Origin of the sequence: Devosia indica (assembly GCF_003056405.1) — a bacterium.
In the GTDB taxonomy this organism is placed as follows: domain Bacteria; phylum Pseudomonadota; class Alphaproteobacteria; order Rhizobiales; family Devosiaceae; genus Devosia; species Devosia indica.
On the sequence record NZ_PYVZ01000024.1, the window covers coordinates 1 to 40,843 of the forward strand.

General features: G+C 61.1%; 39 protein-coding genes and 1 rRNA gene. 15 read left to right on the forward strand and 25 right to left on the reverse strand.

The features are described from left to right. Positions 1-7 precede the first annotated feature (7 nt). Positions 8-123, forward strand: a 5S ribosomal RNA gene (gene rrf, locus DDE76_RS18075). Between the two features lie 92 nt (positions 124-215). Here the strand turns inward: rrf and DDE76_RS18080 are convergent. From DDE76_RS18080 to DDE76_RS18100, 5 genes are all read right to left on the reverse strand, one after another. Beyond that, positions 216-1,073, reverse strand: a complete 858-nt coding sequence (locus tag DDE76_RS18080) for an HNH endonuclease (RefSeq protein ID WP_108463716.1) — start codon at positions 1,071-1,073, stop codon at positions 216-218. Between the two features lie 100 nt (positions 1,074-1,173). Further along, positions 1,174-2,040 carry an ABC transporter ATP-binding protein gene (locus DDE76_RS18085; RefSeq protein ID WP_104892206.1) on the reverse strand — a complete coding sequence of 289 codons (867 nt, stop codon included), beginning with the start codon at positions 2,038-2,040 and terminating at the stop codon, positions 1,174-1,176. Next, positions 2,037-3,065, reverse strand: a complete 1,029-nt coding sequence (locus DDE76_RS18090; RefSeq protein WP_210200309.1) for an ABC transporter substrate-binding protein — start codon at positions 3,063-3,065, stop codon at positions 2,037-2,039. The genes DDE76_RS18085 and DDE76_RS18090 overlap by 4 nt, the downstream gene beginning before the upstream one ends. A gap of 27 nt (positions 3,066-3,092) precedes the next feature. After that, the gene (locus tag DDE76_RS18095; RefSeq protein WP_245892063.1) at positions 3,093-3,866 is read right to left on the reverse strand and encodes an ABC transporter permease; all 774 of its coding nucleotides are present in this window, start codon (positions 3,864-3,866) and stop codon (positions 3,093-3,095) included. Positions 3,867-4,048: 182 nt separating this feature from the next. Then, positions 4,049-4,756, reverse strand: a complete 708-nt coding sequence (locus tag DDE76_RS18100; RefSeq protein WP_158672383.1) for a FadR/GntR family transcriptional regulator — start codon at positions 4,754-4,756, stop codon at positions 4,049-4,051. A 491-nt stretch (positions 4,757-5,247) separates the two neighbouring features. Between DDE76_RS18100 and chvE the strand changes: the two genes are divergently transcribed. The 3 genes from chvE to mmsB all read left to right on the forward strand — a co-directional run bounded on the left by chvE (position 5,248) and on the right by mmsB (position 9,289). Continuing rightward, positions 5,248-6,324: a multiple monosaccharide ABC transporter substrate-binding protein gene (gene chvE, locus DDE76_RS18105; RefSeq protein WP_104892202.1), complete on the forward strand. Its 1,077-nt coding sequence runs from the start codon at positions 5,248-5,250 to the stop codon at positions 6,322-6,324. A 152-nt stretch (positions 6,325-6,476) separates the two neighbouring features. Further along, positions 6,477-8,009 (forward strand): multiple monosaccharide ABC transporter ATP-binding protein, encoded by a 1,533-nt coding sequence (mmsA, locus tag DDE76_RS18110; RefSeq protein WP_104892201.1) that lies wholly within the window; start codon positions 6,477-6,479, stop codon positions 8,007-8,009. Continuing rightward, entirely contained in the window at positions 8,006-9,289 is a 1,284-nt protein-coding gene (gene mmsB, locus DDE76_RS18115) for a multiple monosaccharide ABC transporter permease (RefSeq protein ID WP_104892200.1), read from the forward strand. Before mmsA ends, mmsB begins: the two co-directional genes overlap by 4 nt. A gap of 218 nt (positions 9,290-9,507) precedes the next feature. On the opposite strand, the gene DDE76_RS18120 is transcribed toward mmsB, so the two are convergent. Beyond that, a complete protein-coding gene (locus DDE76_RS18120) occupies positions 9,508-10,455 on the reverse strand; it encodes a sodium-dependent bicarbonate transport family permease (protein ID WP_104892199.1) in 948 nt (315 codons plus the stop codon). A gap of 97 nt (positions 10,456-10,552) precedes the next feature. Between DDE76_RS18120 and DDE76_RS18125 the strand changes: the two genes are divergently transcribed. The 3 genes from DDE76_RS18125 (at position 10,553) to DDE76_RS18135 (ending at position 13,156) form a co-directional block, all read left to right on the forward strand. Next, the gene (locus tag DDE76_RS18125) at positions 10,553-11,443 is read left to right on the forward strand and encodes a LysR family transcriptional regulator (protein WP_342748409.1); all 891 of its coding nucleotides are present in this window, start codon (positions 10,553-10,555) and stop codon (positions 11,441-11,443) included. A gap of 215 nt (positions 11,444-11,658) precedes the next feature. Continuing rightward, positions 11,659-12,144, forward strand: a complete 486-nt coding sequence (locus DDE76_RS18130; RefSeq protein WP_104892198.1) for a TerB family tellurite resistance protein — start codon at positions 11,659-11,661, stop codon at positions 12,142-12,144. A gap of 40 nt (positions 12,145-12,184) precedes the next feature. Continuing rightward, entirely contained in the window at positions 12,185-13,156 is a 972-nt protein-coding gene (locus tag DDE76_RS18135; RefSeq protein WP_104892197.1) for a TerC family protein, read from the forward strand. Between the two features lie 261 nt (positions 13,157-13,417). Here the strand turns inward: DDE76_RS18135 and DDE76_RS19830 are convergent, their stop codons facing one another. Then, entirely contained in the window at positions 13,418-13,621 is a 204-nt protein-coding gene (locus tag DDE76_RS19830; RefSeq protein ID WP_210202707.1) for a hypothetical protein, read from the reverse strand. On the opposite strand from DDE76_RS19830, the gene DDE76_RS18140 reads away from it, so the two are divergent. Next, positions 13,526-15,139: a methyl-accepting chemotaxis protein gene (locus tag DDE76_RS18140; RefSeq protein WP_245892069.1), complete on the forward strand. Its 1,614-nt coding sequence runs from the start codon at positions 13,526-13,528 to the stop codon at positions 15,137-15,139. The two genes, DDE76_RS19830 and DDE76_RS18140, sit on opposite strands and share 96 nt — an antisense overlap. Before the next feature lie 224 nt (positions 15,140-15,363). Then, positions 15,364-16,032: an SDR family oxidoreductase gene (locus DDE76_RS18145; protein WP_104892195.1), complete on the forward strand. Its 669-nt coding sequence runs from the start codon at positions 15,364-15,366 to the stop codon at positions 16,030-16,032. A gap of 168 nt (positions 16,033-16,200) precedes the next feature. Here DDE76_RS18145 and otnC read toward each other — a convergent pair whose 3' ends face one another. The 12 genes from otnC to DDE76_RS18205 all read right to left on the reverse strand — a co-directional run bounded on the left by otnC (position 16,201) and on the right by DDE76_RS18205 (position 28,234). Continuing rightward, positions 16,201-16,839 carry a 3-oxo-tetronate 4-phosphate decarboxylase gene (otnC, locus tag DDE76_RS18150; protein WP_104892194.1) on the reverse strand — a complete coding sequence of 213 codons (639 nt, stop codon included), beginning with the start codon at positions 16,837-16,839 and terminating at the stop codon, positions 16,201-16,203. Beyond that, complete coding sequence (otnK, locus tag DDE76_RS18155) at positions 16,836-18,101, reverse strand: 3-oxo-tetronate kinase (RefSeq protein WP_104892193.1); 1,266 nt, start codon at positions 18,099-18,101, stop codon at positions 16,836-16,838. Before otnK ends, otnC begins: the two co-directional genes overlap by 4 nt. Before the next feature lie 98 nt (positions 18,102-18,199). After that, complete coding sequence (locus tag DDE76_RS18160; protein ID WP_157955907.1) at positions 18,200-19,264, reverse strand: hypothetical protein; 1,065 nt, start codon at positions 19,262-19,264, stop codon at positions 18,200-18,202. Then, positions 19,242-20,288, reverse strand: a complete 1,047-nt coding sequence (locus DDE76_RS18165) for an aldose epimerase family protein (protein ID WP_104892191.1) — start codon at positions 20,286-20,288, stop codon at positions 19,242-19,244. The genes DDE76_RS18160 and DDE76_RS18165 overlap by 23 nt, the downstream gene beginning before the upstream one ends. A 6-nt stretch (positions 20,289-20,294) precedes the next feature. Then, positions 20,295-21,365 (reverse strand): ABC transporter ATP-binding protein, encoded by a 1,071-nt coding sequence (locus tag DDE76_RS18170; protein WP_104892190.1) that lies wholly within the window; start codon positions 21,363-21,365, stop codon positions 20,295-20,297. A 30-nt stretch (positions 21,366-21,395) separates the two neighbouring features. Next, on the reverse strand, positions 21,396-22,499 hold the full coding sequence (locus DDE76_RS18175; RefSeq protein ID WP_104892189.1) for a hypothetical protein: 1,104 nt from the start codon (positions 22,497-22,499) through the stop codon (positions 21,396-21,398). Continuing rightward, positions 22,474-23,346: a sugar phosphate isomerase/epimerase family protein gene (locus DDE76_RS18180; RefSeq protein ID WP_104892188.1), complete on the reverse strand. Its 873-nt coding sequence runs from the start codon at positions 23,344-23,346 to the stop codon at positions 22,474-22,476. Before DDE76_RS18180 ends, DDE76_RS18175 begins: the two co-directional genes overlap by 26 nt. Beyond that, entirely contained in the window at positions 23,346-24,305 is a 960-nt protein-coding gene (locus DDE76_RS18185; protein WP_104892187.1) for a sugar phosphate isomerase/epimerase family protein, read from the reverse strand. The genes DDE76_RS18180 and DDE76_RS18185 overlap by 1 nt, the downstream gene beginning before the upstream one ends. Before the next feature lie 27 nt (positions 24,306-24,332). Beyond that, a complete protein-coding gene (locus tag DDE76_RS18190) occupies positions 24,333-25,238 on the reverse strand; it encodes a carbohydrate ABC transporter permease (protein ID WP_198650947.1) in 906 nt (301 codons plus the stop codon). After that, positions 25,235-26,134, reverse strand: a complete 900-nt coding sequence (locus DDE76_RS18195; protein WP_198650948.1) for a carbohydrate ABC transporter permease — start codon at positions 26,132-26,134, stop codon at positions 25,235-25,237. The genes DDE76_RS18190 and DDE76_RS18195 overlap by 4 nt, the downstream gene beginning before the upstream one ends. A gap of 70 nt (positions 26,135-26,204) precedes the next feature. Beyond that, positions 26,205-27,485: an extracellular solute-binding protein gene (locus DDE76_RS18200; protein WP_198650949.1), complete on the reverse strand. Its 1,281-nt coding sequence runs from the start codon at positions 27,483-27,485 to the stop codon at positions 26,205-26,207. 95 nt (positions 27,486-27,580) lie between these two features. Beyond that, complete coding sequence (locus tag DDE76_RS18205) at positions 27,581-28,234, reverse strand: GntR family transcriptional regulator (protein WP_158672382.1); 654 nt, start codon at positions 28,232-28,234, stop codon at positions 27,581-27,583. 346 nt (positions 28,235-28,580) lie between these two features. On the opposite strand from DDE76_RS18205, the gene DDE76_RS18210 reads away from it, so the two are divergent. From DDE76_RS18210 to DDE76_RS18225, 4 genes are read left to right on the forward strand one after another with little or no spacing between them, the layout of a single operon-like run. After that, on the forward strand, positions 28,581-29,570 hold the full coding sequence (locus DDE76_RS18210) for an SMP-30/gluconolactonase/LRE family protein (RefSeq protein ID WP_104894767.1): 990 nt from the start codon (positions 28,581-28,583) through the stop codon (positions 29,568-29,570). Further along, complete coding sequence (locus DDE76_RS18215; protein WP_104892184.1) at positions 29,570-30,676, forward strand: isocitrate/isopropylmalate dehydrogenase family protein; 1,107 nt, start codon at positions 29,570-29,572, stop codon at positions 30,674-30,676. The genes DDE76_RS18210 and DDE76_RS18215 overlap by 1 nt, the downstream gene beginning before the upstream one ends. 2 nt (positions 30,677-30,678) lie before the next feature. Beyond that, positions 30,679-31,701: a Gfo/Idh/MocA family protein gene (locus DDE76_RS18220; RefSeq protein WP_245892065.1), complete on the forward strand. Its 1,023-nt coding sequence runs from the start codon at positions 30,679-30,681 to the stop codon at positions 31,699-31,701. Further along, positions 31,661-32,377 (forward strand): GntR family transcriptional regulator, encoded by a 717-nt coding sequence (locus tag DDE76_RS18225; RefSeq protein WP_104892182.1) that lies wholly within the window; start codon positions 31,661-31,663, stop codon positions 32,375-32,377. Before DDE76_RS18220 ends, DDE76_RS18225 begins: the two co-directional genes overlap by 41 nt. Here the strand turns inward: DDE76_RS18225 and DDE76_RS18230 are convergent. The 6 genes from DDE76_RS18230 to DDE76_RS18255 all read right to left on the reverse strand — a co-directional run bounded on the left by DDE76_RS18230 (position 32,364) and on the right by DDE76_RS18255 (position 37,892). Beyond that, positions 32,364-32,672, reverse strand: coding sequence for a putative quinol monooxygenase (locus DDE76_RS18230; protein ID WP_198650950.1), 309 nt, complete (start codon positions 32,670-32,672; stop codon positions 32,364-32,366). The genes DDE76_RS18225 and DDE76_RS18230 overlap by 14 nt on opposite strands. Further along, positions 32,665-33,702 (reverse strand): hypothetical protein, encoded by a 1,038-nt coding sequence (locus tag DDE76_RS18235; RefSeq protein WP_104892181.1) that lies wholly within the window; start codon positions 33,700-33,702, stop codon positions 32,665-32,667. The genes DDE76_RS18230 and DDE76_RS18235 overlap by 8 nt, the downstream gene beginning before the upstream one ends. Positions 33,703-34,143: 441 nt before the next feature. Next, the gene (locus tag DDE76_RS18240; RefSeq protein ID WP_104892180.1) at positions 34,144-34,866 is read right to left on the reverse strand and encodes an ATP-binding cassette domain-containing protein; all 723 of its coding nucleotides are present in this window, start codon (positions 34,864-34,866) and stop codon (positions 34,144-34,146) included. 7 nt (positions 34,867-34,873) lie between these two features. Beyond that, positions 34,874-36,052 (reverse strand): FtsX-like permease family protein, encoded by a 1,179-nt coding sequence (locus tag DDE76_RS18245; RefSeq protein ID WP_104892179.1) that lies wholly within the window; start codon positions 36,050-36,052, stop codon positions 34,874-34,876. Further along, positions 36,049-37,308 (reverse strand): HlyD family efflux transporter periplasmic adaptor subunit, encoded by a 1,260-nt coding sequence (locus DDE76_RS18250; protein ID WP_104892178.1) that lies wholly within the window; start codon positions 37,306-37,308, stop codon positions 36,049-36,051. The genes DDE76_RS18245 and DDE76_RS18250 overlap by 4 nt, the downstream gene beginning before the upstream one ends. A gap of 179 nt (positions 37,309-37,487) precedes the next feature. Further along, positions 37,488-37,892 carry an EF-hand domain-containing protein gene (locus DDE76_RS18255; RefSeq protein WP_158672381.1) on the reverse strand — a complete coding sequence of 135 codons (405 nt, stop codon included), beginning with the start codon at positions 37,890-37,892 and terminating at the stop codon, positions 37,488-37,490. A gap of 233 nt (positions 37,893-38,125) precedes the next feature. On the opposite strand from DDE76_RS18255, the gene DDE76_RS18260 reads away from it, so the two are divergent. Both DDE76_RS18260 and DDE76_RS18265 read left to right on the forward strand, forming a co-directional pair. After that, positions 38,126-38,833, forward strand: coding sequence for a response regulator (locus tag DDE76_RS18260; RefSeq protein WP_104892176.1), 708 nt, complete (start codon positions 38,126-38,128; stop codon positions 38,831-38,833). Next, a complete protein-coding gene (locus DDE76_RS18265; RefSeq protein WP_104892175.1) occupies positions 38,826-40,112 on the forward strand; it encodes an ATP-binding protein in 1,287 nt (428 codons plus the stop codon). The genes DDE76_RS18260 and DDE76_RS18265 overlap by 8 nt, the downstream gene beginning before the upstream one ends. Positions 40,113-40,843: the final 731 nt, after the last annotated feature.

Below are 40,843 nucleotides of genomic sequence, written 5' to 3' on the forward strand. Positions count from 1 at the left end.
TCGCTGACCTTGTGGTTCTTGCGAGGGGCCCAGGACCCGATCCCATCCCGAACTCGACCGTCAAATCCCTCCGCGCCAATGGTACTAAGTCTCAAGACTTGGGAGAGTAGGTCACTGCAAGGTCTGCCAAAAACACGCAAATCTCGTCACAATCCAAAACAAACAAAAGCCCCCGCAAAAGCGGGGGCTTTTTGCGTTTGGCCTCGGCCCATGACCTATCCCAGAAACACGTGCTCGCGATGAAACTGCAAATGCTCGGCCCGCGGCCAGGCTTGCACTGCATTGGGGAAGCGCGCCGCCTGACGTCCATGCAGTTGCCGGCGCAGCGGGGGCGGAGCCAGACTGCTCAGGATAATCCCGCCGGCATCGGCCAGGGTGAACCCACCGCGATCGTAAAACCAGTGATGCGTGCGGCACATGGGCATGGCATTGGTCAGTTCGTCCGGTCCGCCATGCGCCAGTGCCCGCAAATGACAGACCTCCACCTCATGGGCACCAATCGCGTGCATGGAGTTGTCGTCCCCGCAGACTGCACAGGCGGTGCCATAGGCCTGCAATACGGACCAGCGCAACCGGACATTGCGCAATATAGTGTCCTTGGCGCGACGAGCGGATATAGGCGCCAACCCGTCTAAATGGCGGAATGGCGGTGCCGGCGGCATATCGAACCCGTCTATGACACAATTCTGGTTGGCAAGTGCCGTTGCGGCACCTTGGTCTTTTGGCAGCAGCGCTCGGATGTTGGGCGAAAAATAGCTGAAATCCAGGCTGCCATCCTCTCGATAGGCGCGGCTTTCAACCGGGACCGCAAGTGCTTCAAGCGAAACATGACGCGTGAAGTGGACGACATCATCCAGCATCAGAAACATGAAACGGCGCTGCGTCATGTCGGGAGCAACATCGGCCAGGATTGCTGTTGCGAAATAGCCATGGCGGGGTTCGTCTCGCGGCGCATAGAGCAGCACGCGTTCTCCGATGCTGTTCAGCGCCAGCTCCTTGTTGCGATTGTCCATGCGGACGCGGTTGAGTGATCTTTGACGCGTGGGACGGACATTGAGCACGGCCACAGGCATACGCAGTTCTCCTTGCACGGAGAGCTACGTAGAAGATCTATTGGAAACAGTCGCTTAACTGAGCATGGCGGTCCGGTCCTGTCCACTTGCCTGGTCCAGGTCAGCCGCCTTCCCCATCTGCTTGGACATGTCGTCCGAAAAACGCCGATGCCGGATCGGCCAGCACCAAGTCCCGGATTCGCGACCATAAATGCTCACGCAATTGGCTATATTCTGCGGCCCTTCGGGCATCGGTGCTGCGACGCGGCCGCGGCAGATGGATCGGCAGGTCTTCGAGCACGGCGCCCCCACCCATCACGATCACCCGGTCGGCCAGCAGCAGGGCCTCATCCACGCTATGGGTCACAAACAGCACCGTGGGGCGTTGGCGCTCCCACAACGCCAGCAGGTCATCCTGCATCAATTCGCGCGTCTGGGCGTCCAGGCTCGCAAAGGGTTCATCCATCAGCAGCACACCGGGCCGGCCAATCAGCGCCCGCGCCAGCGCCACGCGTTGCCGCATGCCGCCTGACAACTGGGCCGGATAGTGATCGTCCCATCCCGCCAGCCCAACCTGCTCAAGCTGCGCCTGCACACGTTGCTTCAGCTCTGTCCCATCAAGGCCCCGCCCTTCGAGGGCGAAGCCGACATTGTCCCTCACACTGCGCCAGGGGATGAGACGGAAGTTCTGAAATACCATGCCGATGGCCGGACCCGGCCGCGGCGGCGCATCGCCGATCGCGATCCGGCCGGTGTCCGGTTCCAACAGCCCGTCCGCAAGACGCAGCAAAGTGCTCTTGCCACAGCCCGAAGGGCCGATCAGGGCGACGAATTGCTGTTCGGCGATCTCGAGATCGACTTCCCGCACCGCACTGGTCCGCGCGCCATTGCCCGCGATAAATGCCTTGCTGACGCCGGCAAAGCGAATGCCCCGTCCGCGAGACGTTGAAGTGTCGCCAGCGTCGGGCACGGGCGGGGAAGGGCTCATCGATCCGCAGGGTCCATAGCGTCGGCCGTCCCGAGGGAGGCCAGTGCTGCATCGACTGGCGCAAAGCTCACCCAGTCTTCCAGCGCCAGTGGGGGGACTGCAAAGAAATCCTCGGTGCCATAGAGCCAGTCTGCCGTATAGGCCAGCTCATCGGCGCTCATCCCGCCATTGACGCTCCAGCTTGTGGCAAAGCTTGTCACCAACGCATCCAGCACGCCCGTGTCGGCATCGGGCAGGGCCTCGGACATGCCGTCCACCCAGAGTTGCGGATCGGCCGCAAAATCGCGGCTGATGCGGATCAGGGCCCGGATGACGGCGGCCACGTCCTCGGGGCGTTCGGCCAGCACTTTGCCTGGTACGGCATTGACTTTGTTGACCAGCGGCGCCGCGGCGAAATAGGCGTCCTGGTCGACCAGCACATGTAGGCCAGTGGTGTCAGGCAGGCTCAACCAGGTGCCGATCGACATGGTGGTGGCGTCGATCTGGCCCGCGGCCAGAGCCTGGGCACGCACATTGGGCTGGCCCAGGCTGACGATTTGGGACTGTTCGATATCGGCCCCCATGCTGTCGAGCACCAGGCTGGATAGCGAATGGTCAAGACTCCCGATCCGGCCGACGCCGAAGCTGGCGCCGGCCAGGTTCTCCACGGTCGTTATGTTATCCCTGGCTGCAATCAGAAACGGCAGTGCCTTGTTGGGCGATACCACCGCGCGCAGATCGGTGGCCCCGGCGGAAATGGCCTGCAGCAAGGCATCCACCCCGATATTGGCCATTTCGCCTTCGCCCGCCTGCAGGGCCGCCAGAGCCGAGGGGGTCTGCTGCACGCGGACCAGTTCGACATTGACGCCTTCCTGATCGAAATAGCCAAGCGCATCAGCCAGATCCATCACCGAATTGGGCACCAAAGGTGGCTCAAGATGGGTGACGATCAGGCGAAACGGCGCATCCGACTGGGCCAATGCGCACGTGGTGAACGCGCCCAGAAGAAGAAATGGCGCGAGGCGGCGGAAGAGCATGGATGGCATTGGAGCAAGTCTCGTTTTCTTTGGTATTCAGTTCGACCAGCGGGTCAGGCGGAGTTCGAGCAGGCGCAGCACTTCGGTGACGACGACCCCGATTGCGGCCAGCGTGAGGACGATCACAAAATACTCGGCCATACGGAAAGTATTGCCATAAAGGGCCAGCAGCCCGCCAAGCCCTGTCACGGCGGTGTAGAGCTCGGCGACCACCGTGTTGATCAGGCCGATTGTTGCCCCGATACGCAGGCCCGCCAGCACATAGGGCACGGCGCCGGGCAGCACGATGGCCTTGAAGATGCGACTGCGTGAAGCGCCCACGCTGCGGGCCATTTCGACCAGGTCCGGGTCTGCCTGGCGCACTCCGGCATAGGTATTGATGATGATCGGCATGACCGCGCCGAGAAACACCACGAACAGCTTGGCCTCGATGCCCAGCCCCAGCGTGAGGATGATGAGCGGAATGAACGCCACTCGGGGCGTTGCCGCAAGTGCATAGACATAGATCTCGATGGTTCGGCCCAACAGGCCAAACGCGCCCATGACAATGCCCAGTGGCAGGGCAAACGCGACGGCCAGCACAAAGCCGCCCAGATAGGTAACCAGGCTGGCCCCGAGTGCTCCCGGCAGCCGGCCATCAGCCCAAAGCCGCACGGCGGCCTCAAGTGTCTCGAGCGGCGAAGGGATGATATTGCGGCTGACATTGTCGGCGGCCAGTGCCCAGAGCAGCAAGAGCAGCGCCAGAACGCCCAGCCTCATGGCCGCGATCAGCCAGGGCGGGGCAGAAGCACTTTCCGAACGTCTAGCCAATGCCGGCCCTCCGTTTATTGGGCTGTGGTCCCGCTGCAGGATCGCGGCCCGTCAGGAGCAGATCGATACGCATCTGATCAGCAAGGGCCAGGGAAATCTGTACCACTGGCGATAAGCGCGCACCGGCATGCGCGTCAACCGGCATAGTGCTTTGTCGCGGTACCTGTGGGCCAACCAATCAATCAGGTCGGCTGGTCGGCCACGTTCGAGAGTGCATTGCGAATATCGTTCTCGGTATCCTTCAAATGCTGGCGCATGGCCTCGCCAGCCGCCCGCGCATTGCCCGCCCGGATGGCCTCGAGAATACGTTCATGCCAGGCAATGGTGTCGTGCAGTGTATGCCCGCGATTGGCGTGACCACGCCGGCTGATCTGGATGCCATGCCTGAGCTGGGCGGACATGGCCTCGAACAGATAGCCCAATATGCGATTGCCACTGGCCAGGGCGATCGCCTCGTGGAACCCCACATCGAAGTCGTGGAAGCGTCGGTCGGCCGCCGGGTCCCCGGCCATAGCCGCATCGGCATGGTCATGCATACCGCGCAACGCGCTTTCAATGGCCGCAATCCCGGCGCGATTGGCGCGCTTGGCGGCCAGGGTTGCGCTCTGCACTTCGAGCGAAAGCCGCACCTCGATCAGGTCGAACAGACTCTTGGAATCATTGTGCAGCAATGATGTCAGAAAGTCCGAAAAGGCGGTGCCATCCGGCTCTCGCACCACGGCTTTCCGGCCCCGTGCAATATCCAGCAGGCCGCGTCCTGCCAGTAGCTTGACTGCCTCGCGAATGGTCAGGCGGCTGACGGCGTAGCGGCTGGCCAGTTCCGCTTCGCTGGGCAAGCTGGCGCCCGGCGTCAATGCAGTGAGGATTTCGTTGGCAAGGTCGTCCGCCACCTCTGCCGCAGCGCTTCCTTGTCCGGGCGACGACCCACTCTTCGACTGTATCATGTTTCTAAACTTATCAGATATCTTGAGGTGTTTGTCGCCCTTTTTGTAGGTCATTGCAACTCTCGATTGCGCCTTGTTTGATTTTTTGTGAATGGTCTGTGCGCCGTGGCGTATGGCCTTGATTTTTTTGCGATAGTCGAAAAATAAAGCGGCGGGCGCGTCCGTGCTTTACAAGCCTATCTGATTATTCTAGCTTCCTGCGCGTGGACTTGGGAGAGTCCATGGCGGCGAGCCGCCGTCTGTACCGGAGGATTTCAAGCAGATCGTCACGGCAATGTCCCTTGGGGGCATTGACCTGTTCCAGATGCGGCGTCAGCCGGCGTTCGATGGTGCGGGCCTTAGGTCGTGCCATCGATGCGCAGGTCAGGACTGCGTGAATCTTCCAAACCCAGAAGACGACAAACAACCAATCTCGAAAGTTTTTAGGGAGTCGAGACGTGAAGGTTCTCAAATCAATTGCGACGCTGTTCGCCGCGGGTGCGCTGGTCGCGTCCGCCGCCACTGGCGCCTTTGCCCAGGACAAGGGCCAGATCGGCATTGCCATGCCGACCCAGTCGTCGCTGCGCTGGATCTCGGACGGCAACGAGCTCAAGACCGCGCTCGAAGGCATGGGTTACACCGTCGACCTGCAATATGCGGAAGACGACATTCCCAACCAGCTCGCTCAGATCGAAAACATGGTGACCAAGGGCGTCAAGGCTCTCGTGGTGGCCTCGATCGATGGCACCACGCTCTCGGCGGTCCTGCAGAACGCTGCCGATCAGGGCGTCAAGGTCATTGCCTATGACCGTCTGATCCTTGAAAGCCCGAATGTCGACTACTACACCACCTTCGACAATTTCCAGGTGGGCGTGCTTCAGGCCAATAGCCTGGTCAAGGGTCTCGAAGCCCGCTTTGGCGATGACAAGCCTTGGAATGTCGAGCTGTTTGGCGGTTCGCCGGACGACAACAACGCCTTCTTCTTCTATGACGGCGCCATGGCCGTGCTGCAGCCGATGATCGACGCTGGTGACATCGTCATCAAGTCGGGCCAGCAGGGCATGGAGCAGGTCGGTACGCTGCGTTGGGACGGCGCCGTCGCCCAGGCACGCATGGACAATATCCTCTCTGCCAACTATTCGGACGGCAGCCGCGTGCATGGCGTGCTGTCCCCCTATGATGGCCTGAGCCGCGGCATCATCTCCTCGCTGCGTGGCGTGGGCTATGGCTCGGGCGATCTGTCCTGGCCGATCATCACCGGCCAGGATGCGGAAACCCCCTCGGTCAAGGCGATCATCGCCGGCGAGCAGTACTCGACCGTGTTCAAGGACACTCGCGAACTGGCCCAGTACACCGCTCAGCTCATCAACACCGTGCTCTCGGGCGAAGAGCCGACCGGTCTGGACACCTCGACCTACGACAATGGCGTCAAGGTCGTGCCCTCGATCCTGCTGACCCCGTATGAAGTCGATATCAGCAACTACGAAGAACGCGTGATCGCTTCGGGCTACATCAAGGCCGAAGAGCTGCAGTAAGCAGTTCTCAAACAAGGGATCCCGTTCATTCGGGGTCCCTATTCACGCTATTTCACCGGGCTTTCCAATTGTCCATGGGCGAGCGGAGGGCCGGGTTCACAAGTGCAAAACCCGGTGAACCCATTGTCGGTCACTGAAATGACAGGGTCAGCATGACCAAGACCATTCTGGAGATGCGCGGCATCACCAAGACCTTCCCCGGCGTCAAGGCGCTCTCCGACGTCAACCTGGACGTGCGCGAGGGGGAGATTCACGCCATTTGCGGCGAGAACGGCGCGGGCAAGTCCACCTTGATGAAGGTGCTCAGCGGGGTCTATCCCACAGGCTCGTATGACGGGCAGATCATCTATCAGGGTGAAGAGCAGCACTTCAAATCGATCAGCGACAGCGAGCACAAGGGCATCGTCATCATCCATCAGGAGCTGGCGCTGGTGCCGCTGCTCTCGATTGCCGAGAACATCTTTCTGGGCAATGAGCAGGCCAGGGGCGGCATCATCGATTGGGACGAGACCCGCGATGGTGCCCGCAAGCTCCTCAAGATGGTCGGGCTCAAGGAAGACCCCGACACGCTGATTACCAATATCGGGGTGGGCAAGCAGCAGCTCGTCGAGATCGCCAAGGCGCTCTCCAAGCAGGTGCAATTGCTCATTCTGGACGAGCCTACCGCATCGCTCTCCGAAAAGGACAGCCAGGCGCTGCTCGACCTTCTGCTCGAATTCAAGAAGCAGGGCATCACCTCGATCATCATCAGCCACAAGCTGAACGAAATCTCCCGCATTGCCGACCGCGTGACCGTGATCCGCGACGGCAAGGCCATCGAGACGATGAACACCGAGGACATCACCGAGGATCGTATCATCACCTCGATGGTGGGCCGCGCGCTCAATGATCGCTATCCCAAGCGCACCCCGAATGTCGGCGAAGTGGTGCTTGAGGTGCGCAACTGGAACGTCTTCCATCCCCAGCATCGCGAGCGCCAGATCATCCGCGACGTCAATATCAATCTGCGCAAGGGCGAGGTTGTCGGCATTGCCGGCCTGATGGGCTCGGGCCGTACCGAATTTGCCATGAGCGTCTTCGGCAAATCCTACGGCCAGAAGATTTCCGGCGAAGTCTTCGTCAACGGCCAGAAGGTGGATACCTCGAGTGTCGACAAGTCGATCCGCAATGGCATTGCCTACGCCACCGAGGACCGCAAGACCTATGGCCTCAATCTGATCGATCACATCAAGCACAACACCACCATCGCCAATCTGATGGGGGTGTCGCGCTGGGGCGTGATCGATGATCTGGCCGAGCTCGACGCGGCCAATGATTACCGCAAGAAGACCAATATCCGCTCCTCCAGCGTCTATCAGGTCGTGGGCAATCTCTCCGGCGGCAATCAGCAGAAGGTGGTGTTGAGCAAATGGCTCTACGCCAACCCTGATGTGCTCATTCTCGATGAGCCGACCCGTGGCATCGACGTGGGTGCCAAATACGAAATCTACACCATCATCAATCAGCTCGCCGCCCAGGGGAAGGCGATCCTGGTGATCTCCTCGGAAATGCCCGAGCTCCTGGGCATCACCGACCGTCTCTATGTTATGAATGAAGGCCGCATCGTGGGCGAAATGCCCACCAGCGAGGCGAGCCAGGAAAAGATCATGCGCTCCATCGTGCGCGCCGAAGGAAAGGCATCATGACAACCGAAACTGCACCGACCGGAACCGGTTCCGCGGCCCAGCCGGCTCAGGCCCATGAAATGACGTTGATTGGCGCCCTGCGCGCCAATATGCGTGATTACGGGCTGCTGCTGGCCTTGATCCTCATCATGCTGTTCTTCCAGTATTTCACCAATGGCGTGCTGTTCAAGCCGGTGAACCTGACCAACATCATCCTGCAGAACAGCTACATCATCGTGATGGCGCTGGGCATGCTACTGGTCATCGTGGCCGGTCACATCGACCTTTCGGTCGGTTCGGTCTCCGGCTTCATCGGCGCCCTTGCCGCCATGCTCATGGTAGGCTGGGACTTCCCGCCCGAGCTGGCCTTCCTGGCCCATCCCCTGATTGCTGGAGCCATCTGTCTTGTGGCCGGTGCGGCCATTGGGGCCGCGCAGGGCTACATCATTGCCTATCACCGCGTGCCCGCCTTCATCGTCACGCTGGCCGGAATGCTGATCTTCAAGGGGCTATCGCTGGCTATCCTGGCCGGCAAGTCGGTTGGTCCGTTCCCGGCCGAGTTCCAGATGCTCTCGGCCGGCTTCATCCCCGATATCGTTGGCCCCATCACCATGCCCTGGCTGGCCGAAAACGGGCAGAACGTGGTGCTGCACTCCACCACCATGGTCATCGCCATCCTGGCCATTGTCGGCATGGTGTTCTTCTCGATCCGCGGACGTGGCCGTCGTCTGGCGCGCGGCTACGACGTTGAGCCGTTCAGCCTGTTCATCATCAAGAATGTGGTGATTGCGGCGCTGGTGCTGTTCTTCGCCTATATGCTCGCCTCCTATCGCGGCCTGCCCAATGTGCTGGTGGTGATGGGCGTTTTGATTGCCTTCTTCGTGTTCATGACCAAGCGCCTGACCTTTGGCCGCCGCATCTACGCCCTTGGCGGCAATCTCAAGGCCGCGGCGCTCTCGGGCATCAAGACCGAACGCACCACCTTCTATATCTTCGCCATCATGGGGGCCCTGGCGGCGCTTGCTGGCATGATCTATGCGGCCCGCCTCAATTCGGCGACTCCCAAGGCGGGGCAGGGTCTCGAACTCGACGTCATCGCGGCCGTCTTCATCGGCGGCGCATCGGCGCTGGGTGGTGTCGGACAGGTGGCCGGCGCGGTGATTGGCGCCTTCATCATGGGTGTGATGAACAACGGCATGTCGATCATGGGCGTCAACATCGACTGGCAGCAGATGATCAAGGGCGTGGTGCTGCTCGCAGCAGTGTTCTTCGATCTCTACAACAAGAACCGGTCAGCCTGACCCGGTTCAATCCCAAACGCGATGCCGCCGGGTTGGTCCCGGCGGCATCGGCCTGCATAGCGGCAGTCTGCCTGCTATGACACCCTTCCTGCATAATCAGCATCGACTTTCGCGCGTCGGATCTGCAGCCATGCGGCTTGGTGTCCGGGATCCTCGGGGCTCTGGCCCCAAGCCGCCAGTCAGGATGCGGCACGCTCAAAACCGATAGCTGCTTCAACTTAGGCCATAAGTCCCGCCAGTGCGGTCAACGCAGGAATGGCGACCAGGACGTTGAAGGGGAAGGTCACGGCAAGGGACATGGTGAGCGGCAGGCCCGGATCAACCTGGGGCAGGGCGATCCTGATGGCGGCTGGAGCCGCTATGTAGCTGGCACTGCCCGCCAGGATGGCAAGCGCCGTCGCGGAGCCAAAATCAAGGCCGATTGCAATGCCGATGAGGAGGCCGATCGCGCCGTTGGTGACCGCGAGCGCGATAGCGAGGGCGACAAGCCTTGGTGTGACGCTGCCGGCACCCGCCAGATGCCGCCCGGCCACCAACCCCATGTCGAGCAGGAAGAGGCACAGAATGCCGCCAAAGGCTCCTTCGAAGACAGGGCGCACCGGCTCAAATCCTCCAGGACCGGCAACAAGACCGATCAGGAAACCGCCCACCAGCAGCAGGATCGACCCATCGCGCAGTGTGTGCGACATGTGCTGGGTCAGTCCGGGCGCCTGCTTGCTGGATGTGCGCTGAGCCAGCCACAAACCGACCAGGATCGCCGGAGCCTCCATCAGGGCCAGCACGGCCACCATGAAGCCGGCAACCTGCAGTCCCGCTGCCTCCAGCGCTGCGACACCGGTTACGAAGGTGACGACCGATACCGATCCATAGTGGGCTGCGACTGCCCCGGCGTGCATCCTGTCGAGCCGCCCCAGCCGCCGGACGGACCAATAGGCCGGAAAGGGAAGCAGCAGGCTGAGGGCAAGGCCCGCCAGACCTGCCAGCAGGAGTTCGAATGTAAAGCCGCTCTGAGACACTTGCACCCCGCCCTTGAGGCCGATGGCGGCCATGAGATAGATCGCGAGCGCTTTTCCGATTGCTTCAGGCACCTGCAGGTTGCTGCGAACCAGTGCGGCAAGCAGCCCAAGAGCGAAGAACAGGATGGCGGGGGATAACAAGCTCTGCATGGAACGACCTAAGCTGGGTTTTGTTTGCAGCCGCTCTAAATCAAATCTCGTGTTCGAAAAAATTCATTGATTGAATAGAAACGTTCACTAAATTCGAATGGTGTCGTCGCTCAACTTTCATCACCTGCGCTATTTCCTGGCGGTGGCCCGTGAGGGCAATCTGACACGTGCGGCGCGCAATCTGTCCGTGTCGCAGTCTGCCCTGTCCACTCAGATCCAGATGCTGGAGGCCAGGCTTGGCCATGCGCTGTTCGAGCGTGTGGGGCGCCGTCTGGTCCTGACCGAGGCGGGGCGGATCGCGCTCGACCATGCCCAGGCCATATTCGACATGGGTGAGGACCTGCTGACAACGCTCCGGGTTGGGTCCGGTCGTCGCCAGGTGCTGCGTGTGGGCGCCCTTGCCACTCTGTCTCGAAACTTTCAGATCGATTTCCTGCGCCCGTGTCTGGGCCGCCCCGATCTTGAGGTCGTGCTGACATCGGGGAGCCTGATGGAATTGACGGGCATGCTGCGCCGGCTGGATCTCGACGTTGTGCTGTGCAACGCCGCTCCCGCGACAGGCTATGCAGATGGCCTGGTTGCCCACCGCCTTGCGCGACAACCCATCAGCCTGTTCGGCGCTCCGGCGCTGAACTGCCGGGCCACGGATCCGGCCAAGGCTCTGCAGCAACATGGCGTCATCCTGCCGACAGGCGCGAGCAATATCCGAACCGAGTTTGATGCACTCTGTGCCCGCCTCGACATCGTTCCTTCGGTCGTGGCCGAAGTGGACGACATGGCGATGCTGCGCCTCATGGCCCGTGAGGCGATCGGCCTAGCCCCGCTGCCTGAGATTGTCGTGCGCGACGAACTCGATGCAGGCAGTCTTCGCGAAGTCGTCCGCCTGCCTGGCATTGAGGAGACCTTTTATGCCCTGACTTTCCAGCGGCAGTTTCAGAGCCCGGTGGCCGAAGAGCTGATCGCTGCGGCGTCACATTGGCCGGTCTGACAAAAAAAATCGGCGACCTCTTGCCGACCGTCTCCTGTGCACCAATCTCTTCTCCCGTGACCGGGCCCCTCTGGCGTCGGCGGCAATGTCCGCCACGCGATGTCGGATCACCTCGGCAGGGCCTGTGGGCATCTGCGTGTGGTGCCCCATCGATGTCCTGGTCCCCATGCGCACTCCCTCAGCTCCGCCCAGCGGCACCATGAGAGGAGATATGCATGACCAAAGACAAATCCCCCCACCAGAATGATCTGTTCCTGCGCGGCGTTCGCTTGAGGGCCCGGCATTCCGCAGATGCCCGCGAGATGCACCAGCAGGCCGACCGGGCGACCACCGAGGATTTCTTCCAGGCCCTTGTGGCCGCAGTCGCTGTCATCGCCCATGCGGATGGACGTCTCGCGCTGGCCGAAAGGCGCAAGCTGATGGAAGCTTTTATCGCCAGCCCCGCCATGCAGGGATTTTCAATCGCCGAGCTCGCCCAGGAACTGGCCGATCACAATCGGGCTTATGGCTATGACCCCCATAGTGCAGACAAGCGCGCATTGGACTGTTTGTCAGCCAGCGTGCTGAGTGGGGAGCAGCGTGAGACCATCCGGCAAATTTGCCATCAGGTGATTACCGCAGATGGCCTTGTTCACCCGGTAGAGCTGGGTGCCTTGCATCGGGTCCAAAGTGCCCTTGGCCTTGCGGGAGACGCGCGATGAGGCCTGCACTGACCCGTCAATACACCCGGGAGGGCAGCAAATGGACCTCCTGACCAACCTTTTCCTGGGGCAGCCTCTATGGATGTGGCTGGGTTTCCTCGGCCTTGTGATCGCCTTGCTGGCCTTCGACCTTGGTGTGCTGCATCGGGACGGGCACGAGATCGAGGTGCGCGAAAGCCTGTTGCTGTCCGGCTTCTATATCGCGCTTGGATTGGCCTTTGGCGGCTTTGTCTGGTGGCAACTGGGTGCCCAGTCTGGTGTCGAATATCTCACCGGTTTCGTGGTCGAAAAGAGCCTGGCCATGGACAATGTCTTCGTCATTGCGATGATTTTCGGCTATCTCGCCATTCCCCGCCATTTGCAGCATCGCGTGCTGTTCTGGGGCATATTGGGCGTCATCGTGCTGCGCGCGATCATGATCGGTCTGGGTGCCACTTTGGTGTCCGAATATGGCTGGATTCTCTACATCTTCGCCGCCTTCCTGATCTTCACCGGCATCCGGATGCTGATGATCGGGCACGAAGAGACGGACCTCAGCCAAAATCCGGTTCTGCTGTTCATGAAGAAGCGATTCCGGGTCACCGAGACCCTGCAGGGTGATCGCTTCTTTGTTCGTCAGGTCGATCCGGCGACAGGACGCATGGAGCGGTACATGACGCCGCTCTTTCTGGCGCTGGTCATGATCGAGATCGCGGACGTCATCTTTGCCGTGGATTCGGTGCCGGCAATTTTCGCCATCACCACCGATCCTTACATCGTCTATACGTCCAATATCTTCGCCATCCTTGGTCTGCGCGCGCTCTATTTCGCGCTGGCCGCCATCATTCATCGCTTTGCTTATCTCAAGCAGGCGCTGGCTGTACTGCTGGTGTTCATCGGGTCCAAGATCTTCCTGGCGGACCTGCTGGGCTGGGATAAATTCCCCGCCGAATGGTCGCTGTCCATCACGGCGGTGATCCTGGCAAGCGGGATTGCTTATTCGCTCTGGCGAACGGCACGCCCGCAGCATTGACACCGAAAGGGGGGCGCGGCTGGGCCGCGTCCCCCTTTCCCTTCGGTGCGGTCACAGCCCTTTGGTTGCGGAACGCGGCTCAGCTCACGCGGCCATCCGGCACACGGATCTGCCCAGGACAGATTTCGGCCAGCCTTCCTCATGCGTCGGGATTAGAAAACCGATCTCTTTCTCGTGATTGAAATGACTGATCAGGCCCGTCATGTCTTCATCACAAATTAACGCTGTTTGCCACATATGGTTACCTTTACTACATTGATTCTAAATGGGTTTTCTATGTTCAAGCGCCAGCGGACGAGTTAAGTCATTGGAGCATTCTCGGCCAGCGACACGCAGCTGACGCAGGCCCTGCACCGAGCGCAGGCGATCATCGAATTTCGCCTCGATGGCACAATCGTTGCAGCCAACGAGAACTTCCTTGCCTGCATGGGATATGGGCTTGAGGAAATCCTGGGGCGGCATCATTCAATGTTTGTGGACCAGGCCTATGGCCAATCTGCCGAATACAAGGCTTTCTGGAAGGGTTTGGCGGAGGGCCGGTTTCAGGCGGCCGAATATCGCCGGATCGCCAAGGGCGGGCGCGCGGTTTGGATCCAGGCCACCTACAATCCAATCTTCGACAAGACAGGCAAGCCAACCGGCGTCGTCAAATTTGCCACCGACGTGACTGAGCGCAAGCGGCGGGATGCCGATGCCCTTGGCCAGATCGAGGCCATTTCGCGCTCACAGGCTGTAATCGAGTTCGATCCGGACGGCACGATCTTGACCGCCAATGAGAATTTCTGTGCAGCGCTCGGCTACCGCATCGATGAGATCGTCGGAAAGCACCACCGCATCTTTGTCGCGCCCGAGGAATCTGCGCGGCCCGAATACAAGCTGTTCTGGGACCGTCTGCGAGATGGCCAGTTCCAACAGGCCGAATATCTGCGCATCGGCAAGGCCGGCAACGATGTCTGGATCCAGGCCACCTATAATCCGATCTTCAGTCCATCCGGCAGGATCTACAAGATCGTCAAATTTGCCACCGACGTCACCGCGCGCAAGCAGGCCGTAAGTGCCCTGGGCGGGCAACTCGACAACATGGCCAACGGACAACTGGCCGATCAACTCGCTGCCAGATTGCCCGGTGAGTTTGAGGATATTCGGGTTGCCCTCAAATCCACACTGGCCCAGTTCGCTCGCTTTGTCAGCGAGCTCAAGCGTTCCGCACAGGGGCTGCGCAGAGCGACGTCCAGTATTGCAGGGGGCGCGCGCAATCTTTCGGAGCGGACCGACAAGCAGCGCCATGCAGTCGAGAACACCGCCCAGGCTGTCAAGCGGCTGTCCGGAACAGTGGCAGACAACGCCGAGCGGGCGAAGTCGGCGAGCGAGAAGACGTTGGCTTCAGCCAGCATTGCAAACGAAGCCGGGGTGGTCATCGGCGACGCCAATAAAGCCATGGCCTCAATCTCTGAATCCTCGGCCAAGATTTCCAACATTATCGGGATCATCGACGACATCGCCTTCCAGACCAATCTGCTGGCCCTGAACGCCTCAGTGGAGGCGGCCCGCGCCGGAGAGGCAGGAAAGGGCTTTGCGGTTGTCGCCGTGGAAGTGCGCCGGCTGGCGCAATCAACGGCGACGGCTTCGTCCGAGGTCAAGTCACTGATCGAAGCATCCGGCAAGGAAGTTCACAAGGGGAGCCATCTCGTCTCCGAAGCACATGGCAAGGTGGATGCTCTGCTTGGCGCCATCGACGAGGCCAGCCGCCTGGTGGCCGAGATCGCCGACGCAACGCGAAATCAGGCTTCCACCATCGGCAGCGTGGCAGACGCGGTCGATCTCATTGATCAAATGACACGTCACAACATGAACCTGGTGAGCGAAACCAATGACGCCGTTGCCGAGGCAGATCATGAGGCCATGACCCTGGATCACATCGCGGACATTTTCACCATTCCCCCGCACGCATCGGCAGTTCCGGAAGCAAGGCGGGCTGTCTAGGCATCTCGCAGCACAGCATCGGGGCGCGTGCGCCGAACTCTTCAACCCTTTGGTCCGGCTCCGGCTGAACCCATCGTTGCCTCATTGCAGGGCGCCATGGACGCTGCAATTTTCCGGTCCTTGCCCCTGCGATTCGAGCCTGAGTGTGTTACGCCCATGGCATGGTGCTCCCTTGCCAATTCCGGGGGCACGTGAAGCGCGCTGATGTTCCGGGGAGAATGAGGATGAAGGTCTTTGTCATTGGAATCGCCGGCGGCGTAGGCCGTCGGCTCGCCAAAGCACTTATTGCCCAAGGTCACCAGGCCAACGGCCCGGTCAGGCGCCCCGAACAGATTGCCGCACTGGCCCGGAACGGCGTGCCCTCGTTCCAGGGCGACTTCCTTGCCATGTCGACCGAGGAGATCGCCCAGGCCATGTCCGGAAGCGACGCCATCGTGTTTACCGCAGGCGCGGGTGGGAAAGGCGGTATGGCGGCCACCACTGCCATCGATGGTGCGGGGCCGGGCAAACTGGCCAGGGCGGCAGGTCAGGCCGGCATAAAGCGCTTTGTGCTGGTTTCGGTCTTCCCCGAAGCCTGGCGCGAACGGCACATAAATGAGAATTTCGAACACTATATGGCTCAAAAGAAAAGGGCCGAAATCGATCTCGTCAATTCTGATCTCGACTGGGTGATCCTGCGACCTTCGGCCCTGACCAACGAACCGGGCACGGGACTGGTCGATTTGGGCCTTGCACAAATCCACAACGAGATTGCCCGCGACGACGTGGCCGCGACCATTGTCGAACTGCTCGAAACGCCAAAGATCGGCCGCATCATTCTCGAGGTGACCGGCGGCGGCACCGCCATCGGCGTGGCTGTCGATGCCCTGGCCCGATCCGCCGCAAAGGCCTGACCGAGGCCTGGATTGTGCAGGTTCTCACGATCCTCAACATCGCCTCGCAACCCCCAGGCTGGCGACTTGGTGCACAATTCTGGCCTGCCGAATTATGCCTCACCCCCCAGCGTCGCAGAAGGCACCATGTATTGGGTGGGCAACCGGCTTAGCCTGACGGCGCATGTATCAGGATTTTGCCGGAAACTTGGCCTCAAGCCGGGACACCTGCTCGGCGTCGAGGGGTCGGTAGTCTTGATCCTTCAACAGAAGATATAGCCGCGCCGACGCCTCCAGCTCTTCGACCGTGTGAACTGCATCCTCAAGGGAACTGCCTGCCACGACCGGACCGTGATTGGCGAGCAACACGCAGTGGTGTCTTGCCGCCAGATGGCGCACGGCTTCGGCCAATTCGGGGTCGCCGGGGGGGAAGTAGGGAACCAGCGGCAGTTTGCCCACGCGCATGACCTGATAGGCTGTCATCGCCGGCAAGACATTGTTGTGATCAAGGCCGCACAGGCAACTGACCGCAACCGAATGTGTCGAATGCAGATGGACAATGGCCCGGGCCCGGGGGCGTTCGCCATACATTGCCATGTGCAGGAAAGCCTCTTTTGTGGGAGGATCCCCGGACAGGAGTGTGCCGTCTGGGGCAATCCTGGAAATCTTGGCGGGGTCGATGGCGCCCATTGATGACCCGGTCGGGGTCATCAGCCAGCCATCGTCCAGGCGCAGGCTGATATTGCCAGTGGATCCATGGGTCAGGCCCCGGTCGAAGATCGCGCGGGCAAAGCTGGTAATTTGTTCGCGCTGTTTGGAATCACTCATTGCAACACATCCAGGGCATGCTCGAAGAAGCTGTCGCCACCGAAATTACCGCTTTTGAGCGCCAGGGCCACAGGTCTTTGCCCTATAGACCGGGTCCAGGGGACGCCAGGGGCGATAAGCTGACCAATGTGCAATGCCCTCACACCCAAGGCCGAAACGACGGCGCCGGAGGTTTCGCCGCCGGCAACCAGGAAACGGCCTGCGCCCTGGCGACGCAAACCCACGGCGATATCTCCGATTGCCTGCTCCATCATTGCGCCGGCACGTTCGCGGCCGTAGCGCGCCTGCGCCATGGCGACCGCTTCAGGATCCGCAGATCCGTATATGACCAGAGGAGATTGTTCCGGCTGCGCTGCTGCCCAGGTGAGTGCTTTGGTTGCAAAATGTTCGTCTTCGGCAATCGCATCGATATCGAGCCGGTAGGACGGCCAGAGTTCGCAGGCCCGGCGTAGCTGGTTGCGCGTTGCAGCCGAACAACTGCCCGCCAGGATGGCCGCACGTCCCGACCCGGAAATGGCCTGGGACGTCCCATCGCTGTGCAGCTTTCCTGCGCGCCGGAAATTGTCGGGCAGGCCCATGGCGATGGCCGACCCGCCGGTTATCAAGGGGTGATCGTGCACGGCCTGTCCGAGCCGGCGCAAATCGGCATCAGCGATGGCATCGGTGACGGCGTAGCCGCACCCGGCATCGCGCAGCCGTGCAAGCTCCGCGCGGATGGTGGTCACATCCTGGCCCACGACATCGTAGCGCACCAGACCGACGGGGCGTGCCGACTGGGCGGACATGAGGTCGACCAAACTCGAGCGCCGCATGGGGGTGAGCGGGTGGTTCCGCATCGGCGAATCCTGCAGCAACTGGTCGCCGACAAAAAGGTGACCGCGAAACACGGTTCGACCATTGGCCGGAAAGGCCGGGCAGACAATGGCCAGATCGATGCCCAGCGCCTGGGCCAGGGTATCCGCCACCGGCCCGATATTGCCGTCGTCCGTTGAGTCAAAGGTCGAGCAATATTTGAAGAAGATCTGTTCGGCGCCTGCTTCGCGCAGGGCGCCAAGGGCGGCCAGGGATTGCGTTGTGGCATCTCGCGCCGGCACTGTACGGGTCTTGAGTGCGACCACGACGGCGGCGGCGTCGCCCGCCAGCGCCATGGATGCCGCGTCCGGCACACCGATGAGCTGGACAACCGGCATGCCTTCGTGCGCCAGGATGCTGCCAAGGTCGGTCGCGCCAGTGAAATCGTCGGCAATTGCTCCCAGGAGCATCTTAGGTTTTCTCCAGCAGTGCCGGCAATGTAGACGCCGGATGATCCGCAATATGCTGTGCCCTTGGCGTCTTCCGCCGCCCGGCAAACATCGGCCGGCTAGTCCACTCCCGACCCGGTCACTTCCCTTAGCCGGGCAAAAAATGCCCGTTTGTGCGGGGTATTGATGCCCCAGTTTATCGGCACGGTCTGGAAACCACTTAGGTCGTCGAATTTGGTTTCCCGGTCGTGCTCAAGCCAGTTGCATTTGGTTTGTGTTTCGCCACACCCATAGCCCTGATCGTAGTAACCCCAACTGACGCCTGCATCGAGCGCGGCGTCGAAGCTGGCAATATCGATGCTGTCCTCGTTGCAGCAGATCGGACGCGCATTGGCGGCGATTTCCTCGTCATTCTTGAAGGCGATCAATTCGCGGTAGAACTCGTCGGCAAAACTGTCATTGCCGTGCGGCATCAGGAAGTCGCAATATTTGTGCCATTCACCATTGGGCTTGTGCTTCACCGGGTGGATGGATGTGCTGACGAGAAGCCGGCGCCCGTCCAGCGTGGTTGACCGTGCGATATCAAGGAGCTCGTGGATACGCCGCGAGGACAGTATGTCGCGCCCCTGCTGAATTTCGTTCTTGAGATCGACCAGGATATTGCGATGTCCGGTTTGCAGCAGCCAAGCCGTCATGTTCTCGACGGCGGCGCGAATGGCCCTTTCGCTTTCGAACCGCTGTTGCTTCCAGTAGAAATAATTGACGAACACGACCGTGCCCAGCGCGTCGGCAGCCTTCAATACCCTGGCCAGGCGCTCCAGATAGGGCTGCTTGAGCGACCCGTCCGGCCGGAAGGCCGTGTTGATGTAGTTCTGAAAGACCTCGGGATAGTACATCGCCCCGCCGCCCTGCATGCCAACGGTGACCCCCAGCAGCCCGTGAGCGCGATAAAGCGGCAGGGCGTCGCAGAATTCCCGGGTATTGCGGTCAGGGTCCCACACGCCCGTGTCGGGATAACACCAATTGCGCCGGGTGGCCGGGTTCTCATCGTCGAAAACCGCCTGAATCATGCGGCTATTGAGCAGAAGGCCCTCGATACGGCGTCCCTTGTGAAAGCGGCCCGCATAGGTCAACTCTCCGTTGATCCGCCAGTCAGTGCCGTCAATTTCGATTGTCGTGCTCAAAGTTCTTTCCTGTCAGGTGGTCCGGGTCAGGGCGATCCGTCGGTGGGCTGCTCTCTGCGTGCGTCACCCAGGGTGCGAACCGGTATTCGGTCACCTGGCGATAGGTGGAGTTTGCAGCAAGAAACGCGGATGGGAAGTGATGGTGATTGGGGCTGTCCGGCCAGTTCTGGGCTTCCAGACACAGGCCCTGTCCAGGGCCATAGAGCCGTCCCTCAAGACCCTGCTGCCCCGGTTGGAGCTTATAGGCGTCATACAGATGCAGGCCCGTCTGGGTAGTCCAGACCTCCATTGCCGGACCATTTGGCAGGGACAGTCCCGCGGCAAAGACCGGTTGGCTGCGGGTTGTGGACGCAAGGCAGTAGTTGTTGTTGAAGCCGGGGCGCGGGCGATTGCGGCCAATGGGCCGGGCCGCGCGGAAATCGTAGAGCGTGTCTGCCACCGGGGCCACCTCGCCGGTGGGCACGAGGTCCGCACTGACGGGGAGATAGGATTCAGCGGCAATCTGCAGGACGTGCCCGGCAATATTTCCTCGCCCGGAGAAATTGAAATAGGGGTGGTGGCAAAGATTGACCACTGTTCCCCGATCCGCATGCGCCTCCAACTCGAGACGGAGAGTAGCTGGACCGGTGATGCTGTATCGCGCCGTGATCTCGCACTCCCCCGGATAGCCTTCGTGACCATCCGGGCTGACAAGGTGAAGGGCCAGACTGGTTCCGGTCGCCTCGGTGACGTGCCAGCGCTGCTTTGCCGTCCCGGTGACACCGCCATGCAGGTGATGCTCGCCACCATTGCGCGGCAGGGAGAGCACGCGCCCGAACAGGTCGAGATGTCCCCGGGCGATGCGGTTGGCGTGGCGCCCGATCACGGCGCCCGCATAATGGTCGGTGTCACGATAATCCTCGATCCGCTCGAAGCCGAGTACGAGCGGATGGGGCCAGCCTGAGAGCCGAAGATCCGTCAGGGTGGCCCCGAACGGGGTCACGCACGCCGACAGGGCTTCGTTGGCAATGCGAAACGTCTCCATGACCAGTCAGAGGCGCTTGCCGGTGAGCTTGCTGAACAGGTGAACATTCGAAGGATCGATGGACAGCATGATCTCATCGCCGGACCTGACCTCGAGCCGCTCCCGGAAAAGCGCCAGAAAGCTATGCCCATCCGCGGTGACGTTGAGCAAGGTCTCCGTACCAGTCGGTTCCATGACGACCACCTCGGCTTTCAGTTGCGCGGTGGAATCCGGGGTTGCCAGCGAAAGGTGTTCGGGGCGGAAGCCGAGCACCACCTCCTCGCCGGCGCCTGTGGAGCTGTCAGCCAGCGGCAGGCTAAAGCCGCCACTGACGAATGTTGTCACGCCATTGATGCTTTCGATGCGGCCATCCAGCATGTTCATCGAGGGCGAGCCGATGAAACGGGCGACAAAGAGATTGGCCGGACGATCGAACAGTTCCAGCGGGGCCCCGACCTGCTCGACCTTGCCGTCATTCATCACCACGATGCGGTCGGCCATGGTCATGGCTTCCACCTGGTCATGGGTTACGTAAACGGTTGTGGTCTTGAGCCGTTGGTGCAACGCCTTGATTTCGGACCGCATCTGCACGCGCAATTGCGCATCGAGGTTGGAGAGGGGCTCATCGAAGAGGAAGACCGCCGGATCACGAACGATCGCGCGGCCCATGGCAACGCGCTGGCGCTGTCCGCCCGAGAGTTGGGCGGGTTTTCGCGCCAGCAGTGGTCGAAGCCCCAGGATGTCGGCGGCCTCGCCGACTTTCTGGTCGATCTCGGCCTTGCTGCGCCGGGCGAGTTTGAGGGAGAAACCCATATTCTCGGCAACGGTCATGTGCGGGTAGAGCGCATAGCTCTGGAACACCATGGCAATATCCCGCTTCTTGGGCGGCAGGTCATTGACGACCAGGTTGCCGATGGCAATCTCGCCCGAACTGATCGTTTCCAGGCCCGCGATCATGCGCAGCAGGGTGGACTTGCCGCATCCCGAGGGCCCGACAAGAATTACGAACTCACCGTCCGGAATGTCTATGGACACACCATGCAGCACCTCAAAGGTTCCATAAGCCTTTCGCGCTTGGCGGATTTCGATTGAAGCCATTTCGTCGATCCTCGTCGGAAATAGGGAAAATTAGCCGATAGCGCCGGTGATCTCGGCAACGCGATCGAAGAAGGCAGTTTTCTCGGGTGTCGAGATGCCCCAGTTCACCGGGGGCGACTGGAAACCGTCGCGATAATTGTTCTTGCCCTGGTCGTAATATCCCCACGGAACGTAGTGGGGGAATGCTGCGTCCATATTGGCCACGAGGGTGGAATCCTCGTTGATGCAGATCGGTCGCGGATTGCTGGTAAAGACAGGGCTGGCCTTGATCGAACGGATCACCTTGTCGATACCGTCCGGATCAAGCCCATTGCCGTGGAACAGGATGAAGTCGCAGGCGGCCAGCAGCTCGGTGACCTGGGTCCGGCCGATCTTTTCGAGGAATTCCTCGGTGGTCGGGTCGCCGTTGCCGCGCCGCTCGGGCAGCGGCACGCCGGCCTTTTCGCGGAACGGCCAGTTCGTGGTGCTGGCAGCCACCAACAGGCGGCGGCCATTGCGGTGCTTGGTCTTGACGCGGTTGACCAGTTCGTGGACGCGCGACGGGGTCAGGATCTCGTGCTCGTAGAGCGGCACGTCGCATTCATTGTTGATCTCGACCATGACGTTTTCGAGGCCGGTATCGAGCAGCCAGTCGGTGGCATTGTCCACGCCCCGAATGATGGCGGCTTCGTCCGCCATGTTCTCGTCCTGCCCGAAATAGTAGTAACCCAGCATCACAGCGATGCCCTGTTCGTCGCAGGCACGCAGTACCTTTTCGAGGCGCGCCAGGTATTTTGGCTTGAGGTCACCCTGGGGCGTGAAAGCCGAATTGACCCAGGGCTGAACCATTTCAGTACCGGTGATCGGCATGCCGCCCTGCAGGTTGAGGGTAACGGCACGAATGCCTTTGCCGTAGTAGACCGGCAATGCAGCGATGAATTCCTCCACGTTCCGATCGGGGTCCCACACACCGGTGTCGGGGTAGGCCCATTGCTTGATGGAGTCCGCATTCTCATCGTCGAAGATGGCTTGCACCATGCGCGTGTTGAACAGCAGACCCTCGACCGGCTTGCCCTGGAAGGAGCGCCCCTTATAGGTGGGCTCGCCGTTGATCAGGAACCTCTCACCCTCAATGGTGAGGCGGGTGTTGGACATCTCGTTCTCCCTTGGCATTATTAGTTTCGATGAGCGGATGGCGCTCGGCCAAACTCTTGGCGGCCGCGACGCTTTGTTCGAGCCAGGCCAGTTCGAGGGCCTGGGTAGTCACGAAGTCGCCCTGCCAGGGCAGCCAGTGCTCGAGGATGGTGTTGAACTGCCGGCCGTGCCGCCCAAGGGCCCTGAAGACGCTGGATGGATCGAAGCAGCCCTGGCCGAGAGGGGTGCCGACAAAGCTGCCTCCGACCCCGTGCGGATCCAGGGCGATGCGAAAATCTTTCAGGTGCAGGTTGACCGCGAACGGGGCCAGCAACTCGATCGTGGTTTCCGGCCATTCCCTGCAGGCGATGGAATTGGCTACGTCAAGGCATATGCCTAGCGCTTCGTCCTCGACCATGGTGACGATGTCGACCAACCTTGGTGATGGCAGGTGAAAGTGGTTTTCCACCGCAAGGACCACCCCTGCCGCCCGGCATGCCGGAAGCAACTGGCTGAGCATGGTCGCGATCTCTGCGTCTTCGGCCGAGGACTCTTCTGCAGTCGGAGCGATCCGCAGGAGCGAAACACCCAGCCGCCCGGCCAGATCGAGATACTGCCCGACAAGGTGCGGGGCGCAGCCGGTCATCCCCAGCTCCAGCGCGATATGAAGGCGCGCGGCCTGCTCGGCCAAGGCGTCGATCTCGGCGGACGAAAGAGTATGCAGCGGCACGTTGTCGGCGAACTGAACCAGTCCGACCTCCAGCCGAGCGGCATGATCCAGGATCCCCGCAGCCGAGATCGGGTGATCCGGGATACGGTCCCGGATGCCCACATGCCAGCGAAAGGCGTAGCTCCCGATGCCGAGCATCAGACCAGCGCCGCAATCAGCTTGTTGAAGGCGCGGGCGGGAATACCTTCGTCCTTGAGCGCGGTGAGTTCATCGAAGCCGATTTTTTCGATCAGCTTGCCGAGGTTTTCCATGATCTCGAATGTGGCGCCCACCGCCTCGGCATTGTCGCCCGAGCGGGTGAAGACGTCATAGGCAAACCAGCCGTCCCACCCAAGCTTGTCGATATAGTAGAGGGTCTCGAGGGTTTCCCAGAAATTGACCGAAGCGGGCAGCATATCCCAGTCGGCGCCGCGGTCATTGTCGTTGAAATGGACGTAGAACAACCGCCCTGCGGCATGCGCGATGCACAGCTCGGCGGCCGGTGTTTCCCCCGCAATCAGGGCATGGCCGACATCCATGGTGACGCCGAGATTGGGGGCACCAACCACGTCGCAGAAATGCAGGGTGCGGCCCATATTGGGCAGCACGATGCGATTTCGCACTTCGTAGGCCTTGTACTCGATGCTGACCTTGACGTCCTGGCGGTAGGCAGTGGCTTCTCGGAAACACTCCGCCAGCCATTCCCACTGCTTGGCGTAATCGACCTGGAAGGCATAGTCCCAGCCATCGATCAGCGGGCAGACCGATATCATGTTGGCGCCCAGATCGGCGGCCATGTCCATGCCGGACTTCAGATATTCGATCGAACGGCGGCGAATGGATGCATCGGGATTGGTGAAAGAGCCATTGCGGAAGATATCCTCGCCCTTGACGTTGACGTTCACCGCCGAGACCGCAATGCCGGAATCCTTGACCATCTGCACCTGCTCGCCCCGGTGCCCAAGATCCTGCGGATAGACCGGTTCGACACCGTCTGTGCGCGCGATGCTGCGGGCGATATCCAGACGCTCTGCCAGGCTGCGGGGCTTCTGGTATTCATGAAATCGATCGGCATAGCGCCCGAGCGTGCCAAGCAGGATGGAGTTGCGAAAAGCCATGGGAAGAGGTCCTAAGATTGGGGGCGATCAGGTCTTGACCGAGCCGGCCGTGAGACCGCCTACAAGCCAGCGCTGGACAAAGACGAAGACGACGAGCGCAGGAATGGTCGCCACCACGCAGGCGGCCATGAAGGCATTGACGTATTGAACGCCACCGCCTTCCTGGGCGAAGTCGCCGATACCGACTTGAATGGTCTTCATCTCACCCTGGTTGAGCAGCAGGCTCGCCCAGAGAAAGTCATTCCAGGCATTGAGGAAGGTGAAGATGGCCACGGCGGCGATACCGGGCAGGCAGACCGGTAGAATGACGCGCCAGAACGCCTCAAAGTGGCTGCAGCCATCGATCAGGGCGGCTTCCTCAAGTTCTGGCGGTGCGGCTGAAATAAAATAGCCGCGAAGCATGAGCACCGCGAAGGGCAATGAGAAGCCTACATAGGCCAGGATCAGACCGGCATAGCTGTTAAGCAAGCCCAGATCCTGAATGAAGAAGTAGATCGGGAAGACGCGGGTGATGGCCGGGATCAGATTGGTCAGCAGGATCAAGCCAAGAATGATCGTCGCGCCGGGAAAGCGGAACCGTGCCAGCACATAGGATGCCGAACAGGCAATCACGGTTGAAATTGCGGCCGCCGTTACCGACACGAACAGCGAGTTGAGCACGTATCGCCACATCGGGATCAGCCGGTTGGCATTGGTATAGGGCTGTGCTGTCGCCTCGCTGGGAAACCAAATTGGCGGGAGGACGCGGATTTCCTGGTTGGGCTGAAAGGAGCTTTTGAGCATCCAGTAGACCGGCAACAGGATGTAGAACAGCAATGCGACGGTGATCGCAATGATGAGAATGCGTGTGACCAAGTCGGTCTTATTGGCGAAAGACAGGCGTTGCCAAAGCTTGGGACGGGTGGCGGTATTGGGCACGGCAATGGTCATCATGCCACCCCTTTCAATTGGGAACGCAGATAGAAGATCGAGACAAATCCGGTCATGATGAAGATCACGCCGCTTGCTGCCGAAGCCAGATCGAAGCGATAGAAGGAGAAGGCCTGCTGGTAGGAATAGACCGCCATGATGTTGGTCAGGTTCTGCGGCCCGCCGCCGGTCATGATGTAGTTGATCTCGAAGGATCCAAGCCCGCCAATGACCAGAAGGGTGATCAGGATCGCCAGCACTGGCCGCAGCATCGGCAGGGTCACATACCAGAATTTCTGAATCAGGCTGGCGCCATCCACCTCTGCCGCTTCATACAGGCTGCGGGGTATGGACTGCAGCGCCGCCAGCAGGAAGATGACTGCGAAAGGCAGGCCGTTCCAGACGCGCACGGCGACAATGGACATCATCGGAATACTGAACGGGCCCCAGGTTGCCGAGTCGGTGAGCCAGCGGACATTGCTGCTGATCAGGCCCAGGTCCTGCAGCAGGAAGTTGATCGGGCTGCGATCGGTATTGAGGAGCCACATCCAGATGGCCGAAGCGACCGCCGGCGGCACGAACCAGGGCACGCAAACCAGCATGCGCATGGCTGTCCGGCCCCGGTAATTGGCGTTCAGGATCTGTGACAGCAGCAAGCCGAAACCCAGTGTCGCCGCGACGGCCAGCACCGTGAAGATGATGGTGTTCACCAGCGTCTGCACGAAGCGCGGGTCGGAGAACACCGCCACATAATTGTCGAGGCCGACAAAGGGCGTGCCGAATTCATTGATCCGGAGAAGGTCATATTCGACAAAACTCATCCACAGCGAGAACAACATCGGGTAGATGCCCAGCGCCGCTGTGATCAGCATGGCAGGTGCCACCATGAGGTAGCAAAACAGGTATTTCTGGCGTGTCATGGCGAACCGTCCTGATATGCGGTCGGATGAGCCCGGGAGGATCGCTCCTCCCGGGCCTGCTCCGGAGTGCTTAGCTGCCGCTGGCGCGATCGAGTTCAGCCTGCATGCGGGCCTGTGCTTCGGTCACGGCGCTGTCGATGTCGCCGCCACCGATGACGGTGTTGTAGACGAGATCATAAAGGACAGCGCCCGGCTCGGGGGAGGCAATGGCATTCCACACCGCGCTCGGATGCTGGGAAGTGTGGCCATAGTTGAGCGTTTCGGCCATGACGGCCTGCCACGGGCGCTGCGTCCAGAGTTCCGAAGTCATCACCGAACGGCGCGGACTTGCGGCGCCGGAGACTTCGCTGATGCGCTCCATGTTCTCCGGTTCGGACAGGAACTGGATCCAGTCGATGCAGGCGTCGACGTCGCTCGAGCCATAGAGGACACCCCAGTAGCCGGCACCCGAGAACGAGTCACGATTGCCGGTTGGACCTGCCGGGTTGATTTCGAGTGCCCAGGTGCCTTCCAGCTCGGGGTAGTCGCGATCAAACTGGGACGGCCAGGAATTATTGGTGCTGCCCACGATAGCGATATTGCCAGATGTAAAGTCGGCAAGGGGATCGGCACTCTTCTCGAAGATCTCGGGTGAGGTGACCTGATGCACATGCACCAGGTCCTGCATGAACTTGAGAGCGGTGCGCATGGCCTCGTTGTCGATGGTCGCGGTGCGGCCATCCTCGCTCATCATCGCCCCACCTGCCTGCCAGTAATAGGGCATCAGGGTCTGGGCCGGATTATTGTTGGCCCCCAAGGCGAAGCCCCAGCGAGTGACATTGCCGTTGTCGTCGCGCTCCGTCAGGGCCAGGCCTTGCTCGACGATCTCGTCCCAGTTGTCCGGCGGCGCGGCAATGCCGGCCTCCTCAAGGAAGTCTGTGCGATACATCATGGGACGAATGTCGACCCGCCAGGGAATGCCGTAGAACTCTCCATTGCGATGGACGTCGACGAGGGCGCCCTCATAGAAGTCGTCTTCGAGCGTGGGCCAGCGGTCGCGGTACTCGGTGATGGGCATCGGCCCATAGCGGCCTGCGCCAATTCCCGAGAACGAGTGCAGCCAGTACATGTCCGCACAATCGGGGGCCGCACCGCCTTGGGCAACGGTAAGCCAGGTATTGAAGGCAACGGACCAGTTGATCACTTCCACCGATACGTTGATGCCGGATTCCTCGCGGAATTCCGACGTCAGTTCATCAAAAAGGTCCTGATAGGCCAGCAGATCACCCTGGGGTTGCGTCCAGAACGTAATGTCCTGCGCAAACGCGCCAAGCGCCGTTGTCGTGCCCAGTGCCGTTGCAAGCGCCAACATGGCGGTGTGTCTTCTCAGGACCTTTCGATCAGTTCCGGCCCTATAAAGTCGTTTCGTCATAGTCTCCTCCCTTGAGAATACGAAAATTCAGACCGTTAGACTGGTCTGTTGTCCGCGCGAGCTCGCATCAGGGCGATGGTCTTGCGAATATGGGTGAGCATGGCCTGCTCAGCTTTGTCGGGGTCGTGCGCTTCGAGCGCGTCAATGATGTCGATATGCTCCTGCAGCGTCTCTGCAGGGGGGCGCAGCAGGCCCTGCGCCAATGACAAGCGCAGCACGTCACGCACGGCATCGAGCTGTCGGGTCAGGAAATTATTGCCGAGCAGCGTCGTCAGGTAGTGATGAAATTCCCGATCTGCCTCTCGATAGGCTGACCAGTCCTCGTCACCCGGCTGCGGTGCGGCGCTGGTAATGAGCGAACGAAGATAGAGCGTGTGCCGAAGTTCGATCCGGGGCGCTACCAGTCGGCAGGTCAGTCCCTCAAGGACAGCCCTGACTTCAAACAGGTCCGCTATTCGATCCGGACCGAATGTTACGACCGTTGCCTCACCGCGGGGGGAGATCACAACAAATCCGTCCCGTTCCAGCGCGGCGATGGCACTGCGTAGCGGTGTCCGGCTGACCCCGAGACGCTGCGCCAGCTCTTCTTGCACGAGCTTCTGCCCGGCAGCGATTTCACCGCCCAAAATCAAGTTACGCAGTGCCTGGTAGCCGTACTCTTCCAGTGATTGAGCGCCTGATGCCGACATGACCTCTCCCTTGGCGTAGCCACTTCGCGACGCTGGTGGTCGCGCTCTGTATACAGTGGATACAGTGGATACAGAATGAAGGTCAAGCGCTATTGTAGGCATCTTTGGCTCAATCCTGCGGTCGTATGTGCTGCACTATGCATGCATTAGAGAATGCGTCAATGACCATTGACACTCCGGCTCCAATCTCTGGGAGCGTCCAAAAACTCGGAAAAACCGCCCCCTATGCAAATGTCGGCTCATTATGCCGTGCATTAATAAAACTGCTTGCAGCACTTCGTGACACAATTTACGTATGCATTATCAGGGAGAACCTATGTTGGCCTTTTCAGCTTTCAAGCCCCCCATGTCCGATCTCAAACCCATAGGGTCCGGGCTGACGCGCCCCGAATGCGTCCTCACACATCGCTCGGGCTTCCTGTTCTGTTCGGACTGGCAGGGGAGGGGTGGGGTCGCTGTCGTCAGTCCACGCGGGGAGGTCCGGCGGGTTTCTATTGCCGGCACCGGAAGTGATCTGCGGCCCAACGGCATCGCCCTGGAGCCAGGCGGATCCTTCTTGCTGGCGCATCTGGGCGCCACGGATGGCGGCGTCTTCCGGCTCTTCCCCGATGGCTCGATTGAACCCGTACTGACCGACATTGACGGTGCGGCAATACCCCCGAGCAATTTTCCGCTTCGCGACCGGCAGGGGCGCCTGTGGCTGACCGTCTCCACGCGGATAGCCCCTCGGGCCGATGACTATCGCCCCTCCGCGGCTTCCGGCTTTATTGCCGTTTCGGACGCCAATGGAGCCCGTGTCGTTGCAGATGGTCTGGGCTATGCCAACGAAATCGCCTTCTCGGCCGATGAACGCCACCTCTTCGTCAATGAGACGTTCGCTCGCAGATTGACACGGTTTGACGTTCGTCCGGATGGCGGACTGGGGGGCGCAACGCTCATCTGGCAGTTCGGGCCGGGGGACTACCCAGACGGACTGGTCCTCGATGAGGACGGTGGCCTGTGGGTCACGAGCATCGTCTCGAATCGTGTCATTCGCGTTGCCCCGGACGGCAGTACAGCGGAACGGGTCCTGGAGGATGCAGACCCCGGTCATTTGGCGTTGGCTGAAGCTGCCTACGCCAGCAGCCGCATGGGCCGTTCACATCTTGACCAGCAGCCCGCGCCCGTGCTGCGCAACATTTCGTCGCTGGCGTTTGGCGGGTCCGATCTTCGGACAGCCTATCTGGGTTGCCTGCTGGGCGACCAGATCTTCTCTTTCACCACGTCTCACCGCGGCCTGCGACCGCTGCACTACGACTTCGACATTTCTCCCCTTCTGCAAGCGCTGGATTTCTAATGCCCGCCATCTCTTCATTCGACATTGCTGTACTGCCCGGCGACGGCATCGGAGCGGAAGTTATCGCACCCTGCCTTGAGATCCTGAAAGCCGCCATCGACAAAGTTGGTGGGTTCGAGCTGCGGTTTTCCGAGCTTCCCGCCGGGGCCGGCGAATTTCAGCGCAGCGGAATCGCGTTGCCACCGGATACCCTTGCTGCCTGCCGCAAGGCCGATGCCATCCTGCTCGGTGCCATGGGCTGGCCGGAAGTTCGCTATCCTGACGGCACCGAAATCGCGCCGCAGCTTGATTTGCGGACCGAGCTGAACCTTTTCGCCGGAGTGCGCCCGACGCGGCTATTGCCAGGAATAAGCCCGGTCCTTTCGGATCCGCGCGCGGCCGAACTCGATTTTGTCATCATTCGGGAAAGTGTCGAAGGGCTCTTCGCCATGCGCGATCAGGGCATGGTGGTCGACGATGCCGAGGCACGCGACACGATGGTGATCACCCGCAAGGTCTGCGAACCACTGTTCGACTTTTCGTTCGACTACACGCGCAAAAGAGCCCAACGTGGTGGCCGCAACCAGCTGACCTGTGTTGACAAGGCCAATGTCTTTGCCAGCCTGGCCTTCTTTCGCAAGATTTTCGATGAGCGTCATGCGCGGAACGGTGACGTCTCGGCCAGGCATGCCTATGTTGACGCCACTGCCCTCAATCTGGTTCGGCGCCCCTGGGATTTCGACGTGATCGTGACCGAGAACATGTTTGGCGATATTCTTTCCGATCTCGCTGCCGGCCTCATTGGCGGTATGGGCTTTGCACCGTCCGCCGATATCGGCTTGGACCACGCAGTGTTCCAACCCTGTCACGGATCTGCACCGGATATCGCGGGCAAGGGCATGGCCAACCCCACCGCGACCTTCCTTTCCGGCGCCATGATGCTCGACTGGTTGGGTGACCGGCATGGCTGCGCGTCCGCCAACAGGGCTGCCGCGATCGTGCGCACCGCCGTCGACGATGCCTATCGTGCCGGAACGCGCCCTTACGAGGTCGGCGGCTCGCACGGCACGGAAGCGATTGCATTGGCAGTCAGCGATGCCATCGGCGCCACGGCCCTGGCGACATAGCCGTGCTCAAACTGTGCACATTCGGCGCTGGCTATTTCAGCCAGTTCCACTATCGGGCGTGGGAACGCATCAAGGCCGTACACCTCGCCGGAATATGCGACCGCAACGCCGATGCTACCGAGCGGGTCGCAGCGCAGTTCCCGACGGCCCGGCGCTATACCGATCTTGAGACCATGCTGGATCGCGAACGGCCGGACCTATTGGATATCATTGTACCCCCCCAAGCCCATCTCGATGCCATCCGCGCCGCCACCAGCCGCGGTATCAACGTCATCTGCCAGAAGCCGTTCTGCGGAATACTGGGGTGTGCCCAGCAGGCTGCCGCTCTGGCCCAGAGCTCCGGTACCACATTGATCGTGCATGAGAATTTCCGCTTCCAGCCATGGTACGGCAAGCTGAACGATCTGCTGCGGGGTGGTTCGCTGGGAGAGGTCTACGGTGCCACATTCCGGCTCCGTCCGGGTGACGGGCAGGGGGATCATGCCTATCTCGAACGTCAGCCGTATTTTCGCGACATGCCGCGCTTCATGGTGCACGAAACCGGCGTCCACTATGTCGATGTCTTCCGCTATTTGTTCGGCGAAGTCGAGGCAGTTACCGCTCGCCTGCGCCGCATCAATCCCAGCATCGCAGGCGAGGATGCCGGCATAGTCGTCCTTGAGATGGCAGGCGGGATGACGGCGACACTGGATGCCAATCGACTGTCTGACCACCCGGCCAGCAACCGCCGGCGCACCTTGGGCGAGATGCTGGTTGAGACAGAGGCAGGCGCTGTATCGATCAGCGGCGACGGGATTGTCTCTCTGCGCCGCCATGGGGAGAACGTGGCCAGGCCAATCGAATACGACTGGCAGGATATGGATTTTGGCGGCGATTGCGTCTATCGCACGCAGGTTGCTGCGGTTGCTGCGTTGCTGGGGCAGGCCCCGCCGGTGAATACTGCATCACAATATCTGGTCAACTTGCGCATCGAAGAGGCAATCTATGAGTCCCACGAGCAGGGTCGACGCATTGTCCTCAATTGACGCAGCCGCACCGGTCGACCGCTCCAATCAGGCCGATGTCGCCTATGACAGGCTCAAGCGGCTGATCCTTGACGGCGCCCTGCCGGCCGGTGCGCAAATGCTGGAGCAGGAGGCCGCGACCCGGCTCAACATGAGCCGGACGCCAGTGCGTGAGGCGATGGTACGGCTGCGCCAAGAGGGCATGGTCGAGATCCGCCCGCGTCACGGCATGCGTGTGCTGCCCGTTTCGGCTCGCGACATGGCAGAGATTTACGAAGTACTCACGGCGCTTGAAGGCATTGCGGCCGAAGCCGTCGCCCGCAAGGGCATTGCGGCCCGTCCCCTTGCCTCATTGCGTGCTGCAGTGGCGGACATGGACAAGGCGCTTGAGGCAGGGGACTTGGTCAACTGGGCCGAGGCGGACGAGCGGTTTCACTTCCAACTTGTGCAGTTGAGCGGCAATTCCAGGCTCATTCAGATGGTGGGTCAGCTTTGGGATCAGGCGCATCGAGCCCGCATGCTGACGCTGCAATTGCGGCCCACGCCAACCAATTCGGTCACCGAACATGCGGCTCTGGTCGACGCAATTGCCAGCGGTGATCCTGAATCTGCACGTCAGATCCATGAGGATCACCGCCGCCGGGCCGGCAAAATGTTGGTGGAGCTGCTCGAACGGCTGGGTCTCACCCAGCTTTAAGCCAGAACCGCCGCACATGCTTGCGCGCGATCATGCCCGTGGTTCGGGCCGCGAACGCCGCGTAGTGCGGCGAGGCCAGATGAGCAGAGAAAGCAGCATCGCCTTCATAGACCTCATAAAGGAAGACCTTCCTGTCGTCCGCACAGTCGATGCTGACATCAAACTGATGGCATCCCGGCTCGTCATGCAGGGACGTTGCAGCATTCTCAGCAACCAGGCGCATGAAATCCTCCCGGTCACCATCGAGCAGTAATTCGACGGTGACCACCAGGCGGGTGGGCCGGCTTTCAGGCACCGGTGATTTCCTTGAGCAGGCCAAAGAACCCCTTCTTGCGGGCGCTGTTTATTGTCCAGTCCACTGGCAGCGACTGAAATCCGTCTTCGTAGCGCTCACGGTTCATGCGGTAGTCGAAATAGCCCCAGGACACATCCTCACCGATCGCGGCCACGAAGTTGTTGTCGGCCTTGTCGAAATCGAAGTGGTCATCCTCGTTGATCATTACCGGCATTGGCCGATAGTAGGGTTGGGCCCGATTGGCGCGTACCATGAGGCGGACACTGTCTGGATGATGTGTGCCGTTGCCATGCAGCAGCAGAAAATCGGCGCTGCCCATAATCTTCTCGTTGACTGGCTTGGGGTGGGCCAGGCTCGTCGACACCAGCAGGCGTCCGCTGGGCGTGTTGAACTTGCCGCTCGAGCGCTCCTGCGCCAGCTTGATCAACTCATCGCCGCGCGCCGCCTCGATATTGGGCTGGGCGAAGGGAAGGTCGACCTCGTTGCCGATTTCGAGCAATACGTTTCTCGCCTCGTGCGCCGCCAGCCAGTCGACCATGTTGACGACGGCGTTGCGAACAGCCTCTTCGCTGTCAAAAATGCGCGTCTGCTTCCAATAAAACAGCCCGAGAATGACAACCATTCCAAGCTTGTCGCAGGCAGCAATGATCTGCTCCAGCCGGTCAAGCCAAGGTTGCTTGAGACTGCCGTCGGCATTGAAGCCGGTCAGGACCCAGGGCTGAACACCGCTATAGCCTTGTGGACTGCCGGCCTGCATGTTGATGCCCACCGCATCCAGACCGTGGGCCCGATAATCCTTGAGCGCTGCCAGGAATTCTCGAACATTGCGTTCCGCGGAGAATTCCTCGCCGTCCGGATACATCCAGACGCCCCTGGTCGAGGGGTTCTCGTCGTCCGAGAGCGCCTGCACCATGCGCGAGTTGAACAGGAGCCCCTCAATCGAGAGTCCATTCCATGAGCGACCCTGATGGGTCGGCCTGCCATTTACACAAAACTTCGTCTGCTCGATCGAAACTACGGTCTCAGTCAAAACTACCTCCCAGGTTCAATGTATGCATTACAGAATGCATTGATTTTGGCAAGGTCGAATGTCTCCTGTTCCCCGCTGACGGCGCTGTCCAAGGGGATCGCGGGGCAGGGAAGTGACCCATTCGCTGCGGCGCACCAAGGCCCCGCTATCTGCAGGGTGAACGGCAATCTCGGCGCTATGCAGATCCTTCTTGGCCACGCCGGGATCGAGCCAATCGCTCGATATCCGGGCACAGACGTGAAGGATGCACAGGACCGATCTGCATCGACCGGGGGCCTTGCCAACGGCGCCCGAGCACCGGTGAGACCGCGTCCGCAGACACCGCTTTTGGCGCTCCGTGCAGCAATGGCCATTCCGCTTCAGGGGGTCAAACCGCGATTTTTTTCCTGCCACCGCGACACGCGGCACACCTGGCCGCGCTGATGTGCATCGCCAGGGCAGTCACGCCGGTGCGGTCGAGGCATTGTTGCGCGCGGTGCCGGCTCGATCCTCAACGATCCTGCCATCTTCCAGTGTCACCACGCGGTCTGCCAGATCGAGGATCCGCGGGTCGTGGGTGACCATGACGGTCGTGGTGCCTCGAGCGCGGCCTAGATCCTTGAACAGACGCACCGCCGCAAGGCCGCTGACCTTGTCCAGGGCCGCAGTTGGTTCGTCCGCAAAGATGATGTCGGGGTTCGATGCCAGAGCCCGCGCGATGGCCACACGCTGCTTCTGTCCCCCTGAGAGATTGCCTGGGAGGTAATCCAGCCGCTGGCCCAGCCCCAGGAGGTCCAGAAGGTGATCCGCCGCAAGGGCATGCCGTTTCGGATCGCCCCGGCCATGCACCTGCAACCCCATCATCACGTTCTGCCGGGCCGTCAGGCTATCGTGCAGGTTATGGGCCTGAAAAATGAAACCGAGGCGCCGGCGCATGTCGATCCGGCTGATCTCGTCGGACTGAAACAGCTCCCGATCCAGCAGCCGGACGCTGCCGGCATGCACCTCGCGCAGACACCCCATGAGTGTCAGCAGCGTTGTCTTCCCTGAACCGGAGGGGCCCATCAGGACAGTAAGCGATCCGCGCGCAACCGCCAGGTTCACATCGAACAGGGCCTGCTTGCGGGCTTCGCCGTCGCCGAAAAAGTGCTCAAGAGCTGTGACTTCGATCGCTGTCTCTGTCATTGCGGCCTCAAAACAGGTCCGCCGGCTCGGCGGCGGCGAGTTTGCGCATGGCAAGGACACCGGACATGGCGCAGGCGATGATCGTGCCGATGAAGACGGCGACGGCGCGGTCCGGGGTCATGAAGATCGGGATGTTCGTCAGATAGGCCAGCGACCGGTAGAACAGCTCGGACAGGGCAAGCCCGGGCCAGAAGCCGATCGCCGCCAGGATGATTGCCTCCTCCAGGATGATGCCGACGAAGAACCCCTGGCGGAATCCCATGGCCTTGAAGGTCGCATATTCACGGATGTGATCGGCGACATCAGCCGACAGCACCTGGTAAGCGATTACAATGCCCACAATGATGCCGATGACCACGCCAAAGGCGAAGATCAGGCCCGTCGGGCGCTCGGTCATCTGGTAGCGCACCTCCTGTTCCATTGCTTGGGTGACAGTGCGGATCCGGACCGCATCCGGCGGGTAAAGCTGTGCCAGTTCGGTCGCCACCCGCCCGGGATCGGCGCCGGGATCAAGCGCCAGCAGGATGTGGCTGGGCGTGGCGGAGCTGCGCTGTGGAAACAACTGGAAGAAGGTCTGATCGGAAACCAGGAACACGCCGTCGCCACCGAATCCGCCGCCGATCGACACGGTGCCGATCGCGCCGAGCTGACGGCCCTGCATTTCGAACGGCACTGGCGCCTCGGGATGCGCCGCAGCGAATCCGCGCATGTCGACGAAGCGCGTGAGCGTGTCGACCAGCGCTGTGTCCGACAGGGACAGGCTGATCAGAGGCGCGGCCAGCGCCTCATGCACAAACGGCCCGGCGTCCGGCTCAAGGCCGAAGAACTGTATCGAGGAGGACGCATCATTCCCCGAGATCCAGGTCGAGCGGCCCATATAGATCGGCGTACCGCCTGTCACATCCGGGTGCACCAGCGCCTGGAACATTCTCTGCCGCGGCAGTGTCGAGGCATCGGACAGTGACTCCGACTCGGCAGGCGAGATGATCAGCAGATCGGGTTGAAACAGCCGGTAGGGGATAGCCACCGATTCCGCCATCGATCCTGCCAGACCCAGTTGGACGAAGACGAGCACATTGGCGAAGGCGACACCAGCCAACGCCGCAAGCAGCCGGCCCGGGTGATGCATGAGTTGCAGATACCCGATCGGCAACCGGCCAAGCAGGCGTGCAAGAAACGCGGTCATTCCGCGGATCCTTCCTCGGCTGTGTCTGGGGTGACAGCGATCCGGGCCACGACCTCGAGGTTGACGTAGCGCGCGGCGCGCGCGCTCGACGCCGGGTCCAGCGCGACGGTCACCAGAAGCACACGCGCATCGGTATTTGCGGACGGATCGTCGGCCGTAACGTTCTGTCGCCCGACCAGGGTGCCGATGCGCGAGACCGTTCCAGTGAGAGGTTCGTCACCAAGCACGCCGGAGACGAGCAGAACGCTCTGTCCGACTTCGACTCTGGGAACCATGGTCTGAAACACCTCGATTTCAGCCTCCATCTGTTCCGTATCGCCCATCCGCAGAAGCCCGTCCGCGGGCGGCCGTTCTCCGGCACGCGCGGCCACCTCGATGACCGTGCCATCCCGAGGCGCGAGCACCCGGGCCCGGTCGAGATCGGTTCGCGCCTGTTCGACAGCGGCTTCCGCTGCAGAGAGATCGGCAGCCGCGACCGCGATGTCCACCTGCTCACCCTCCGGTCCGGTTTCATACCGTGTCAGCGACGCCCGCAGACGCTCCAGGTCGGCACGGGCGGTATCGGCGGCCCGCGCGGCATCTTCCAGGATTGCCTGTGTGGTCGTACCCCGGTCGAACAGGCTGCTCATGCGCGCCAGTTCACGCTCGGCTGCCGCCAGCGTGGCCGCCGCGCCCTCTGTTTGTGCGCGCAGCTCGGCTTCCGTCGCCGCGACCTGCACCCGCGTCTGGGCAAGCGCGGCGCGGCGGATCGCAAGCGTGCTTTCGGCGCTTGTCAGGGCAGACTCGTAGAGCGAGAGCGTGTCGAGCACGGCCAGCACATCGCCTTCGGCCACGAAATCACCCTCGTCGACCATGATCTGGTGGATGCGCGCATCGCCGGCCCCTTGCGGCAGGGCCACCGATACGATTCCGCCAGCCGGCTGCAGGCGGCCGAGCGAGACAATGTCGCCCGTCGCCATGGCCGCAACGCGCTCAGGGGAAGGGACCCGGTCGACAGGCAGTGCGATCGGCTGCCGGGCGCCGGCGCCGGGCTCAAGGCTGGTCCAGTTGAAGACCGCGCGTAGAGCCGGCCCCTGAAAATAGAGTCCGATGACCCCTCCAAGGGCCAGGAGCAGCATCACCAGCAGAACCCGCAAAGGCCAGTTCTGTCGCCGGCCCCGCGATGGCTTCGACAAAGACCGCTCCTTGCCATTGTCGAGCAGGGGCAGTTTCTCCGATCCGTCGCCGTCGCCGGATTTCCGATCGGATGTGTTCATAATGGTCTCCGGGGCTGGGTCTTTGGGCAAGGATGGGCGTCAGGATCACGACCTGACTTGTGTTGGTTTTCCTGCCCTTCCAGAGGGTGGTCCCAAAGGCAGGCATTGGAGCGCCACACGGTCGGCTCACCGGACAGCAGTAACAATCGGGGCCGTTTGGTACCTTTTTCCTGGGGCGGCTATCTGGACGCGGCTGCTGCGACTTCGGGCTGACTGAGCGCCCCGTCGCCGTCCTGGTCGGCATTCACGAAGACGGGCGCCGGTCCATTGATGAACTCGCTCTGGCTGATCCGGCCGTCGCCATCGGTGTCGAGATAGGCGATCTCCGCCAACTGCGCCCTTGCTCGGCTGGCGGCAGCGCGCGGAAAGTCGTCTTCGCCCAGATAGCCATCGCCGTTGCGATCGATCTGTGACCACCGCGCAGCCTGGACGTTGCCGTACTCCGCATTCGATATGACACCATCGCCATTGACATCGATCCTGTCGAAATTGGCCAGAAGCTGCCCAAGGGGATCCTGCGACTGTCCTAGCGCGGGAACGGCGATAAACCACAACGCGGAGACGAGAAGGGTCGTACGGAACATCTTTCTGATCTCCAGGAAATGAGACGCAATTGACTTTCGAGGCGTCGAACGCAGACTTGGCATTCCAAGCCCTGTTCATCGCCAGCGATACGAGCAAATTGCGGGCACGACATTTCAAGGGTGTTTCAGATGTCAGGCGCTGTGTGTCAAACTATGTCACCGGGTACTGCCTGTAACATTCTGCAATAACTTGGCGCTGCCACTCAGGCCGCAACCATGGCAAAGGTGATGGCATGAGTGTCAAACCGGCCAGAGTGATCGTCGTCGACGACGACCCCGAACTCCGCGCACTGTTGCGCCGGTTCCTGTGCGAGCATGGCTTCGAGACCCGCGCTGTGGAGGGGGGCACCGCGCTTGACCGGGAATTGGCGCGGATACCCGCCGATGCCATCGTTCTCGACCTCATGATGTCGGGCGAAGACGGGCTGGCCATCTGCAGGCGCCTTCGGTCATCAGGCGATATGACGCCGATCATCATGCTCACGGCACGGGGCGATCCGATTGACCGCATCATCGGCCTCGAGACCGGCGCTGACGACTATCTGTCCAAACCCTTCGAACCCCGCGAACTGGTCGCCCGCCTCTCAGCCGTGCTCAGGCGCGTGCAGAGGCGAACCGATCTGTCCACCGATGACATCGTCCAGGTCGGCTCGCTCAAGATCAATCTCTCGACCCGGGCGGTGATGCGCGACGGTGTATCGCTGAAACTGTCCAGCCGTGAATTCGCCCTTCTCGCGGCGCTCGCAAGCAGCCAGGGTCGCCCGCTCAGCCGGGCTCAGTTGATCGACCGCGCCCTTGGGCGCGACGCTGAGGTCACGGATCGGGCGGTAGATGTGCAGATCGCCCGGCTGCGGCGCGCGATCGGCGATCGGGCTGATGACCCCGAACTGATCAAGACCATTTGGGGCGTGGGATACGTGTTGGTGTCCGACGGTGCTTGATTCACTCCTGAAACAGAACATTGCCGTTCTTGCTGCGGCGATCTTCGGTGCGCTGCTGCTCTCGCTCGTGCTGATCCTCGGCTTCGTGCTGCGTCCCCAGATCGAACGGTCGGCTGCGGACACAGCCCAGATGATCCAGAGTCTTGAACTTTCCTTCAGGCAAATGGACCCATTCCAGCAGATCCACTTCGCCGAGGCCCTGCGCACGGGCGATGCGCCCGATGTGCTGGTCGCTGAAACCGCGCCGCAAGATGCGAACATGCAGCGTAGCTGGTTTTCGCACTACTTCCTGCGCGTGCTGTCGGATCAGCATGGTATCGCGGCGTCCAATGTACGGATCGATGCCGAGGGCCGCGTCTGGGCTCGTATGGTCACGGCAGATCAGCCTTATTGGCTCTCGCTCAGAACCTTGCCCGCGACCGATCCGATTGCCGGCCTCGCGATTGCATCAGGGATCGCCATGCTCGCCGCTCTTGCAGGTGGCATCGCACTTCAACAACGCATTGCCCTGCCGCTGAAGCGTCTGGAGGGCGCTGTGAGTCGGATGTCCAGTCCTTCCGACGCCTATGACATCAATATCGAGGATCCCCGGGAAATCGCGGCAGTATCCCGTGCTCTGGCAGACATGTCCAAGCGGCTGCAGCTTGCAGAGGCCGACAAGGCCCTGATGCTGGCAGGGGTCAGTCACGACCTGCGTACGCCCCTCACAAAATTACGGTTGATCCTGGCAATGCTGAAAGATGCCGATGCCGACCTCGTCGCCGGGGCAGAGCGCGATGTGATCCGTATCGAAAACATGCTGGGCCAGTTCCTCGATTTCGCGCATGGGTTCGAGGCCGAACAGACGCGGCAGGTTCCGCTGCGGTCGCTATTGCAACAGGCGATCCACTCGTGCGCTGCGCCCACCACTGTTGTGCTGGATGTCCCTGCCGATGTCATCATCAGGGTCAAGGAAGTCGCCCTGCTTCGGGCCCTGGACAACCTGCTGACCAATGCACTCAGGCATGGCAAGCCTCCGATCGCGCTGAGCGCTCGGATCAATGACAGGGACCTCGTGATCGAGGTGCGGGACGCAGGCCATGGCATCTCACCCGAAGACGCGCGGGAGCTGATGCGCCCGTTCGCCCGGGGAAATGCTGCGCGCGCCGGCGAAGGCACCGGACTTGGCTTGGCCATTGTCGATCAGGTGGCCAGGGCACACCGCGGGAACATTGAGTTCGAAAAAGGCGCTGAGGCGTTTACGGCCCGTCTACGCATTCCCCAGGTGGTCCTTGCCTGAGCATGGGTTGGGCTGCCTGTCACGCTCAAGCCGCTCGGCATGTCAGACGTAGTGACCTGACCCCAACTTCCCTCCGGTTCTTGGAGAGACCTGGTCAGGTTAACGTGCCCTCTATTCGGACCGCGCGTCGGTGCAGGTCCGTCACCTACCTGGCACGCGGCATGTGGCACCGAAGCCACCGCTTGAGAAACGTCATCCCCGATGCAAATCGCATCATCTCAGCGAAAACAGCGCTTTAGGTTAACGGCGATGTCGGGGAAATGGAGCGGGTGAAGGGAATCGAAGCGCTATCCAATATCTATATAAATCAGATAGATAGAGATTTCATCGAACGGTCGGTGGCACAGTTTGTAGTACAGTTTGTGGTACAAATTTCACCCGCCATCATTAACCTAGATCTCTTTTGGGACTGGCCAGTCTCACAAAGTCTGACATTGTAGAAGAGTGAATGCACATCCGCCGCCTTGGTAAGGCGGCCGCCAGCCCGACTGCAATCGGACTGACGGCCTGACCAAAGCGGCACCTGCTGTAACAGGAGACACGCAATGGCTATGGCCATCTATTCGGCGTCGGAGATTCGACGCAACCATTTCCCCCATTTTTGCGCGTTCAGGGTGCCCGTACTGGGCTCTGGCAATCCGAGCAAAGCCCCGGTTCTCAGGGATCGCAGCTAGTCCGACTGCTTTGCCGTAACGGGACGGTGATGCCGCTCGTCTGCGGCTGATGCCTCG

What these genes read in the sequence shown, in the direction of transcription:
- DDE76_RS18080 (WP_108463716.1), bottom strand. Translation starts at nt 1,073, where the DNA reads ATGCCTGTGGCCGTGCTCAATGTCCGTCCCACGCGTCAAAGATCACTC.
- DDE76_RS18085 (WP_104892206.1), bottom strand. Translation starts at nt 2,040, where the DNA reads ATGAGCCCTTCCCCGCCCGTGCCCGACGCTGGCGACACTTCAACGTCT.
- DDE76_RS18090 (WP_210200309.1), bottom strand. Translation starts at nt 3,065, where the DNA reads ATGCCATCCATGCTCTTCCGCCGCCTCGCGCCATTTCTTCTTCTGGGC.
- mmsA (WP_104892201.1), top strand. Translation starts at nt 6,477, where the DNA reads ATGACCAAGACCATTCTGGAGATGCGCGGCATCACCAAGACCTTCCCC.
- mmsB (WP_104892200.1), top strand. Translation starts at nt 8,006, where the DNA reads ATGACAACCGAAACTGCACCGACCGGAACCGGTTCCGCGGCCCAGCCG.
- DDE76_RS18120 (WP_104892199.1), bottom strand. Translation starts at nt 10,455, where the DNA reads ATGCAGAGCTTGTTATCCCCCGCCATCCTGTTCTTCGCTCTTGGGCTG.
- DDE76_RS18125 (WP_342748409.1), top strand. Translation starts at nt 10,553, where the DNA reads ATGGTGTCGTCGCTCAACTTTCATCACCTGCGCTATTTCCTGGCGGTG.
- DDE76_RS18130 (WP_104892198.1), top strand. Translation starts at nt 11,659, where the DNA reads ATGACCAAAGACAAATCCCCCCACCAGAATGATCTGTTCCTGCGCGGC.
- DDE76_RS18135 (WP_104892197.1), top strand. Translation starts at nt 12,185, where the DNA reads ATGGACCTCCTGACCAACCTTTTCCTGGGGCAGCCTCTATGGATGTGG.
- DDE76_RS19830 (WP_210202707.1), bottom strand. Translation starts at nt 13,621, where the DNA reads ATGATGCCGCCCCAGGATTTCCTCAAGCCCATATCCCATGCAGGCAAG.
- DDE76_RS18145 (WP_104892195.1), top strand. Translation starts at nt 15,364, where the DNA reads ATGAAGGTCTTTGTCATTGGAATCGCCGGCGGCGTAGGCCGTCGGCTC.
- otnC (WP_104892194.1), bottom strand. Translation starts at nt 16,839, where the DNA reads ATGAGTGATTCCAAACAGCGCGAACAAATTACCAGCTTTGCCCGCGCG.
- otnK (WP_104892193.1), bottom strand. Translation starts at nt 18,101, where the DNA reads ATGCTCCTGGGAGCAATTGCCGACGATTTCACTGGCGCGACCGACCTT.
- DDE76_RS18165 (WP_104892191.1), bottom strand. Translation starts at nt 20,288, where the DNA reads ATGGAGACGTTTCGCATTGCCAACGAAGCCCTGTCGGCGTGCGTGACC.
- DDE76_RS18170 (WP_104892190.1), bottom strand. Translation starts at nt 21,365, where the DNA reads ATGGCTTCAATCGAAATCCGCCAAGCGCGAAAGGCTTATGGAACCTTT.
- DDE76_RS18175 (WP_104892189.1), bottom strand. Translation starts at nt 22,499, where the DNA reads ATGTCCAACACCCGCCTCACCATTGAGGGTGAGAGGTTCCTGATCAAC.
- DDE76_RS18180 (WP_104892188.1), bottom strand. Translation starts at nt 23,346, where the DNA reads ATGCTCGGCATCGGGAGCTACGCCTTTCGCTGGCATGTGGGCATCCGG.
- DDE76_RS18185 (WP_104892187.1), bottom strand. Translation starts at nt 24,305, where the DNA reads ATGGCTTTTCGCAACTCCATCCTGCTTGGCACGCTCGGGCGCTATGCC.
- DDE76_RS18190 (WP_198650947.1), bottom strand. Translation starts at nt 25,238, where the DNA reads ATGATGACCATTGCCGTGCCCAATACCGCCACCCGTCCCAAGCTTTGG.
- DDE76_RS18195 (WP_198650948.1), bottom strand. Translation starts at nt 26,134, where the DNA reads ATGACACGCCAGAAATACCTGTTTTGCTACCTCATGGTGGCACCTGCC.
- DDE76_RS18200 (WP_198650949.1), bottom strand. Translation starts at nt 27,485, where the DNA reads ATGTTGGCGCTTGCAACGGCACTGGGCACGACAACGGCGCTTGGCGCG.
- DDE76_RS18205 (WP_158672382.1), bottom strand. Translation starts at nt 28,234, where the DNA reads ATGTCGGCATCAGGCGCTCAATCACTGGAAGAGTACGGCTACCAGGCA.
- DDE76_RS18210 (WP_104894767.1), top strand. Translation starts at nt 28,581, where the DNA reads ATGTCCGATCTCAAACCCATAGGGTCCGGGCTGACGCGCCCCGAATGC.
- DDE76_RS18215 (WP_104892184.1), top strand. Translation starts at nt 29,570, where the DNA reads ATGCCCGCCATCTCTTCATTCGACATTGCTGTACTGCCCGGCGACGGC.
- DDE76_RS18225 (WP_104892182.1), top strand. Translation starts at nt 31,661, where the DNA reads ATGAGTCCCACGAGCAGGGTCGACGCATTGTCCTCAATTGACGCAGCC.
- DDE76_RS18240 (WP_104892180.1), bottom strand. Translation starts at nt 34,866, where the DNA reads ATGACAGAGACAGCGATCGAAGTCACAGCTCTTGAGCACTTTTTCGGC.
- DDE76_RS18245 (WP_104892179.1), bottom strand. Translation starts at nt 36,052, where the DNA reads ATGACCGCGTTTCTTGCACGCCTGCTTGGCCGGTTGCCGATCGGGTAT.
- DDE76_RS18250 (WP_104892178.1), bottom strand. Translation starts at nt 37,308, where the DNA reads ATGAACACATCCGATCGGAAATCCGGCGACGGCGACGGATCGGAGAAA.
- DDE76_RS18255 (WP_158672381.1), bottom strand. Translation starts at nt 37,892, where the DNA reads ATGTTCCGTACGACCCTTCTCGTCTCCGCGTTGTGGTTTATCGCCGTT.
- DDE76_RS18260 (WP_104892176.1), top strand. Translation starts at nt 38,126, where the DNA reads ATGAGTGTCAAACCGGCCAGAGTGATCGTCGTCGACGACGACCCCGAA.